The following is a 55,270-nucleotide window of genomic DNA, read 5'->3' as shown; positions in this document are numbered from 1 at the left end:
GGGCTGCTCGGCTGGCTGATGCTGGCGCTGGTCCTGCTCCACGTCGCTGCGGCGCTGCGCCACCGGCTGCTCCTGCGCGACGGAATCCTCGCGCGGATGGCCCCCGCGCTGGAGCGGTGAAGATTTTTCCGGAGCGCCCTTGAACCTTTGGCCGCGATAATTATTTCAGTCTCGTACGGCATCGTGTCCCCCCTTTCGCGACGCCGTACGACACGCTTTCAGCGTGTCTCCTCCCTGAACCTTGGCCACCTCGCGCGATCAGCGCGGGGTGGTTTTTTATTCGGCGGCCTGGCTCAGCGGCCAGCCGATCTCCCGCTCCAGCGCGGTGACGACCCGCCGCACCAGCGCCGCCGTCCGCGCCAGCCCGTCGCCCGGTTGGTCGAGCGCCGCGTCGAGATACAGGGCCCGGTCGAGTTCCAATTGGATCGCGTGAATGCCGCGCGCCGGGTCGCCGTGCCGCTCGGTGACGTGTCCCCCCGCATAAGGAGCGTTGCGCGCGACGCGGAACCCCGCCGCGGCCGCCTCCACCCGCGCGACCAGCGACGCGCCCGCGCTCGTTCCGTGCCGGTCGCCGATCACCACCTGCGGCCGCCCCGACCCGAGCGGCGGCATGGAGTGGAGGTCGAGCAGCACCGCCGCCCCGTGCCGCGCCCGCGCCGCGGCGAGCAGCGCGGCGAGCCGATCGTGATAGGGCCGGTGATCGGCGGCGATGCGCGCGTCGATCTCCACCCCGGCGAAGCGACCACGCCACAATTCGCCCGTTCGCCCGGCGCGCAACGGCACCAGCCCCAGGCCGCTGCGCAGCTTGGCGGAGGCGCGCGCCGTTGCGGAGGCGCCGGTGTCCACGCGCGGATCGCGCTCGTGCTCCGAGCGGTTGAGGTCGATCCACGCGCGCCCGCGCCGCTGCACCAGCAGCGTCTCCGCGCCGCGGGCGGCCAGTGCCACCGCGTCGACATGGCGATCCTCCAGCATCACCAGCGCCGCCACCGGCACGCGCAGCGCCGCGAGCAGCGTTGCCGGATAATCACGACCCGCGTGCGGCACCGACACGATCACCGGCGACGCCGGATCATCGCCGCCATGCTGGTCGAACCCGCGCTGCACTCCTCGCTCCATTCGTCGCAGCCTAGCGGCGCTCCACGCGATTGCGACGAGATTTCTTAACCCCGCGGCCCTACACAGCCGCTCATGACGAGAGACGCGCGATGATCCGGATCCTGCTGGCCGAGGACGACGACGTGATGCGCGACTATCTCGCCCGCGCGCTGGAGCGGTCGGGCTACTCGGTGGTCGCGGTCGACCGCGGCACCGCGGCGCTGCCGCTGATCGAGGCGGACGCGTTCGACCTGCTGCTGACCGACATCGTCATGCCGGAGATGGACGGCATCGAGCTCGCCCGCCGCGCCGGCGAGATCGCGCCGGACATGCGCGTCATGTTCATCACCGGCTTCGCCGCGGTGACTCTGACCGTCGGGCGCGAGATGCCGGGCGCGCGCGTCTTGTCCAAACCCTTCCACCTGCGCGAGCTGGTGGCGGAGGTGGACCGACTTTTTCAGGCCGACGGCGCCTCCACCATCATTTAGGGCCTTGGCAAGCCGGCCGGGCGCCCGTAAAGGCCCCTCCTCGCGTGGGCGTATAGCTCAGTGGTAGAGCACTGTGTTGACATCGCAGGGGTCGCAAGTTCAAACCTTGCTACGCCCACCATCCTCCTCCTTCCGCCTCGGCCCACCCCGCCGACCATCTCGCGGAAGGAGCCGGCCTCCGGGCCATTCTATTCAGTTTGGCGCAAGGCGACGGATGCTCTACAGCGCCGCCGGTCACCTGTTCTGAGTGGAATTCGATGCGTCTTCTCGCCGAACTGTTCGCGTTCGCCGCCTGTCTCGCCACCGTCGCTCCCGCCCCCGTCCTGGCGCAGGCTAAGCAGGCCAGGCCCGCGCCCTTGAAGGTGGAGCCCACCGCGCCGCAGGCGGCCCGCCTCGCGCCGCCGCCGGTCACCGACAAGGCCAATCTGCTGCTGCTCGACCTGTCGACCGGCGGTCGCGTCACCATCTGGCTGCGGCCGGACGTCGCGCCCAAGATGGTGGAACGCGTGAAGACGCTGACGCGCCAGCATTTCTACGACGGCCTCACCTTTCACCGGGTGATCGATGGCTTCATGGCGCAGGGCGGCGATCCCAAGGGCGACGGCACCGGCGGGTCGCAGCTGGCCAACGTGCCGGCCGAGTTCAACTACCTGCCGCACGTGCGCGGCGCGGTGTCGGCGGCGCGGGCCGAGGACAAGGATTCGGCCAACAGCCAATTCTTCATCGTCTTCCAGCCGCGGCTGTCGCTGGACAAGAAGTACACGGTGTTCGGCCGGGTGATCGACGGCATGGAATATGTCGACGCCGTGCAGCGGGGCGAGCCGCCGATCGATCCCAGCCGCATCGTCCACGCCTATATCGCCGCGGACAATCCCCCCGCCTACGTGCCCGCCCCCGCGCCGCCGCCTGCAGGGTTGGGCGCGCCGGTGACGCTGCCGGGCACGGCCGCGCCCGCCGGCGTCGCCGCGCCCAAGCCCGCCGCGAACGATCCGGCGCCGCCTCCGGCCTCCCGCACCGCTCCTCGCCCCGCCCCCCGCCAGGCTGCGCCGCGCCGTTGAACGTCGACCTTTTCGATTTCGACCTGCCGCCGGAGCGGATCGCGCTCCACCCCGCCGCCCCGCGCGATGCGGCGCGGATGCTGGTGCTGGACGGCCAGGCGACGCGCGATGCGGGGGTCGCCGACCTGCCCGCGGCGCTCCGCCCCGGCGACTGCCTGGTGTTCAACGACACCCGCGTCATCCCCGCGCAACTGGACGGCCATCGCGGTGAAGCGCGGATCGGCGCGACCCTGCACAAGCGCGAGGGGCCACGCCGCTGGCGCGCCTTCGTTAAGGGCGCCAAGCGGCTGCGCGACGGCGACCTGATCGACTTCGGCCACGGCGTCGGCGCCACCAGCACCGCGCGCGGAGAGGACGGCAGCTGGGCGCTCGACTTCGCCGGCGACGAGCCGGTCGAGCTGCTGCTGGAGCGCGCCGGCCGCATGCCGCTGCCGCCCTATATCGCCGCCAGGCGCGGCATCCGGCCGAGCGACGCGGACGATTACCAGACGATGTTCGCCGACGAACCCGGCGCCGTCGCCGCCCCCACCGCCGCGCTCCACTTCACCCCCATGCTGATGGCCGCGCTCGGCGAGGCGGGGATCGGACACGAGACGCTGACGCTGCACGTCGGTGCGGGCACCTTCCTGCCGGTCAAGGCGGCGGACACCGACGACCACCGGATGCACGCCGAATGGGGCCGGATCGACGCCGCCACGGCTGCGCGCCTCAACGCCGTGCGCGCGCGCGGCGGCCGGGTGATCGCGGTCGGCACCACCTCGCTCCGCCTGCTGGAGAGTGCCGCCGACGTGGACGGCACGATCCGGCCGTTCGAGGGCGATACGGCGATCTTCATCACCCCCGGCGTGGCGCTCCGCGCGGTTGACGGGCTGCTGACCAATTTCCACCTGCCGCGCTCGACGCTGTTCATGCTGGTCTCGGCGCTGATGGGGACCGATCGGATGCAGGCGGCCTACGCGCACGCGATCGCGCAGGGGTATCGTTTCTACTCCTACGGCGACGCGTCGCTGCTCCTGCCCGGAACACGCCCATGATCCTGCCCGCGTTGTTGATGGCGCTCGCGCTCCAGACCGCCCAGACGACGCCGCCCGTCGCCGACGGTCAGGAGGTGGTGGTGCGCTCGTCCAACCGGCCGTCGCCGCAGACGCCCGCGACGATGGTGGTGGAGCCCGTGGCAATGTTCATCGCCGCCTGCGACGCCGACGGCGACGGCGTCACCGCCAGCGCGGAACTCGATGCCTGCGTCGCCCGCTCTTTCGCCGCGATCGATATCGGCGGCACCGGCAGGCTCCGCTACCTCGCCTATGCCGACTGGGCCGCGCGGTACCTGGGCGACGCCAACGCGCTGCCGTCGCCGTTCGACGTCGACCGCGACACGGACGACCAGGTGACGCTGGACGAATTGCAGCGCCAGTTCGCCAAGCTCTACACCCGCTTCGACAAGGACGGGCGGCCGGGGATCAGCCGCGCCGAGCTGCTCACCTTCCGCACCGCGCCCGTCGACGCGAACGGCCCGGCGCGGTCCGGCGTGTCGAAGAAGGGCAAGCGATGACGCGCTTCGGTTTCCGCATCGACGCGACCGACGGCCGCGCGCGCACCGGGGTGATCGACACGCTTCGCGGCGCCATCCGCACGCCCGCCTTCATGCCCGTCGGCACCGCCGCGACGGTCAAGGCGATGAAGCCGGCGGACGTCCGCGCGTCGGGCGCGGACATCATCCTCGGCAACACCTACCACCTCATGCTCCGCCCCGGCGCGGAGCGGGTGGCGAAACTCGGCGGCCTTCACCGCCTGATGGGCTGGGACCGGCCGATCCTGACCGATTCGGGCGGCTACCAGGTGATGAGCCTCGCCGACCTGACCAAGCGGTCGGAAGAGGGCGTGTCGTTCAAGTCGCACCTCGACGGCAGCCGCCACCTCCTCTCGCCCGAGCGGTCGATCGAGATCCAGCGGCTGCTCGGCTCGACGATCGTGATGGCGTTCGACGAACTCGTCCCCACCACCTCCAGCCGGGAGGTGCAGGCCGCGGCGATGGAGCGATCGATGCGCTGGGCCCGGCGCAGCCGCGCGGCGTTCGACGCCGGTGGCGATCACGCCGCGAACAACGCGATTTTCGGCATCCAGCAGGGCGCCCTGGACGAAGGATTGCGGAAAAGCTCCGCCGACGCGCTGATCGACATCGGCTTCGACGGCTACGCGGTCGGCGGCCTCGCGGTCGGCGAGGGGCAGGAGGCGATGTTCGCCTGCCTCGACTTCGCGCCCGGCCAGCTGCCCGCCGACAAGCCCCGCTACCTGATGGGCGTCGGCAAGCCGACCGACATCGTCGGCGCGGTGGAGCGCGGCATCGACATGTTCGACTGCGTGCTGCCTACCCGCTCCGGCCGGACGGGCCAGGCGTTCACCCGCGCCGGCCCGCTCAACCTGCGCAACGCGCGCTTCGCGGAGGACGACGGCCCGCTCGACCCCGCCTGCCCCTGCCCGGTCTGCGCCACCTGGAGCCGCGCCTATCTCCACCATCTCGTCCGCTCGCAGGAAATCCTCGGCGCGATGCTGATGACCGAGCATAATATCTGGTTCTACCAGGTGATGATGGCCGATCTGCGCGCGGCGATCGCGGAGGGGCGGCTCGCCGCCTTCGCCGACGCCTTTCGCGCGAGCTACGCCGGCGAGCAAGGAGAGAGAAGATGACCGAGCAGGACCAGCCCAACGAGATCGTCGCCGCCGCCGCCGCGATGAAGGCGCAGGCGGAGGCCGCCGCCGGGGCGGTCGCCGACAAGACGAAGGGCTGGCCGATCGCCCGCATCGGGCTGGGCGTCGGCATCGGGTCCGCCGCGGTCGCCGCCGCCGTGCTGTTCGCCAACCGCAACAAGGACAAGTGACCATGACCTTCCGCTCGGCGCTGCTCGCGTCCGCCCTGCTGCTCGCGCCCGCGACGGCCTTCGCCCAGGCGCGCCCCGCCCCGGCGCCCGCTGCGGGAGCGACCGCGGTCAAGCCGCTCGCCTTTACCGAGCGGACGCTGGCGAACGGCCTGCGCGTCTACGCCCTGCGCGACACAGGCACGCCCAACGTCTCGGTCCAGGTCTGGTACGACGTCGGCTCAAAGGACGACCCCAAGGGCCGTTCCGGCTTCGCGCACATGTTCGAGCATTTAATGTTCAAGGCGACGCGCAACCTGGTGCCGGAGCAGATCGACCGCCTCACCGAAGACGTGGGCGGCTACAACAACGCCTCCACCAACGACGATTACACCAATTATTTCGAGGTGGTTCCCGCCAACCACCTGCAACGGCTGCTGTTCGCGGAGGCCGACCGGATGGCGAGCCTGGTGGTCGAGCCGGTATCCTTCGCCTCCGAACGCGACGTGGTGAAGGAGGAGCTGCGCCAGCGCACCCTGGCCCAACCCTATGGCAAGCTGCTGTCGATCTACTATCCCGAACTCGCCTACACCGTGCATCCCTATGCCCGTCCCGGCATCGGCAGCCTGGAGGATCTGGAAGCGGCGAAGATCGATGACGTGCGCGCCTTTCACGCCACTTATTACCGCCCCGACAATGCGGTGCTCGTCGTCTCCGGCAACTTCGACCCGGCGCAGCTGAACGCGTGGGTCGATCAGTATTTCGGCCCGATAAAGCGCCCCTCCACGCCGATCCCGCGGGTAACGGTGCGCGAGCCCGCGCGCACCACGCCGGTCGTTCGCACCGTGTACGAGGCGAACACGCCGCTTCCGGCCGTGCTGATGAGCTGGCACCTGCCACCCGATCGCGATCCGGACATCGCCGCGATCACCGTGCTCAACGCGGTGCTGGCGACGGGTGAGAGTTCGCGCCTGTACGAGAGCCTGGTCTATCGCGACCAGCTCGCCCAATCGGCGTCGACCTTCCTCGACACCAAGCAGGGCACCGGCAATTTCGTCGTCTACGCGATCATGGCGGGCGGCAAATCGGTGGCGGACGGAGAGGCGGCGCTCCGCCGGGAGATCGCGCGCGTCCGCGACCGGCCGATCAGCGCCGCCGAGCTGGCCGAGGCCAAGAACGAGATCCTGACCGCCGCCATCCGTGGTCGCGAGACGGCGGAAGACAAGGGCTCGACGCTCGCCGCCGCCGTCATCGTCGACGGCGATCCGCGTGCCGCCGACCGGCAGATCGCCGCTATCGGCCGCGTCACCGCCGCCGACGTGCAGCGCGTCGCTCGCAAATATCTCGCGGAGAACGCGTCGGCGACGATCCGCTACCTGCCCCTCGAGCAGCGGCCCGCCGGCGCGCCGGCGAACGCCATCGCGATCGCGCCCACCGTGCAGGTCGCCGACCTGCGGGCGCCCGCGGGGATCGAGATCGTCACCCCCGCCCCTGCCGGGCAGCGCGTGCTGCCGCCACCACCGGCCAGGCCGGTGGCGGTCAACCTGCCAAAGCCTGTGGAGGCGCGGCTCGCCAACGGGCTGCGCGTCATCACCGTCGAGCAGCACGACCTGCCGCTGGTCACCGCGACGCTGGTCGCGACCGGCGGCGCGGCCAGCGATCCCGCGGGCCGTGCCGGTGCCTCGCGCATGTCGGCCGAGCTGCTGACCAAGGGCACGCGCACCCGCTCGGCCGCCGAGATCGCGCGCGCCGTCGAGCAGCTCGGCGGCTCGATCGGCGCCGATGCCGGCAATGACGGCGCGACGATCAACCTGACGGTCAAGTCGGACCAGCTCGATGCCGCCGCCGCGATCATGGCCGACGTCGCGCGCCGGCCCGCCTTCGCGCCCGACGAGATCGAGCGCGCGCGCACCCAGGCCGTCGACAGCGTCACCGTCGCGCTGAAGAATCCGGGGCAGCTCGCCGGTCTGGTCGCCGACCGGGCGGTGTTCGGCAGCGGTCCCTACGGCGCACCCGCCGATGGCACCCCCGCCTCGCTCAAGGCGCTGACCCGCGACGACGTGGTCGGCGCCTATGCGCGCACTTGGTCGCCCGATCATGCTGCGCTGGTGCTGGTCGGCGACGTGACGCCTGCCGCGGCGCGCGCACTGGCCGAGAAGCAGTTCGGCAGCTGGCAGGCGACCGCCACGCCCGCGCCGCCGGTCGCGCCCGCCGCCAACCCCAGTCCGCGCGTGATCGTGGTCGACATGCCGTCCGCCGGCCAGGCGGGCGTCGTCGTCGCGCGGCCGGGCCTCACCCGCGCCGATCCGCGCTATTATCCGCTGTCGGTCGCCAACGCGGTGCTCGGCGTCGGCTTCTCGTCGCGGCTCAATCAGGAGATCCGGATCAAGCGGGGCCTCGCCTACGGCGCGAGCAGCGGCGTCTCGGCCGGGCGGCTGCCGGGCGACGTGGTCGCGCGGACGCAGACCAAGAACCCGACCGCGCCCGAGGTGGTGCAGTTGATCGCCGCCGAGATGGCACGACTGGGCAGCGAGCCCGTGCCCATGGCGGAACTCGACACCCGCAAGGCGGTGCTGGTCGGCAATTTCGGCCGCGCGATCGAGACCACGTCGGGAACTGCGGGCATTCTCGGCGGCTACGTCGTCCAGAATGTGGCGCTGGACGAGTTGCAGCGCTTCACCGGCAAGGTGGAGGGCGTCGATCCGCGCACCGCGCAGGCCGCTGCCGCCACGCTGCTCGACCCCAAGGCTGCGAGCATCGTGGTAGTCGGCGATGCCAAGCAGTTCATCGAGCCGCTACGCGCCCGCTACCCCAAAATGGAGGTGATCCCGGAGGCGGCGCTGGACCTGAACACGCCCGCGCTGCGCCGCCCGTGACCGGTCGCTCCTGATGCGGAACACCGCGGCCATCCGAACGGTTGGCCGCGGTGGAAGGAGCATCACATGGACGATCCCATCAAGCCCACCGAAGAAACCGACCGCCCCAATCTCTCAACCGAGCACCAGCAGCAGGGCGACGCCCGCCGCCCCAGCGACAAGCTCGACCGCGACCAGCCGCCTCCCGAAGAGACGATCCCGCGCAAGTCGTCGCTGACCTGACGCCGACACGGGAGACAAGGACCCGAGGCTGGGCGCCGCCCCGCCTCGGGTCCGCCGTTACATTTCGTCAGCGGCACCGCACATTGTTGCGGTCGATCGCCCGTCCGGCGAGCGCGCCGCCGGCCGCGCCGAGCAAGGTGCCCAGCGTCTCCGACCCGCCGCTCGCGATGACGTTGCCGAGCACGCCGCCCGCCGCGGCACCGACGAGCAACCCCGTCGTGCCGTCGTTGCGCCGGCAGTAATAACGCCCGTTCTCGCCGCGATAGATGCGATCGTTGCGGCTGAGCCGGCGCTCGCGATAACGTGGTCCGTCGACATAGTAGCGATCGGCGTAATAGCCGCCGTACGCCGGATCAGGCCGGTTGTAATCGTACGAGCCGTAGCGTGCGTAACGCGGATCGCCGCCATAGCCGCCGCCGGCACAACCGGCGGTCAGCGTGGCGGCGGTCATCGCCGCGCCGATCAGGGCAAGGGACGTGCAACGCATGGGCGATCTCCTGATGGATGATAACCGTCCAATGTCCGATCGCCCCGGAAAGTTGCCTCAGCGCAAGCTGTGCTCCAGCGTGATCTCCGCGGTGAGCAGCTTGGAGATCGGGCAGTTCTTCTTCGCCTCGTTCGCGATACGGTCGAAATCGTCGGCACCGATGCCCGGCACCTCGGCGGTCAGCGTCAGGTCCGACCGGGTCACCTTGAACCCGTCGCCGTCCTTGTCCAGCGTCACCACCGCCTTGGTGTCGAGCGTGCCGTCGTTATATCCCTCGCTCGCCAGCGCGAAGGCGAGCGCCATGGTGAAGCAGCTGGCGTGCGCGGCGGCGACCAGCTCCTCCGGGTTGGTGCCCGGCTGATCCTCGAACCGGGTGTTGAAGCCGTAGGGCTGGTCGGACAGCACGCCCGATTGCGTGCTGACGCTGCCTTTGCCTGGCTTGCCGAGGCCCTGATACTGGGCAGTGGCGGAACGCTTGGTCATGGGATGCTCCTGATGTTCGGGGACGCAAACGGCGCGCGCGCCGCGCCGTTCCGTCAGCCGCGCACGAAGGCGTCCAGCTGCGCCAGGTGGCCGGCCAGCGCCTCGTCCGACAGGAACGCGCCCAGGAAGCTGTTGCGCGCCAGCGTCACCACCTGTTCGCGCGACAGCCCGCGCGCAGCGGCGACGGCGCGGTAGTTCTCGGCGACGTAGCCGTCGAAATAGGCGGGGTCGTCCGAGTGGACGGTCGCGCGCAGCCCCGCGTTCAGCATCCGGTCGATCGGATGCACGTCGAGGCTGGCGACGTTGCGCAGCGCCACGTTGGACAGCGGACACACCGTCAGCGTCATTGCCTCGCGCGCCAGCCGCGCGACCAGCAGCGGATCGTCCAGGCAGCGGTTGCCATGATCGATCCGGTCGACGCGCAACACGTCCAGCGCCTCGCGCACGTAATCCGCCGGCCCCTCCTCGCCCGCATGCGCGCACAGCCTCAGCCCGCGCTCGCGACTGGCGGCGAAGACGCGCGCGAATTTGGCGGGCGGGTTGCCCAGTTCCGACGAATCGAGGCCGACACCGACCAGCCGGTCCAGCCACGGCTCCGCCTGGTCCAGCGTGGCGAAGGCATCCTCCTCGTCCAGGTGGCGCAGGTAGCTCATGATGAGGCCGACGGTCATGCCGTGCCGCGCCTTCGCCCCCTCGATCGCCGAGAGCAGCCCGCGCACCACCACCGCGAACGGAATGCCGCGGTGCGTGTGCGTCTGCGGGTCGAAAAAGATTTCGGCATGGACGACGCCGTCCGCCGCCGCGCGGTCGAAATAGGCGGCAGCGAGGTCGTGGAAATCCTCCTCCTCGCGCAGCACCGCCGCGCCCGCGTAATAGATGTCGAGGAAGCTCTGCAGGTCGGTGAAGCGGTAGGCGGCGCGCACCTCCTCGACGCTGGCGAACGGAATGGCGACGCGATTGCGCTGGCCCAGCGCCACCATCATCTCGGGCTCCAGCGTGCCCTCGATATGCAGGTGCAGCTCGGCCTTGGGAATGGCGCTGAAGAAGTCGGTCATGGTCACTCGTCCCGCTGGTCCGTCCCGCGCGTCATGCCCCGCCGCCGGTCGCGAGAACACCCCTCCCCCGAATGGGGAGGGGCTGTTTCCGTCAGAACCTGCCGCGGAACCCCGCATAGATGCTGCGCCCCAGCGTGCCGAAGCCCGCGGCCGTACGGTAATCCTCGTCGAACAGGTTCTCCGCGCGCACGAACAGGCGCACCGTGTCGGAGATCGGCACCTCGCCGCGCAGGTCGATCAGCGTGTAGGACGACAGCCGGGTGAAATCGAACGCGTTGTCGAACGTCGCGCCCGAATGGCGCGCCGCCGCGCTCAGCGTCAGCGCGTTGGGGACGGTGTAGCTCGCCGCGACGTTCCAGGCGTGGCGCGGACGGCGCGGCAGCTGCCGGCCGAACCCGGCCGAGTCCGCCGAGCGATCCTCCGACGAGGTCCAGCTGTAATTGCCGTCGATCGCCACCCGGTCCCACAGCGCGACGCGGCCCGCCGCCTCGACGCCCTTGGCGAAGGCGCGCGCGAAATTGGTGTAATAGCCGAAGCGCGCCGTGCCCGTGCCCGGCGTGCGGCACAGCGGGTCCGCCGCCGCCGCCGCGCCGAAGCAGCTGGCGAAGGTGATGAGGTCGCGCGTCCGCCGCTCGAAATAGGTCGCGCCGATCGAGACACGGCCGTCCAGGAACCGCTGCTCCGCGCCCGCTTCCCAGCCCTTGGCCCGCTCGGCGTCGAGCGCCTCGTTCCCGAACTCCGAAAAGAGCTGGTACAGCGTCGGCGCCTTGAAGCCCTCCGAATAGCTCGCCCGGATCACCGTGCCCGTGGGCAGCGCCCACACGCCGCCGCCCGCGAACAGCGTCTGCCCGCCGAAGCGGCTGTGATCGTCATGGCGCACGCCGCCGGTCAGCGTCAGCCCGCTCACCACCTCGGCGTTGAGCTGGCCGTAGACGCTGGTGATGTCGGCCTTGGCGCGCGACGCCGCCGGCACCGCGACCGCCAGGCTGGCCGGCGGCGAGACGGTGCGGAAGCGGCTTTCCTCATGCTCGGCGCCGAACACCGCGTCGATGCCGGATAGGATGCCGACGCTGCCCTGATACTCGTACCGCTCGTTGCGGCCGACGCCGTCGAACGTCTGCGGGCGCGCGCGCGCCGGGTTGTAGCTGTCGCGGTCGGTATCGGTGTAGCCGAAGCCGAAGCGATTGCGGAACCGCCCGTCGAATAGCGCGGCGTTGAGGCCGGCATAGCCGACGAACTCGCGGTTGCGCGCATATTCCAGGCTGTCGGTCAGGAACCCGTCGGTATCGACCCGCCCGTCCGAGTAATAGCCGCGCAGGTCGGCGCTGATCCCCTCGGCCAGGTCGAGCAGCGCGCGGCCCGCGACCGACCGGTTGGAATAACCGTCGCGCTCCGTACCTTCGTCAAAGGCGGAGATGCCGTCGGTGGTGAACGCCTGCGCGCCGATCCGCCAGCTGAGCGGGCCGGTGCGCCCGCCCGCCGCGGCCCGGCCGCTGACGGTGTCGCGGCTGCCCGCCTCGACGTCCAGGCTGCCTTCGAGCGGCGCGTCGGCCAGCGGCGTCACCACGTTGACGACGCCGCCGATCGCCTGGCTGCCCCACAGGATCGACTGGGGGCCGCGCAGCACCTCGATCCGCGTCGCGTCGCCGACCAGCAGCTTGCTGAAATCGTAACCGCCGCCGGGCGACGACGGATCGTTGATCTTGACGCCGTCGACCACCACCACCGTCTGGTCAGCCTCCGCGCCGCGGATGCGCAGGGAGGTCAGCGTGCCGTAGCCCCCGTTGCGCGACAGCGTGACGCCCGGCGTGCGCACCAGCAGGTCGGAGACGACGAAATCCCCGGCGCGGTCGATCGCCGCCTTGTCGAGCACGGTGATCGAGGCGGGGACGCGGTCGATCTCGGTCGGCGCGCGGTTGGCGGTGACGACGATCGTGCCCGGCTCGGCGGCGTTGCTGCCGCCCGCCTCCTGCGCCTCGGGCAGGGCGGCCGCGTCGGGTGCGGGCGCCTGCACGTCGGTGGCGACCTGGGCGTGGACGGATATCGGCGCGATCGACGCGATACCGGCGAGAAGAAGATACTTCACTGATAAACCCCAAATGACGATGCGCCCCGAAGCCCTGGGCTTCGAGACGGTGGTTGTTCGTCGTTTCGCGGGTTCACCCCCGTCCGTCCGGCACACCCTGGCCGGTCGAAGAACGACCGCGACGGGCAGGTCTCCTGGCTCGCGGGTCAATGCCGGCCGGCAGGGCGATCCTGCCGAACCCCGTCGTGCCGCCTTCTCGGGGAAACCCCAATGGCATGTGGCACGCTGGCTCGCCGCTCACAGTTGCAGGGGCAGCCGGGGTCTCGAACCCCGTTCCCTTTTCATCCCCGTTGCCGGGGAACCTGTCGCGGCGCGGCCCTTAGGCGGGGGGCGACCGCCCCGTCAACGGCACGCGGTCCAGCGGCACCAGCAGCGGTCGTTCGCCGCCCGTCACTGTGGCCGTGATGCCATAGACCTCCGCCAGCAACGCCGGCGTCAGCACCGCCGCGGGCGGCCCGTCGGCGACCAGCGCGCCGTCCGCCATCACCAGCACCCGGTCGCAGAAACGCGCGGCCAGCGTCAGGTCGTGCAGCACCGCGACGACCAGCCCGCCCGCGTCCGCCTCGGCGCGCAGCAGCTCCATGCCCTCGATCTGGTGGGCGGGGTCCAGGCTGGCGAGCGGCTCGTCGGCGACCAGCACCGGTGCCTCCACCGCCAGCGCGCGGGCGAGCAGCACCCGCGCCCGCTCGCCGCCCGACAGCTCGGTGGCGACGCGGTCGGCCAGCGCGCCGACCTCGGCGCGCGCCATCGCCCGGTCGATCGCCGCGCGGTCGGCGGCGCCGATCCGCGAGAAGGGGCCGAGATGCGGCAGCCGACCGAGCGCCACCAGCCGCTCCACCGACACCGGCCAGTGCAGCAGCTGCCCCTGCGGCAGATAGGCGACACGGCGCGCGATCTCGCCACGCGACAGCGACGCGCGCGGCACCCCGTCGATCGACACCGCGCCCCCGTGCGGCAGCAGGCCGAGCAGCGCGCGCACCAGGCTGGACTTGCCCGCCCCGTTGGGGCCGAGGATACCGACCAGCGCGCCCGCCTTCAGCGTCGCGGAAACGCCGCGCACCACGGTGCGCCGGCCCAGCGTCACCGACAGGTCGCTCGCCGACACGCTCACCACAGCCGCCGCTCCCGCATCAGGTGGACCAGGAACACCGGCACGCCCAGGAACGCGGTGACCACGCCCAGCTTCAACTCGTTGGTCGACGGGATCACCCGCACCGCCACGTCGGCGAGGGTCAGCAGCACCGCACCTGCCGCCGCGCTCGGCCACAATACCGCCGATGGGCTGCGATCGGTCAGCGGGCGGACGAGGTGCGGCACGATCAGCCCGACGAAGCCGATCGATCCCGACACCGCCACCGCCCCGCCAACGCCGATCGCGGTGCCCAGCAGCAGCCGCGCACGCGTGCGGCGCAGGTCGACGCCCAGCGCCGCCGCCCCGTCCTCGCCCAGCGTCAACGCGTCGAGCGCCCGTCCCTGTCCCGCCAGCAGCGCGACGCCGATCGCGATGCACGGCAGCGCCAGCAGCACGTGCCGGAACGACCGGTCCTCCAGGCTGCCGAGCAGCCACGTCATGATCTCGATCGCTGCGAACGGGTTGGGCGACAGGTTCAGCGCCAGGCTGATCCCCGCCCCCGCCAGCGTCGCCACCGCGATGCCGGCCAGGATCAGCGTCAGCGCGCTCTCCGACCGGCCGGCCAGGACGAACAACAGCGCCAGCGCCGCCAGCGCGCCGGCGATCGCCACCAGCGGCAGCGCCGCCGGGTACTGGGCGGCCAGCCCGAAATAGAGCGCCACCACCGCTCCCAGCGCCGCCCCGTTGGAGGCGCCCAGCACCGACGGCTCGGCGAGCGGATTGCGCAGATATCCCTGCAACGCGGCGCCGGCGAGGCCCAGCATTGCGCCGACGCCGAGTCCCAGGATCGCGCGCGGCAGCCGCAGCTCGACCAGGATCGCGCGCTCCACCGGGTCGCCATGCCCGATCAGCGCCGCCCAGGCCCGCGCCGGCGGAATGCTCGCGCTGCCGACGCCAACCCCGAGCAGCAGCGCGGCGACCAGCGCCAGGATCAGGACCGGCCACAGCCAGCGTCGGGTCATTCACGGGTTCTCGAAACGGGAGGAGGCACGCCGCCTAATGCGGATCGACATTCAACGCCACGCCTCATCATCCACCCCGGCGAAGGCGAGACTTCTGCGAAACTCCTCGAAGGGCAATTCTTCTTCCGTCACCCCGGACCTTTCGACAGGCTCAAGACAGGCTTGTTCCGGGGTCCATGGCGCCGCGAAATCAACAGCTTATTGGTTTGCGGCACGGTGGATGCCGGAACAGGGCTCTCCCCAGCTCTGTCGAGGGGTCCGGCATGACCAAATAGTTTCGCAAAGGTCTCGCGAAGGCCGGGGTCCAGCTGGCAGACGCGAACGGTCGGTCGTTGCGCCTGTTTGACGACCTTCCCGACTGGGCCCCGGCCTTCGGGGTAGGAAAATGCCGAATGTCGCTCCGTCCTGGAAGCCGTTCGGCGCGCGTTCAGTCATCCTCGGCCCCGGCCGGTCGGCGGGCTGGCGCACCCGCGCGGATCGCGGCAAGGCGGGCGGGCCATGCGACCCGCGCCGCTCCTGCCGCTCCTCCTGCTCCTCACCGGCGCCGCCGCCGCGCCGCCGCCGCCATCGCGTCCGACCCGCATCGTCTCGCTCAACCTCTGCGCCGATCAATATCTGCTCGCCCTCGCCGACCGGTCGCAAATCGCCGCGCTCACCCGGCTCGCGCGCGACCCCGAAATGTCGGCCGCGGCGGTGGCGGCACGCGCGGTGCCGGTCGGCAAGGGCGGTGCGGAGGACGTGCTGATGCTCCGGCCCGACCTGGTGATCGCCGCCCCCTATCGCCTGGCCACGCTGCCGGTGCGCGGCGTCGCGACGCTGGGGCTGGCGGAGGCGAACAGCTACGCCGACATCGTCGCGCAGATCCGCCTCGTCGCCGCCGCGGTCGGCCATCCCGCGCGCGGCGAGGCGCTGATCGCGCGCATGAACCGCGATCTCGCCGCGCTTCCCCGCCCCGGCCGCGGCGCCGTCGCCGCCTATTACCAGCGCCGCGGTTTTCTCACCGGCACCGGCACGCTGGTCGACGAGCTGCTACGCCGCCTCGGCCTGCGCAATCTCGCCGCCGTCCTCGGCAAGCCGCCGCTCGCCCGCGTCGGGCTGGAGGAGATGGCGCTCGCCCGCCCCGACTATCTCGTCGTCGAGACGGCGAGCGACCACGTCGCCGATCAGGGAACGGAGATGCTCCACCACCCGCTCCTCGCCGGCATCGCGCGGCTGCGCCTGCCGCAGGCCTGGACGGTGTGCGGCGGCCCCGCTTATGTCCGCGCCGCCCGCAGCCTCGCCGCACAGCTGCAAGCGAAAAGTTCTCGGTCGACGCGCGCAAAACTCCTGCGTCGGTGACGCCCGACGATTAAGATCAACCCCGCTGTTCCATTTCGGGAAACTCCAAGAATTGAAGGTTAACACACGTTTACAGTATCTGAACGTCCGATTAACTCCCTCGTCAACCGCTCCGATCGGCCGGGACATCAATACCGCATCGATCGCCGCAACAGGGAGAACCATCATGATCCGATCTCTTCACCGTGCCACCATGGTCGCCGCGACGATCGCCGCCGCACTGACCGCGACGACCGCGTCCGCCGCTTCCTACACGATCGATTTCGCCAACCAGTCGCCCGTCAGCAATCTCGGCTGGGCCGCCTGCCCGACCGGCGTGAGCAACTGCGCCGACAGCCAGAAGATCGGCGTCGGCGTGCTCGGCGGCCATCTCAATTCGACCGGCTCAGGCTCGGCCACCTTCTCGCCGGCCAGTGTCGGCGTGTTCAGGGGCGCGGGTCTCGGCGTCTCCTACGGCACCGACAAGGCGAGCGACGCCACCCACCAGATCGACAACAGCGGCACCGGCAGCGACTTCGTGGCGCTGTTCTTCAGCCAGAGCGTGACGCTCTCGTCCATCTTCCGGGCCAATTACGGCACCGGCTCGCTGAACAGGGACACCGACGCCTCGTACATGGCCTATACCGGCTCGCTCACCAACCTGCCGACCTCCCTGCCGCTCGGCGGGTTCAGCTACCTGGACCACTCCACGTCCAAGACCAACAGCACGGCGCTGTCGAACGTCTGGCTGATCGCCGCCAACGTCAACGGACAGACCAACGACGCCTTCAAGCTGTCCAGCATCGTGGTCAACACCGCGCCGCTCGCCGCCGTGCCGGAACCCGCCACCTGGGCGATGATGCTGCTCGGCTTCGGCATGATCGGGTTCGGCATGCGCTACGGCATGCGCCGCTCCAACACGCGCTTCGACCTCAAGGTCCAGCGGATCGCCGCCGGCGTCGACGCCTGATCCCATCACCGGATGGACCGAAGAGCCGCTGCCCCGACCGACGGGGTGGCGGCTTTCTCGCGTCGGCGGCGAAGCGCTTTCACATGAGGGTACAACCATCACGCGACATATGAGGGATTGGCGCACCCGACAAACACCATACTCGTTGTCGCTGCCGATCGTGGTGGCACGCGATAACGATGAAGCAGCTTGCATTTTTCGGCCGACCTAGTCGTGGTTGATCGTTGACGATCACCGCTAATCGGTGCCAGGTGAGGGAACATCTGGGGGTGCACTTTGCCACGATTGACAGCTGCTGGAGTTCGAAATGCCAAGCCTGGTCGGCATGCCGATGGGGATGGGCTTTACCTTCTGGTCAAGGCCAGTGGCAGTCGTACTTGGCTATTGCGAGTACAGGTTGACGGCAAGCGACGAGACATCGGCCTCGGTTCCGCTGAGTTAACAGCTCGTGCAAGCGATGGGCTTATCGAAATACCACTGCTCCACCGGCGGCGGCTCTCTTTGGCTGAAGCTCGAGACAAGTGTGCAATCCTTCGGAAGGCTGCTGAAGCTGGGCTAGATCCGATCGCAGAACGCGACAAAGATCGGCGCGGCGTCCCCTCCTTCCAAGAAGCGGCGCAGCACGCCCACGCGACGCTAAGGAGCCAGTGGGCGCCACGTCAGCAGGAGGCTTTCCTGTCGTCGTTGCAGCGGCATGCCTTCCCACTGCTTGGCCAACGCAGGGTCGACCAGATAACAGTATCAGACATCCAGGCGGTCTTACAGCCAATCTGGCATACTATTCCCGATATGGCTAGGAAGGTACGACAGCGCATCGGGACTGTGTTAAACTTTGCGCATAGCAAGGGATGGCGCCCTGCGGAGGCTCCGGGAAGGTCTATATCAGTCGGCCTAGCGAAGCCCAGCAAGGGCGGTAACTATGCCGCGATGCCTTACGCGAACGTACCGGCGTTTATAAGCCTGCTCAAGGATAGCACAGAGACGATTGGTCGCTTAGCCTTACTCTTTACCATTTATACGGCAGCACGTTCTGGCGAGACACGCCACGCTTGTTGGTCACACATCGATCTTGAGCAGCGCCTCTGGAAGCGACCCGCGCATCTGATGAAGATGCGAAGAGATCATACTGTGACCTTGAACGAAGGTGCAGTCGCCGTTCTTCGAAAGCTTGAACCACTGCGACGAGAACGCCATTGTCTTCTCTTCCCTGGTACCAAGGGACAACCCCTATCTGACATGACGCTATCAAAAATCGTCCGGCAATCCGATACGGAAGCCACTGTCCACGGCTTTCGAAGTTCATTTCGAGATTGGGCCGCGGAGCAGATGGCAGACATACCTGATGCGGTGGCAGAGGCAGCCCTTGCACATTCCGTATCTGATAAGGTGATGGCCGCTTACAAGCGAACGAACTTTATCGCGATGCGTCACACACTGCTGGAAGGCTGGTCTACCTTCATAACGTCGGCCAAACCAGATGCGTTCAATCAGAGTGCTACATGAAGAAAACTGATCCAACAGAATTAGATTCGAACTATATCTCCTTGAGCGCTGCTGTTGCCCACGCTCAAAAGGCATTCCGATCACATCTCATCGCTGAGAGCGTGCTCAAAGAAGGCATGGTGAAAGGAATACTGAAGATTAGAGCAAAAGCTCTACTTACTGAATATGCATGCGGTAATATCAGGCCGTTAGAAAAGCGCCGAGTGAACATGCAAATTCGTCTTGATTTGAATCAAGATGGAATAATGCTTGCTATCGATCCGGTCCATTTAGCACGGGAGCCTAAAGGTGCTCAAATCTTATGGAACTGGCGCAACAACCATGTGGCATGGTTAGCCCCTCAACCAAGTAGGTACACCATCGGTAAGGTGTCTGGAAAGCCGCGCGCCATTCTTCCAGTTCGTAAAGTCATATATAACGTTGAACTGGAAAATGCGGCGGTAAGCCGACTCATTGGAAAACTGCGCGCCAACGATAAAACGAGCACAACTCTGCTTATTAAGGAGAAAAAGTTGCACCGAAACGATGAAGCGTGGAAGGAGTTGTTTCCTGACCTGTTCGCTGCAGCGGCGCAGGGTCAACTACAATCTATTATTCAGACGATTCGAACTCGGGGGGGTCCGGCGGCCTTGGTGAAGCTAATGCTTGCGCGGAGGCCCGAGGTCGGATCGAACTCGACAGCCAAGCGGATCGTCAGAAAGCTCATGGATCTGGACGAACAAGCGGTTTCAGCGGAAATCCAGCGAAGCCAACAGTTGACCAAAAGTTGACCATTCTGACCTGACCTTTTCACGCTACGGATCACGACGAGATTAAACCCAACTTCCTGCCCTCAAGGGCTTAGGAGGAAAGGAACGATCGTGATGAACGAAGACCGACTAGAAAAGGGGGCGGCGTCCACCCTCAAGCCTTTGCTGATCAATATAGGACAGCTTCAGGAGCTACTTCAATGCGGTCGCACAAAGGCGTGCGATCTGGTGCGCACCAAACGTGTCCGAAGCATGCTCATTGGCCGCTCTCGTCGCATCCTACTTGCAGATGCAGAGCGCTTGGTCGCGGACGGCATCAGCGAAGCGGGGACCGAGTGACTCACGCTACATCCAAGCCGACGAACGTCGGCCGTCCGGGCATCTCTTCGCTGCCGCCGCCCTTACCGCGCTTCGATCTGACCAACACGCCTGGCTTTGAGACGGCGGAAGCCGTCGCTGATGAGGATCGTTATAGGGCTTCCGTGCTCCGGAACCGGGCATCGACGGCCAAGCCGCGGCGAGCACAGGCGCTCTGCGAGTTGGCAGACGCCATCGACCCCGCGGTCACGCACAATCCCCGCACCGCCGCGTCCAGCCGCTACATGCGGGACCAACGCATTCGGGTGATCGGGGCCATCTGGGAGCTGATCGATGGTCAGTAACTGCTACATCGAACCGTCACGCCGTGAAGTCTACGCATTATTCACGACAATACCGGAGAACTCGAGCGTGCTGTTGGGCATGCTCTATCTCTTCAACCCCGTCCGCTTCATGGCTGCCTTCCGGCAGCATCTCTACCGTTCGGCGGCCAAGATGGGCGTAGCCATGGAAGGTCAGCTGATCGCCTTCCTTCACGGCGCCTACGATCCAACTACCAAGAGCTATCCGCTGCACATTCACGGCATTGCAGTTGGCCCCATGGTGCAGATCGTCGACGGCTTGCGACACCTGCGCAAGTATCGTCCAGCGTGTCCTCACGACGGCCGCGACGCTGCCATCACCCCGGTGCTGGTGCAGCGTGGTCCGCTCACGAACATGCCCGATCCGATCACGTACCCAATGAAGCGGTTTTGGGGTCTGCGTGAGACGTACATGGATGTCGACGGGCTGCGGAAGGCCTACAACAGCAAGGCTGTCCGCATTCGGGGAGAAGCAGAGATCGAGTACCTCCGCTTCCTCGATCGCTGGCGCCTGGAAGAAGTCACGTTGTTGATGGGCATGCATGCCACCAGCGCAGGTCTGATGGTTACCTGAACAACTGCAAGTGTACACTAATGAGGGCTGGTTGAACCGGATAGGGCCAACTGCAACAGCTATACACGGCTAGACTGCCCTCAAACACCACTACCTAACGCTAGCACTACGTGCCGCCGGCCGTTGCTCACACTCGTGCGCTCGGTGCGACGCTGCACGCCATCCAGAATCGAAGGATTACTCATGGCTTCCAAGTTCAAGACCCGCCGTGAAGCCGGCGACAAGCCGACCCCCGCCTCAGAACGCCCTGCTGACCGCACTGACTTCGCGGCAGAACTCGACAAAACAATTGTGCGTTCACGCCTCAAGCACGGTGACGACTGCGGCAACGCCCGCCGCAAGATTGAGCGCTATTACAGTTCCGTGCCAGCTCCGGAGGTCTCTCGCGACCAGACGCTTCGGAAGCGTCTTCGCACCAAGGAGGGCGAGAAGGGCAAGCCGGGGTCGAATACCGCGAATGTTGCGAATGTTGCGCTGCCGCGGAGGGTGACCATCAAGCCGGAGCAGACGGTGGTGCTGGGCAACGGCAGCAAGATCGGCATCAATGGCCTGCGGGATGGTGACGGGACCCGTTACATCCACTTCCGCCAAGGTCGTCGCGAGGTCACCACTCGTTACGATGTGTTCCACGGTAGCAGCAGCGAGGGTTCGGCCGCGTTGAAGCAGGCTGGCATCATCGTCGTCGGAGGCATGGGTGATGTTCGCGAAGCCGTTGACCAGATCAAGCGCTTCCACAGTGCCAAGATCGTGAGCAAGCCGGGATGGACCAAGCATGGATTCGCCGCGGCAAGCGGGCGGGTCTACGTTGCTGGCGACGAACCCTACCCGCTGGTGACGTTCGCCCCAGTGAGTGGCATGTTGGACCAAGGTGGAACGCTGGCCGGTTGGCTCGACCAGGTCGCAGCTCCGCTCGCCGAGCATGACCTGGCGTCGTTCATGATGATGGCCATGTTTGCCGCGCCTCTGCTGCGCTGGACCAATCGGGCCGACAATATCGGCCTTGAGCTCGCCGGCCCGCCCGGCTGCGGCAAATCCACTCTCCAGCTGATCATGGCTTCGGCTGCGGGCCCCGCCATCGGCGATGACGACGCCACCTACTGGCGCAGCCTAAACGCCACAAACAATGCACTCGAAATGGTCATGGAGCACTACAACGACATGACCATGGTACTGGATGAAGCGGGACTCGTGGAGGGTGCAGGCAGGACGCAGACACGGGCGGCAACTACTCGGGACATAGCCTTTCGCCTTGCTGCGGGGCAGGTGAAGCATCGCTTTGGTACGCCTGCAGGCCCTCGTTCACGCCTTGTGTATGTTCTCTCGACCAACCAGCCTATCGCGACACTGCTCGGATCGGCACACGTGGCTGAGGCAGACGCGATCGCCGACCGGCTAATCACTCTGCCGATCCTTAACGAGCGGCCCCACGGCATCTTCGATAACTGCCCGCCTTCCTTCCCATCATCGGGAGCGCTTGCGGAGGCACTGAAGCGGGCTGCGGCGGAGAACTATGGGCATGCTATGCCCGTTTACTTGGCGTATCTCGCCAAGGAAGCTGCTCGTCGGCCCAAGGCACTGCGGCGCAAGGTCGAGGGCTATGTCGCGGAGTTCATCGAGCGTGCAGGCACCAACACGAACGACGGCTCACACCTGCGCGTCGCGCAGGCGATCGGGCTCGTTTACGCAGGTGGCCGCCTGGCGAAAACGGCCGGTGCTCTACCACCTCCCTACCAATGCGGCCGCGCCGCGTTGGCGGCCCTTTCGCTCCATCGGGCTCATGCGCGCGTCGCCATCAGCTTCGACGACCGACTCGTTGCCTTGATGCGGCACCCCGCGACGATCGACTTGGCGAAGGTGGAGATCACCGAAGTAGCCGAGGATGTCCGGAGCCGCTGTCCGGCTTTCCTCTACACCGGTAGGTCCGGTCCGCGTGAGCTCCTTGTGCCGATCGTCCATATGGACCGTGTCTTTCCCGGGTGGCAGGCCCTGAGCGACGATCCCGACTTCATGCAGCGGCTGAACCCTCCCAAGGGCCGGAAGGTGCGTGATCGTCCGATCGGGGAAGATGGCGCGTTGGTGCCGGCCTATCGCTTTATCGTGACCGACTTGGAGGCGTGAAAAAGACTAGGGCGGCGGGGCCAAAGCGCCGCCGCCCCTATACGGCCTATTCAGTCACCAGCCTACGCAAGCAACATCTTTGACAAAGCTGCAGCGGTGTGGTAGCTTGATAGTACAGCCGCGTTACGGCTGTACCCTTACATCGAAGGAAGCATCATGCCCCACCCCGCCCGGGTGCTGGAGCGTGGCGACTTGCGCCGGCTTGTCCGGTCCGTTGCTGCGCGCCGGCACGCGACGCGCGACCGCGTCATCATCCTGTTGAGCTTCAAAGCTGGCCTTCGCGCCTGCGAGATCGCTGGCCTCACTTGGCCCATGGTGCTGCGGTCCAATGGTCGCCTCAACGATCAGCTCTACCTGGCCGGTAGCATTACCAAGAACGGTTCGCCCCGCCGCATCCCGCTTCATCCCGAACTCGCCGTCGCATTGAAGCACCTTCACGCCGCAGCGGGGTCGCCCGGGGATGGACCGGTCATCCGGTCCGAGCGCAACCGCCACATGACGCCCGCCAGCATCGTCAATTGGTTTACCGCGACCTATGCGGCCTTGGGCCTACAGGGCTGCAGTTCGCACTCTGGTCGCCGCACCTTCATCACCCGAACCGCTCGGCTGCTGCCACGTAGCGGCGGGTCATTGCGCGACGTCCAGGAACTCGCCGGTCACCGGCACCTGCACACGACCGAGCGGTATATAGAAGGCGACCGCGTCGCCCAGCGCAAGCTCGTCCGCCTCGTCTGAGCCCGGCACGCCTCCTCTCCTTCTTTCCTAACCCCCAACACCGCTGAACCAAGGAGTATTCGCATGACCGCGAAGGATGACGCACGCCCTCAGCAGATCGACCCGAGTGCGATCGCCCGCCTCAACGACCGTTTTCGCACCACCGGCGTCGAAGGCATGCTGGTTGCTACCGCCGGCGTGATCCAGCTGGCGCAAGGGGCTTTGACCGCGATTGTCGCGGAGGTGCGGGCGTTCGACGCCTTCACCTCCGACAACGATCCATATGGCGAGCACGACTTTGGTGCTCTCGCGTGGCGCGGCACCAAGCTGTTCTGGAAGATCGACTGCTACGACCGCAACATGCGTGGCGCCTCGCCCGATGCTGCCGACCCCTCGGTAACGCTGCGGGTGCTGACGGTCATGTTGGCCAGCGAGTATTAGCGGTGCCGCGCAAACTCACACCGCTGCCTCGCCGCGGCCTGTCGTTGGGCACCCTCTCATTTCCCCGCTGCCAGGACACCATGCTGCTGCCGCCGGCCGAGCGCACCCGCCTCATCCTCGCAGCGTCAGACGCCTATGGTCCCGACCTGCTCGTCACTGCCGGCTACGCCGTTCACAACCGCAAGCAGCTGCACCGCTTGGCCGGTGAGATCGCCGACGATGAGCGCGACGGCCTGATCATCACCGAGGTACACTGGGATGGCCGCACGCAACGACGCTCCGGCCGCAGCCACGCCATGTGGGCGATCAGCGGCCGCGGCGATCTCCACCGCTTCGGCCGGCAAGCATTTTCGACCATGGAAGAGGCGACAGCGGCCGACGGCAAAGCTCGCGCCCGCTTTCGCCGTCACCTGCCCAACCGCAACATTGCGGTTGGGCCGTATAGCGCGTTTGCGCTTGTTTGCGGCGAGCTCAACTTGGTGCGCGGACGCGACACGCTCAGCTTCGTCGACGATGAGGCTGGTGCTGCGCTCATGGCGGCGGACATCATCGTCAATCCGACGCACGATCGGATGAGCAATGCCGGCACATTGGCAGCCAAGCGCCGCTTCCTGTCGCAGCCGCATGCCAACGGCCGGTCACGCGCCTACGTGTCGTGCAGCAACTGGGAAGCATGCGGGTTGAACGGACGGGTACAACACCCCTCCCCTACCCTGCACGCCGTCTACGTGGACGGTGAGCCGCTGGCCTATGAGGAGCTGGCAGACGGTGCTTTCGGCTTCGTCTACCGGCGCTGGTGGCTCGACTTGGCGGGGTCGGGATGAGCTGCCAAGCGATGCACTTCTCGCACTCGTGGTATTTGTACCGCAATCGCACAAGTGCACGCCACCGGCGGCAGCGACCGCGCACCTTGCGTGCGTGTCAGCCGCCGCCTAGCATCACCGTTGCGTCGCGTGAAAGCCGCGGCGTGGGGCGTGGAAACCTCAATCAGCATGACCGGGTCACCAGGAAACTGGGGGCCGGGTGGCATGCGCGTATGTCCAGCCGGTTTCACCGGTAAAGGTGCATGCGCCTGCTCGCTGATCAGGTTTCCAACATCCGGCTTCGGCCGCTGCCCCGAGACGGACATAGGGGCAGCAGCAGGCACGAGGTTCACCGCCGCTGACGCCCCAAACAGGGGACGCCACATGATCTCATTATTTCTGTCACTGGCTGCCGCAGCGAGTGCTGATCCGTCTGCCACCGACCTGGGCTGGCGCCGCTACACCAATATCCGGTACGGCTACAGCACGTGTTACCCCAGCAAGCTGATGACGCCGCGGCCGGCACCAGACGCTGGCGACGGTCGCATCTTCCAATCCGCCGCTGGTGCCGAGCTACGCGTGTGGGCCCGCTATGCCGTTGATGACGGGAGAACCCAATCGGCGGCTGCAGCCGCTGATGCCGCCGCGGTCATCACTCAAGCCGGTGGTAGCGTTACTTACCGCCGTTCGCGGCCCGACTGGACAGTGGTATCCGGCAAGTCGGCGGCGACGATCTTCTGGGTCAAGGTCGCCCTTCGTGACGGTCTGTTCGTCACCGTCAGCTTGACCAATCCTATTTCATCTGCGGCCATCTACTCTGCTGTCGCTCGCGAGGTGAACGCCTGCACGACCATTGGCCAGGCAGCGTTTTGATGAGCATCGAGACGCTTCTTCAACCCCGACCAACAAAGGTGACACCGCCGAGAAGTGGAAGGTCGGACACGCAAATCATGCGCAACGCTGTAGAAGCAGTGTTGCAACACCTACAGGCCGCGCTCGCCTCCTCCACCATCTCCCGCACCTCGCTGTTGCTGTGCCCAGCGCTACTGCTTGCAGCATGCCAGCAGGGCGACCGTACAACCATGGATTTGCTGCGGGCAGGAGATGCTGGTGTGTGCATCGCCCGCGACGTCGAGGCCACGTTGCGGCAGCTGGTCCTGCCCCCCGGCAAGGAGGCGGCCAACTACACCGTTGGCTTGTCAGATACTACGCTCGAAGCGTTCGACAAGGCTGTAGCGCGCGCCACCTGCAACACGGCATTGACCGTCCAAGACAGCAAAGGCACAACTATCATCGAACGAGTCATGATCGACTACGTTGTCGCGCCATCGGCGCAAAATCCTGACACCTTCCTCGTGTCGGGTGAGATTGCTCCCCTCCGCGCTCGCGTGACGCAGGCAATGATCACTGCCGAGGAAGACAGAGTAGAGAACGAAGCCTTCCGGCAGAAGACGGAAGCTCTGAACGCGCTGGTCAAGCCTGGCTGGTTGATCGGGCGCTGGGTGCCCGATCCAGCAAGTTCGGAAGCTTGTAGCGACGGCCCCTACGATCAGTTCAACAAAGGCGGCAGCTACGATGGATATGAGACTGTCGGCCGGTGGGCCCTAAAGGGCATCGAGCTCGCCATTGCGGCCGAAGGAGATCGGACAACACGGTATATCGAGGCTGCAACCATGGACACCATGTCGATCGCGACAGGCCATGGCGGCACGGCTGAATACCGACGCTGTAGCAAAGCCGAGATGCAGCCGACGATCGTTGATGATGTGAACGTCACAGAAGGCATTGACTCACCTGATCCGGGTTTGATTGATGATTAGGGGCGGACCGCGCCTCGGCCTGGGGGCGACTACAGGAACAGGCTGTCATCTGTGTCGCACACGTTATTGGCAGCCATCAGGAGAGAAGACACTCAACAAGCGAGCACGAGCCTTCTAAGCTTAGAGTCGCAGGTTCGAACCCTGCCGGGCGCGTCGACGGTTTTCTGTGAGGTGGCCCCTCAAATGACCTGACAGGGTCTCGCTCTTAGATAAGAGTGAGGCATATGACTGACGGTACGACCAGGCGTTACAATGACGGGGAGGTCCTCTCCGGTGTTCAGCGCCGGAGGCGTTGGACACCGGAGGAGAAGGTCCGGATCGTCGAGGAGACGTATCTGCCGGGGATGAGCGTGTCGCTCGTCGCCCGCCAGCACGGCATCAGCGGCAGTCAGGTCTTCACCTGGCGCCGCCTGATGAACCAGGGTGCGCTGACCGCTGCGGCAGCCGGCGAGGAGGTGGTGCCGGCGTCCGAGTACCGGGCGCTGGAGGCGCAGGTGCGCGAGCTGCAGCGGCTGCTCGGCAAGAAGGCCATGGAGAACGAGCTGCTCCGCGAGGCCGTGTCCCGGGCCGCAGGCCCAAAAAAACTGCTCTTGCGCTCGACCTCGTTGCCGGGGGACGTTCTGTGACCGCGGTCGCCGACGCGCTCGGCATCGCCCGCCCGCATCTGTCTGCGACGCGTAACCGACCACCGCCACGACCGCGCGGACGGCCACCGCTGCCGGATGCCGAGCTGGTCGCCGACATCCGGCTGCTCGTCGCCGATCTGCCCACCTACGGCTACCGCCGCGTCCATGCCCTGCTGCGCCGCCAGGCCGAGCAGACTGGGCGCGCGGCGCCCAATCCCAAGCGCATCTACCGCGTCATGAAGGTGCATGGGCTGCTGCTCCAGCGAGGCGGCGAACGGCACGAGGAGCGCCGTCACGACGGCCGCGTCGCCGTCGACCAGCGCAACACCCGCTGGTGTTCCGACGGGCTGGAGATCGCGTGCGACAATGGCGAGAAGGTGCGCGTCGCGTTCGCGCTCGACTGCTGTGACCGCGAGGCGATGGAGCGTCGGTGTACGAAGCGCGAGGCTGCCCAGTACGGCTACGGCGAAGGGCGCGACCCGATCACGGTACTGACCCGACTTGCCAAGCAGGCCGTTGATCCCGAGGATTGAAGAAGAGAATGCTGGTTCTGAGGCGAGGAAGATCGGCTACTTCGTCATCGTCGGCCGGGATTTAGCCAGAGGCAGTGACCCGCTTTCAGCCGCTAGCGAACCCCACCGGGGGGGGGGCGTAAACCCGACGTCTGTTCATGATCGCATGCGCCACGATTGAAGTCCCTCCGCTCGCTAGGCCAATCTCTATAGCGTTTCAGCAACGTCGAGATTGTGAACGTCGTAGGCCCGCAAGCGTTCACGACGTCCGATACGAGATCGAGCCAGGACCTGAGGAGCGCGAATTGACCAAGCCCTTTACCATCGCAGTGACCGATGAACGGCTTGCCGCCATCCAGGCGAAAGTAGCAGCGTTCGACTGGGAGGCGCTGCCGGACGCTGGTGGTTGGCGATCGGGCGTCGGCCTCGACGACCTGAGGCGCTTGGTCCACTATTGGCAGACGCGGTACGATTGGCGAGCGCAGGAGCGCCGGCTGAACGCGCTGCCGCAGTTCACGACCGAGGTGTCGGGACAGCGCCTCCACTTCGTCCGCGCCCGCGGCGACGGTTCGCGGCCGCCGCTGCTGCTTCTCCACGGCTGGCCGGGCTCCTTCATCGAGTTCGAGGCGCTGGTCGCGCCGCTCGTCGCCGACGGTCACGACGTCGTCGTGCCCTCGCTGCCCGGCTACGCCTTCTCGGGTAGACCGGCGTCGCCGATCGGGCCGCGCCGCACGGCCGAGCTGATGCACGGCCTGATGGGCGAGTTGTTCGGCGAGCTGCCGTACCTCATCCAGGGCGGCGACTGGGGTGCGGCGATCGGCGCTTGGATGGCGCACGACCGTCCCGAGGCGGTCGCGGCGCTCCACCTCAACATGGTCCTGATCCAGGCGGGGGACGCGCTGCCGAAGAAGCCCGCCGAGCTCGCCTGGGCGGCGAGACGGGCGAAGTTGGCGAAGGAGGAGACCGGCTACTCGCAGGAGCAGGGCACGCGCCCCCAGACGCTCGGCGTCGCCATGTCGGACAGCCCGGTCGGGGTCGCCGCCTGGATCCTGGAGAAGTTCGGCGCCTGGGCCGACGTCCCGCACGACGAGCAGGGCCGACCGGACCTGTGGCAGGCGTTCGACGAGGACACGCTGCTCACGAACATCATGCTCTACCTGGTCGAAGGCTCGTTCGTGACCTCGACCTGGATGTATCGCGGCCGCGTGCTGGAGGGGTCGGGGCAGTTCCCACCGGGCGGGCGCGTCACCGTGCCGACCGGTGTCGCGGCCTTTTCCGACCCCGTCTTCCCGCCGCCACCCCGCTCGCTGGTCGCTAAGACCTACGACGTGGTCCACTGGACCGACATGGCGGCCGGTGGCCACTTCGCGGCGCTGGAGCAACCCGAGCTGCTGCTCGCCGACATGCGGCGGTTCTTCGCCGACCAGGCGGAGCGGGAAAGCGGCGGGAAGAGTCGGTCCGTCCTCGCCACCTTGGGCGCCGCCGCTGCGGGCCTAGCCGCGTCGGCCCTCTACACGCGAGCCAGCGTCGAGCGCATCGAGCGACAGGTCCCCGCCGACGGGACGATCGTCGACGTGCCGGGCGCCCGCGTCCACTACGTCGACCGCGGCGCCGGGCGACCGATCGTCCTCCTCCATGGGCTCGGCGCGCAGCTGCGCAACTTCGCCTACGGCGTCGCGGACGCGCTGGCGGCGGACCATCGCGTCATCCTGATGGATCGGCCCGGTTCGGGATACTCGACGCCGACCGGCGACCAGCCGGGCATCCTCGAACAGGCAGCGATCGTCACCGCGTTCATCGGCGCGCTCGGGCTCGATCGTCCCCTTCTCGTCGGGCACTCGCTGGGCGGGGCGATCGCGCTGGGAGTCGCCACCCACCACCCGGATGCGATCGGCGGCTTGGCGCTCCTCGCGCCGCTGACGCAGCCCGCCGGCGCGATGCCCGCGCCGATCGCCGGCGCGATCAGGCACGGCGGCGCCGCGCGGGAGGCATTCGCCGAGCTGCTCGGCACCCCGCTCGCGCAGGCTACCTTTGGCTTGCGCTGGGGCAAGATCTTCGCCCCCGAGGCGGTGCCCGCCGACTTCGCGACCCGCGGTGGGGCGGCGCTCGGCAACCGCCCTATGTCGGTGAACGCCGCGATGCTGGATATGGCGAGCGTCGACCGGGACATGGCCGCCATCGCCTCCCGCTACGGGTCGATCGAGATGCCTGTCGCGATGCTGTACGGTCGCGAAGACCAAGTGGTCGATCCGACCGTGGACGGAGCGCATGCCCGCTCGGCGATCGCCGGCGCCTCGCTGGAGATGACGGAGGGCGGGCACATGCTGCCCGTCACGCACCCGCAGGTGTCCGCCGCGTTCATCCGGACCTGTGCATCTCGCGACCCGCGATCGGCATCGTAAGCCTGTTTGTTTTTCGGAGCGATCGACCATGTTCCAGTCCCTGTCGCTCCTGCCCCTGCTCGGCATCTTCGCGGTCGCCGCCGCGGCGATCTGGGTAGCGGGCGTGCAGTTGTCCAACACGACCGACGTGCTGTCGCGGCGATTAGGCCTGGGGCAGGCACTGGGCGGCGTAATCCTGCTGGCGATCGCCACCAACCTGCCCGAGATCGCGATCACCGCCAGCGCCGCGGCATCGAACAACCTCGGCGTCGCGGTCGGCAACATCCTGGGCGGGATCGGCATCCAGACGCTGGTGCTGGTCGCACTCGACGCCTTCGGCATGCGCGAGAAGGTGTCGCTGACCTACAAGGCGGCCAGCCTGACGCTGGTGATCGAGGGGCTGCTGGTCGTCGCGGTGCTCATCATCGCCATTATGGGAACGCAGTTGCCGGGCTCGCTCGTCGCGTTCCGCATCGGGCCGGATGCGCTCGCCATCGCACTGGTCTGGATGCTCGGCGTCTGGCTGATCGGGCGCGCGAACAAGAATCTGCCCTGGCACGACAGCAGCGGCGACGCGCCGGACACGCAGGCGGAGCCCAAGGGTCACTCGCAGGCCGAGACGGAGCAGCAGGCGACCGACAAGGGTCGTAGCACCGCCCGCACGACCTTCGTCTTCCTCATCGCGGCGATCGTGACGCTTGTCGCCGGCGTCGTGCTGGAGCGGGCGGGCGACGGCATCGCCGACCATATTGGCATGAGCGGCGTGCTGTTCGGCGCGACCGTGCTGGCGGCGGCGACGTCGCTGCCCGAGCTGTCGACGGGGCTCACCTCCGCGCGAGCGGGCGACTACCAGCTCGCGATCAGCGACATCTTCGGCGGCAACGCCTTCCTGCCCGTGCTCTTCCTCTTGGCGACGCTGATCTCCGGACAGGCGGTGCTACCGCAGGCGCAGGCCACCGACATCTATCTCGCCGGGCTCGCGGTCCTCCTGACCAGCGTCTACCTGGCCGGGCTGATCTTCCGGCCGAAGCGGCGGGTGCTCGGGATGGGAATCGACTCGCTCGCGGTGCTCATCCTCTACGCCATCGGCACTGCCGGCCTGTTCGCCATAGCCCTCGGTAAGGCTTGAGGAGACGGGATCGTGATGGACGAAGCGGCTTGGGTACACCTGGTCACGCGCGTGGTCGAGATCGTCGGCACCGCGATCATCGTCGTGGGGTCGTTCGGCGCCCTGGGGACCTTCCTCGTGCGGATGGCACGACGTTCGGCGTCGCGCGACCAGCTGGTGTCGCGCTTCCGCTCCAGTCTTGGCCAGTCGATCCTGCTCGGGCTCGAGTTCCTGGTCGCGGCGGACATCATCAACACCGTGGCGGTGGAGCCGACGATCCGCAGCCTGATCGTCCTCGCCGGCATCGTCCTGATCCGCACGTTCCTCAGCTTCTCGCTGGAGGTGGAGATCGAGGGACGGTGGCCGTGGCAGAAGGCATCCGGGAAGGAGGCCACCCGGCCCGGCGACCGCGGGCGATGACGACATTGGTCGTGACCTGTAAGCAGCGATCCGTTCGGGTTCCCCCGATCTCATGGAAACTGATTAATTCAGGTAAACCCCATGGCTATTTGCTGAACCGATCCTCGCCCCGCCGGTTCTCAATTGTTGATGCCGGAACGCGAGCGGAAAGCGTCGCGCCGAGGGGAGAGAAGCATGACCTACCTGCGCTACAGCGACGACGTCGAGACCCTGGAAGACGACGAGCAGGAGTCGATCGACGGCATCATCAAGGGGATGACGCAAGAGAGCGAGGTCGTCGAGAAGCGCGAGGGTCACGCGGTGCGCGCCAGCCACGCCAAGAGCACGGCCTGCGTTCTCGGCGAGATGACGGTTGCGGACGACCTGCCGCCCGAGCTGGCGCAGGGGCTGTTCGCCAACGGCGGCACCTTCCCCGTCGCGGTCCGCTTCGCGCAGGGCCCCGGCGAGCATCTCGGCGACCGTGTTTCGACCCACCGCGGCATGGCCATCAAGGTGTTCGGGGTCGAGGGCGAGAAGCTGCCCGGCCACGACGCGCCGACCCAGGACTTCGTCTTCGCTAGCGGACCGACCTTCCCGGCCGGAACGGCGGCGGGCTTCCTTAGCCAGGCGAAGAAGATCGGCGCGACGACCCCGATGCCGGAGGGCGTGAAGAGTGCCGCCTCGTCGATAGCGCGCAACATCAACAAGGTCCTGAACGCTGTCGCGGGCGGCCCCAGCCCGACGCTCGACTTCTATGGCCACCCGTACAGCCATCCGCTCGACGACTATTACTTCAGCCAGTGCCCAGTCCGCTACGGCGACTATGTCGCCAAGCTCGGCACCTTCCCCTCCTCGACCTACCAGGACGCGCTCGACGACTGGCAGCTCGACCCGCACCAGGACGAGGACGGCTTCCGCCACGCGGCGATCGAATACTTCAACGAGCACGACGCCGTCTTCGACCTGCGCGTGCAGCTCTGGGCCGATGCCGAGACCCAGCCCATTGAGGATGCCTCGGTCGAGTGGCCGGCGCAGGCGAGCCAGTATCGCACCGTCGCGACCATCCGGCTGCCGCGGCAGGCCGCCTACAGCCCGGAACGCGTCCGCTACTTCGACGAGGTGATGACCTTCCGCCCCGCGCAGAGCCTGGCGGCGCACCGGCCGCTCGGCGGCGTGATGCGCGCGCGGCTCCAGGTCTACCAGGCGCTCAGCGACTTCCGCCACCGCGAGAACGGCGTCGCCGCCGCGAATACGGCATCGATCGAGGAGATCCCAGCATGAACGACGCCGTGACCATCGACCGCGCGGCAGCGTTGCGCGTCGCCGCGAGTCCGATCGCGACGCTGCCGCTGTCGCTGACGATCAACGGCGAGGCGCGCACGCTGGAGGTCGAGCCCTGGACAACGCTGCTCGACCTGCTGCGCGACAAGCTCGACCTGACCGGCACCAAGAAGGGCTGCGACCACGGCCAGTGCGGTGCCTGCACCGTGCTGATCGACGGTCGACGGATCAACTCCTGCCTCAAACTGGCGGTGACGCTGGACGGGGCGGAGGTCACCACTATCGAGGGGCTGGGGCAGCCGGGCGAGCTCCACCCGCTCCAGGCCGCGTTCATCGAGCACGACGCCTTCCAGTGCGGCTATTGCACGCCAGGGCAGATCTGCTCGGCGCAGGGGCTCATCAACGAGGGGCACGCGAAGGACCGGCAGGACGTGCGCGAGCAGATGAGCGGCAATCTGTGCCGCTGCGGCGCCTACACCAACATCGCCGACGCGGTGCTCGACGCGATGGAGAAGCAGGCATGATCCGCTTCGACTATGCCCGTCCCGACGACGTGGCCGAGGCGGTGCGCGACGGCGCGGGCGACCACGTCGCCTATCTGGCGGGCGGCACCAACCTCATCGACCTGATGAAGGAGAACGTCGCCCGGCCGCTCGAGGTGGTCGACATCAACCGTCTGCCGCTGGCGCGGATCACCGACCGGGACGATGGCGGTCTCCGGCTCGGCGCACTCGCGACCAACGCCGACACCGCCTATGACGAGCGGGTCCAGTCACGCTATCCGCTCCTCGCCTCCGCGATCCTGGCGGGCGCGTCGCCGCAGCTGCGCAACGCGGCGACCAACGGCGGCAACCTCAACCAGCGCACCCGCTGCTATTATTTCTACGACGTCGACACGCCCTGCAACAAGCGCGTGCCGGGGCAGGGCTGCGGCGCGATCGGCGGGGTTAACCGCATCCACGCCATCCTGGGCGCGAGCGACCAATGCATCGCAACCCACCCGTCCGACATGTGCGTCGCGCTCGCCGCGCTTGAGGCGCAGGTGCAGGTGACGGGGCCGGAGGGAGATCGCACGATCGCCTTCGCCGACTATCACCGGCTGCCCGGCGACGAGCCGTGGCGCGACAACAATCTGAAGCAGGGCGAGCTGGTCACCGCCATCGACCTCCCGGCGGAGGACTTCTCGACTCACTACTCCTATCTCAAGCTACGTGACCGATTGTCGTACGCCTTCGCGCTCGTCTCGGTGGCGGTGGCGATGCGGCTGGAAGGCGACCGGATCGCCGACGTGCGGATCGCGCTCGGCGGCGTCGCCCACAAGCCCTGGCGGCGGATCGAAGCGGAGGAGGCGATCAAGAACGAGCGTCCCTCCGACACCGTGTTCGACACCGCCGCGCGCGCGCTCCTCGCCGGCGCGGTCGGCCAGGGCGACAACGGCTTCAAGATCGGGCTCGCCCACAAGGCGATCGTCCGCGCGCTCGCGCAGGCTGCCGCCGGCACACCGCAGTCGCAGACCGACAAGCGCATTCGCTGAGGATCACCACCATGAACGCTCCCCACAAGGTCGGCATCGGCACCCCCCTCGCCCGCGTCGACGGCGCCGACAAGGTGACCGGCCGCGCCAAATACGCCGCCGAGTACGCGGTGCCCGGCCTCCTCTACGGCGTCGCCGTTCCCGCCCGCATCGCCAAGGGCCGCATCGCGTCGATCGACGCTGCCGCCGCCCGCGCGGTGCCGGGCGTGGTCGAGGTGATGACGCACGAGAACCGTCCCAAGCAGGCGTGGCTCGACCATAGCTGGAAAGACGAGCTCAGCATTCCGGGCGACCCGTTCAAGGCGCTCCACGACGATCGCATCCTGTTCGCCGGCCAGCCGATCGCGCTGGTGATCGCCGAGACGTTCGAGGCGGCCCGCTTCGCCGCCAGCCTGGTCGAGATCGACTACGAGGCGGAGGCGCACAACGTCGACTTCGACACGTCGCTTGGCGAGAAGTTCCTGCCGGCCAAGGGCATGCGCCGCAACACCTACCATCCTCCCAAGGCACGCGGCGATGCGGGCACCGCGTTCGATGCGGCGGCGCTCAAGCTGTCGGGTGAGTACCGCCTCGCGACCGAACACCACAACCCGATGGAGATGCACGCCTCCACCGTCGAATGGCGCGGGGACGGCAAGATCACCGTCTACGACAAGGTCCAGGGCTCGCAGAACACGCAAGCGTATCTGGCCGGCGCGTTCAAGCTGTCCAAGAAGGACGTACGCGTCGTCAACGCCTATGTCGGCGGAGGTTTCGGGTCGGGGCTGCGCCCGCAGTGGCAGGTGCAGCTCGCGACGATGGGCGCGATTCTGCTCGAACGCTCCGTCCGCGTCGTCATGACCCGCCAACAGATGTTCTACCATGCGCACCGGCCCGAATGCACCTACGAGATCCGGCTCGGTGCCGAGCATACCGGCAAGCTCACCTCGATCTACGGCGACGCCACCACCTCGACCTCGCGGTTCGAGAACAACATGGAGGACATCGTCACCTGGGGAATGATGAACTACGACTGCCCTAACGCCGAGGGCCATTACACGATCGCGCCGCGCGACACTTACACCTCGGCTGACATGCGCGCGCCGGGCGCCGCGACCGGCATGGCGCTCTTCGAGATCGCGATCGACGAGATGGCTTACGAGGCCAAGGTCGACCCGCTCGAATTCCGCATGGTCAACTATTCCGAGACCGAGGCGATGAACCAGGTGCCGTTCACCTCCAAGGCGCTGCGCGAGGCGTATCGCGAGGGCGCGGAGCGGTTCGGCTGGTCCGAGCGCGCCCCGGAGCCGCGATCGATGAAGGAAGGGCGCGAGCTGATCGGCTGGGGCGTCGCCACCGGCATGTGGGACGCGCAATTCTCCAAGACCTCGGCGCGCGCGCGGCTGTCGGCCAACGGCGACCTCGAGGTGGCGAGCGCGTCGTCCGACATTGGCACCGGCACCTATACGGTGATGACGCAGGTCGCTGCCGATACGTTGGGCCTGTCGCCCGACCGCATCACCGCGCGGCTCGGCGACAGCGACCTGCCGGCGGCGCCGGTCGAGGGCGGATCGTGGGCAGCGGCGTCGACCGGAGCCGCGGTGCAGCTCGCCTGCCGCAGCGTCGCCGAGAAGCTGTTCAAGGCGGCGGACGAGGTCGAAGACCGGCCGCTGTGGGGAGCGAAGTCGATCGACGACCTCGACTTCGTCGACGGCGAGATGGTCCTGAAGAGTGATCCGACCAAGCGGGTCAGCCTGACCGACGCGATGCGCGCGGGCGGGCTGGACGTGATCGAGGTGGAGGAGACCGCCAAACCCGGCCTCTCCGACATGGTCTCTATGGCGAGAAAGGCGCGCAACACGCACAGCGCGGTATTCGTCGAGGTCCGCGTCGACGAGGAGCTCGACCAGGTCCGCGTCACCCGCGTCGTCAACGCGGTGGCGGCCGGCCGGATCATCAATCCCCGCACCGCGCGGAGCCAGATCCTCGGCGGCGTGGTGATGGGGATCGGCATGGCCCTGCACGAGGAGACGTTCATTGACCGGGCGCTCGGCCGCTGGATGAACCACAATTACGCCGAATATCACGTCCCCGCCCACGCCGACGTCGAGGACATCGACGTGATTTTCGTCGACGAACCCGATCCCGAGGTCACGCCGCTCGGCGTCAAGGGCTTGGGCGAGATCGGCATCGTCGGCACCGCCGCCGCCGTCGCCAACGCGATCTATCATGCGACGGGCAAGCGCATCCGCTCGCTGCCGATCACGATCGACAAGCTGCTGGAGGTCGCGCCATGACCATCACCGCCGTCCGCGTCCATCGCTTCACCAATCCCGAGACGCTGCAGATCGAGCGCATCGACGCTCCTTCGCCCGATGGCGGCGCCGCGGTCGTCCGGGTTGAGGTTGCCAGCGTCAACCCGGTCGACTGGAAGACCGCGGAGGGCAAGTACGCGCCCGTCAGCGAGGACAAGCTGCCGATCGTGCTGGGCCGCGACCTCGCGGGCACAATCGCCGAGGTCGGCAGCGACCTCGAGGGCTGGTCGGTCGGCGACCGGGTCTGCGCCTTCATCGATCAGGCGCGCGGGGCGCAAGCTGAGCAGGTACTCGTCACCGCGAACGAGCTGGTCCGCGTCCCCGACGGCGTCGAGACCGAGGTCGCGGGCGCGTTGCCGCTGGCGGCGATGACCGCGTGGCAGGGGCTGTTCGATCATGGCGGGCTTCGGGACGGCCAACGGGTGTTGGTCCACGGCGCCGCGGGCGGCGTCGGCCATTTGGCCGTCCAGCTTGCGCGCTGGAAGAACTGCACGATCTTCGCAACCGCCTCCGGCGGCGACCTCGACTTCGTGCGCGCACTCGGCGCCGACACTGCGATCGACTACAAGGCCGAACGGTTCGAGGAGATCGCGACCAATCTCGACCTCGTCTTCGACACGCAGGGCGGCGAGATACAGCAGCGGTCGTTCGCGACGCTGAAGCGCGGCGGCATCCTCGTCTCCACGCTGAACCCCGACGATGCGGCCGCAGCGGCGCACGGCGTGCGCACCGTGCCGCGCTGGCACGCGACGCCCGACGCGGTCGCGCTCGGCCACGTCCTCGACCTCGTCGCGGACGGAACGGTCCGGGTCGAGATCGCCCGTCGCGTACGTCTGGACGAGGTGGAGGCGGCGCACCGCTTCGCGCGCACCGATCACCCCCGCGGCAAGGTCATCCTCACCGTAAAGTGAGCCTGCGTCAGGCGCGCGCAGCGAGCCTCGCGCCTGCCGCGGTTGCCAGACCGAAGGCGACGTGGTTGGCGGCGTGCATCCCGATCGTGCCGGCGTCCGCCTGCCATTCCGGCTTCTTCACGCCGAGCAACGGCCCGGCGATCCAGTGCATCGCCGCGTAGAAGGCGAGCCCGAACGCCATGCCTGACGGGATCACGCCAGCGTCCTCCTCGACCGTGGTGGCGAACACGGCGCCGGCCGCCGCCGACAGCAGCAGGTGGCCACCCTGGATGACCGCCTGCTCGGCGGCGTCAGGCAGTCGGTCCGCCGGCGGCACCGGGTGGACGCCGAGCCGGTGAGCGCTGGTCCGTTCGAGGTCGGCGAGTTCCGAAGGCTTGCCGCTCTTCCGCTCTCCCGCGATCATCAGCGCGGTGATGCCGAGGCCGGCGACGAGCCCGCCCGCGATCGCACCGGCCATCCGTTTTCCGTTCATCCCGATCTCTCCTCTGTCCGTCAGGCGGCGCCGTGGGCGCTGTCGCCGCCGGTCACCGAATAGGTGCCGCCGCTCGCCATCCGCGCCGCGTCGGAGGCGAGGAAGACGACCATCGGCGCGACGTCGGCGGGGTCGATCCACGGCACGCCGAGCGGCGTCTTGGCGATCATCGCCTGTGCCGCGAGCTGCTCGTCCTTCGCCTCGTTGCCGGTCGGCTGCTTTCGGCCGTCCTCGATCGCCTGTACGTAGCGGTCCTCGTGCCGGGTCAGCGCGGTGTCGATCAAGCCGGGGATCAGCGCGTTGACGGTGATGCCATATTCGCCGAACTCCAGCGCGGCGGACTTCATCAGCCCAATGATCCCCCACTTCGACGCCGAATAGGCCGCGCCGTGCCTGGTGCCGTGTTGCCCCTGCGTCGAACTGGTGACGATGATGCGGCCGTGACCCGTCGCGGCGGCACGATCCCTGATCGCGGGGGCGAAGGCGCGAACCGCGTTCATCGTCCCGGTCAGGTTGACGTCGATCTGGTCGTGCCAGTCGATGTCCTCCATTTCGAGGATTGGCTTGAACGCCTGGATGCCGGCATTGGCGAACAGAATGTCGACGCCCCCGAACGTCTCGACGACCTCGGCGGCGGCATTGCGGAGCGCCAGCAGGTCGCGCTGGTCGAGCGTGATCGCCAGCCAGCGCCGCCCCGCCGCCTCGACCGCGCGGCCCGTGGCGGAAAGCTCCTCCGACGTGGCGGGCGCTAGGTCGAGGATGGGGCTGACCGGCCCGGCGATGTCGATCCCAACTATGTCGGCACCCGCCTTCGCGAGTGCCTCTGCGGCGGCGCGGCCGATGCCGCGCGCCGCCCCAGTCACCACCGCCACCTTGCCCGATAGATCAGCCATTCGCCGACTCCTTCCGTTTGGATGCGATCACGACGCGATCGCGGTTCTTCGGGACCGCCTTGAACGTGTCGGCCGGGACGCCGAAAAGCGCGCCGAGGACGTCGGGCGGGATCGCCGACAGCGATTCCACCAGCCCGATGTCGTCGTCCGGCTCGGCGACGCTCGTGTTGAAGACGATCAGGACAACGAGGTCCTCGGTGTCGCTGGTGTTCTCGAAATAGTGGAAGTGGCCCTGCGGCGCGAAGACCAGATCGCCGGCCTTGCCCTCGAACGCGTCGCCGGTGCCGCCCGGCCCGACGAGGCTCCAGCGGACCTGACCGGAGACGACGAAGTTCATCTCCCACGCCGACGGGTGCCAGTGCGGCTCGCGCACGCCGCCAGGGGCGAGCCGGGCGAGGTAGACGGAGCCCTGCTGCCCCTTCAGCACCGACCAGTTGTCCGCCACCGCACCGCGGAGGTCGCCGCCGTCGAACCGGCTGGGCGCGGCGCCCGCGAGATGGAAGAGGTGCTGGTGGGTGGGGTCGGCACCGCCGCCGTCGGTCATCGCGAAGCTCGGCTTGCCGCCGGGCTCGCTCGCGTCGTGACGAACCGCAGCATCACCGCTCGCCTGCGTGTCGAGATCGTCCATCGCCTCAGCGCCGCGCGACGCGGACGGCCATAAAGGCGATCGGCAGCGGCTGTCCGTCCGCGACCTTGCCCGACCACGATGCGGCGTTGGCGATCGTCGATGCGATCGCATGCTCCTCGTCGGGGCTGTCGACCGGCAGCACGAACTCCTCTCCGCTTGCCGACCCTTGCGTCGGGTCGAAGCGACGGATGGTGACATCGAACTTCTTCAGTTCGGCCGCAGTCTTGACGGGCGTGGGTGCAGAAAGGGTCATGCGGCCTCCACCATCTCGCGCGTCAGCGAGGCCTTGCCGCTCGCGCAGACGATGTTGGCCCCATGACTCAGTGCATTGGTCCCCATCGGTCTCTCCTGTTCCAGCGGCGCTCCGCCGTCCCCGGCACAACCCGTGGGGATCGTGGCGGGTTCACGGGTTCGGGAGAGTTTTGAGACACGAACCCCGCGCACCGCCGATCAGGGTGATCGCATCGCCGAAGGAACGCGCGCACGCTCGTCGAGGAGAACCCATAGGCTCGTCAGGCGTTTACCACGCGCCGCCCCCACAGGATTGCCCCATGACCCGCCTCACCAGCGATTTCTTCGTCGAGCGCCTCAAGACCTGGGGAGTGACGCGCATCTACGGCTATTCGGGCGACGGCATCAACGGCGTCCTCGGTGCCCTCCAGCGCGCGGAGGGCACCGAAGGCGAGATCGAGTTCGTCCAGGTACGGCACGAGGAGATGGCCGCCTTCATGGCGACCGCGCACGCCAAGTTCACCGGCGAGCTCGGGGTCTGCCTCTCGACGGGTGGCCCCGGCGCGACGCACCTCATCACCGGGCTCTACGACGCCAAGAGCGACCACATGCCGGTCCTCGCCATCGCCGGTCAGGCGGAAACGACGGTGCGTGGCGCGAGCTACCAGCAGGAGCTGAACCTCGACCGGATGTTCGCCGACGTCGCCGACTTCGTGCAGGAGGCGGCCGCGCCCGCGCAGCTGCGCCACCTGGTCGATCGCGGGCTGCGCGTCGCCAAGGCGCGGAACGGCGTCACCGTGCTGATCCTGCCCAAGGACGTGCAGGACGAGGCGTGGGAGGAGCCGAAGCGCGCGCACGGCTTCACCCGCTCCGGCCCCGGCTACTCCGCGCCGCGCGTGCTGCCGCATGACGCCGATCTCCGCCGCGCCGCCGAGGTGCTGAACGCCGGGCGGAAAGTCGCGATCCTGATCGGTGCGGGCGCGCGCGAGGCCGCCGACGAGGTCGTCGCGGTCGCCGAGCGGCTGGGCGCGGGGGTCGCCAAGGCGCTGCTCGGCAAGGACGTGCTGCCCGACGACCTGCCCTTCGTCACCGGCGCGATCGGGTTGCTCGGCACGAAGCCGTCGTCCGACATGATGGACGATTGCGACACGCTGTTGATGATTGGCACCGGCTTTCCGTGGGCGGAGTTCCTGCCCGCCGACGGCCAGGCCCGCGCCGTGCAGATCGACATCGCGCCCGAGATGCTCGGTCTGCGCTACCCCGCCGAGGTCAACCTCCACGGCGATGCCGGCGAGACCCTGCGCGCGCTGCTGCCGCTGCTTGACCATCAGCAGGACCGCGGCTGGCAGGACGGCATCGCCGCCGCGATGGACGACTGGCGCGAGACGCTGAAGGGCCGCGCCCTGGCTGACGCCTCTCCGGTCAACCCGCAGCGCGTGGTGCACGAAATGTCGCCGCGCCTCCCCGCCGACGCGATCGTCACCTCCGATTCGGGATCGTGCGCCAACTGGTACGCGCGCGACTGGCAGATGAAGCGCGGCCAGCGCGGGTCGCTGTCGGGTGGCCTCGCCTCGATGGGCGCGGCCGTGCCCTACGCGATCGCCGCCAAGTTCGCGCACCCCACGCGGCCCGTGGTCGCGCTGGTCGGCGACGGTGCGATGCAGATGAACAACATGGCCGAGCTCATCACGATCCAGAAATACTGGCGGCGCTGGGCCGACCCGCGGCTGGTCGTCTGCGTGTTCAACAACGAGGATTTGAACGAGGTGACTTGGGAGCAGCGGATCATGGAGGGGAACCCGCGCTTCGCGACGACGCAGTCGCTGCCCGACGTCCCCTACGCCCGGTTCGCCGAGATGGTCGGGCTGACGGGCATCTTCGTCGACGACCCGGCCGCGCTCGGCGACGCGTGGGACCGGGCGCTCTCCGCCGATCGGCCCGTGGTGCTGGAGGTGAAGACCGACCCCAACGTCGCGCCGCTGCCGCCGCACGTCACGATGGAACAGGCCAAGGCGTTCATGACGTCGATGGCCAAGGGCGATCGCGGCGCGATGCAGGTCGTCGCAGACACCGCGCGGCAGATCATCGGCGGCGTGCGCGAGCGGCTCTGACCGGCGTCGATCGAGGAGTGCCCATGTCGCCCGACGCCGATAGCGCCGCGCACGTCGTCCAGCTCGCGCTGACGCCGGCGTTCCTGCTTACCGGCATCGCGTCGCTGCTGAACGTCTTCACCCAGCGGCTCGCGCGGATCTCCGACCAGGTGGCCCGGCTCGCGGCGGAGCCGACGCAGCGACCCCGGCAGCTCGCCCGGTTGCGGCTGCGGTCGAGACTGCTCGACGCCGCGGTCCTGCTCGCGGCGATCGCGGGGGCGCTCACCTGCTGCGCGGCGCTCACCCTGTTCCTGCGCGCGCTCCGCAGCGGCGGCGGGGGCACCGTCCTGTTCGCGCTGTTCGGCGGCGCGCTGGTGTGCGCGGTCGCGGGGTTGGCAGCGTTCGCGGCGGAGATGGGGCTCGCCGGGCGCACCGTCCGCGAGATGGTGGACGCCGAGGACCCCGCCGCGCCGCCGCCGGCTCCCTGAGCGGGTGGTAAGGTGGAGCTGCCGGCTAGAGCATCTCGAGCGGGCGCTGGCCGCGCGGTCGGGGAAACGCCGCATCAAGCATCGCCAGATCGGCGTCGGAGAGGACGATATCCGCTGCCACGCGGTTCTCCCGCACATGGGCGACCGATCCCGCCTTCGGGATGGCGATGACGCCCTCGTGCCGCATGGTCCAGGCGAGCGCGACCTGCGCGGGCGTGGCGCCGATCTCGCCCGCGATCCTCCCCAAGGTTGGATCGCTCGCAAGTCGCCCCTGTTCGACGGGGCTATAGGCCATCACCGCCATTGCGTGATCGGCGAGCCACGGCAGCAGGTCCAGCTCGGGGCCTCGGCGAACGAGATTGTAGAGGATCTGGTCGGTAGCGCAGTCTTGTCCGCCGACCGCGACGAGTTCGTCCATGTCGTCGGTATCGAGGTTGCTGACGCCCCAGCGCCGAATTTTCCCCTCGGACCGGAGCGCCTCCATCGCCTCGACCGTCTCGCCGAGCGGCACCGACCCCCGCCAGTGCAGCAGGTAGAGATCGAGCCGATCGGTGCCGAGCCGCCTCAGGCTGGCCTCGCACGCACCGGCGAGGCGCGCGCGCGACGCGTTCTGCGGATAGGCCTTGCTGACGAGGAACAGCTCGTCGCGACGATCGCCCAACGCCTCGCCGATCAGCGTCTCGGCCGCACCGTCGCCGTACATCTCGGCGGTATCGACCAGCGTCATGCCCAGGTCGACGCCCGCGCGAAGCGCGGCGATCTCGTCGGATCGCCGCTCGACACGCTCGCCCATCCTCCAGGTGCCCTGGCCCAAGGCGGGGACGACCTCGCCAACAGGCAGCGTCACGCTTCTCATATGTCCTCGCTTGCCCCCTCGAACGTCCTCGTCATCGTGCCAGGGGCACCGAGCACCCGCCAGCGAGCCGACGCCCGCACCCGCCATTCTCTCGGGCCAGCTTGGGTCAGGTGCACCTCGCAACCCCAATCTTCCATGATAACGTAGTCGTCGATGCCACGAGCCCGCTTGAACCCTAGCCGCTTCCAAAAGACCGTTGCAGCCTCATGGTCGTTGCTTGGTACGATCGCGAAGGCGCCGATCGAAGGCACATCTGACATCAGGTAACTCTCCCCATAGTGCTCCGGTACGGGCGCCGCTGGGCGGCAAAGTCCGCAAATGGGCGAGAGCGGCCGATCTGCACGATCACTGAGAGGGACGTATTACCGTCCGCATGTTCGTGCTTTCGAGTACAGCACGCTCCGCTACACGCGCTGACCCAGAAGACGCCATCCAGGACGTCTTGAGCCTTGCCCGAAAGCGGACGCTCGTTAAGCACCTCCATGTTGATGGCCGACGGTACTGTTTCGGTGCAGCTGCTCGGCATTCGAAGGTAAACCTGATGCCGCTCCGCCATTTCTTACTTGCAGCAGCAGTTAGCGTCGGGGTCGCTGCCTCCGTCGTCGCGATGCGGCCGGGCGCCCCGCTCCATCCGGCCAGCTTCGCAGCCCATGCGGCGCAATGTGCGGGCAAGGACGGCTGGAGCGATCCGGCGCCTCCCGTGCGCATCTTCGGCAACGTTTACGATGTCGGCACGTGCGGCATCACGGTCGTGCTCGTGGTGGGGGACAGGGGCGCGATGTTGATCGACGGTGCCGCAGCCAATGCCGCCCCGATGATAGCGTTGAATATCGAACGGCTGGGATTGCGATTGTCTGATGTGAAGCTGCTGCTCTCCTCCCATGAGCATGCTGACCACGCCGGCGGCCTCAACGAATTGAAGCGCCGCACCGGCGGGCAGATGGTCGCGACCACCGCCGCCCGCCGCTCGTTGGAAAGCGGCGTAATGGCTGCGAATGATCCGCAGCGCGACGGGGACAGGCCGGCCTTTCCCGGCGTTCGCGTCGATCGCGTGGTGCGCGACGGCGAAGTTGTCCGGCTCGGCTCCCTGCGGCTTACCGCACATGCGACGCCCGGGCATGCGCCGGGCGGCACATCTTGGTCGTGGCGATCATGCGAGGGGCGGGTCTGCCATGACCTCGTCTTCGCTGACAGCCTTAGCGCCGTATCAACTGACGGCTACCGCTTCTCCGACCATGGTGAACGCGTGGCGGCACTTAAGGCCAGCTTCGCGACCGTGGCGAGGCTCCGCTGTGACTTGGTAGTCACGCCGCATCCGTCCGCAAGCGACCTGTACGCCCGGCTTGCCGGTGAGGAGCCCCTCGTTGACCCGCGCGGGTGCATCAATCTGGCAGCCGCGAGCGCGGCCAAGCTCGACGATCGACTGCAGAAAGAACGAACTGACCGCCAGAAGCTGTAGGCCTTGCTTTGACCCAGAAGACGACGTTAAGCGCGGCTTACCGTTATCCCGATAGCAGGCACTCGTTTATTCGGAGGTATCAGGGTCCTCGTCGAGCGTGGCGACCCCCATCATCGGATGCATGACGAAGGTCCAGCCATCGCCGCCGACGATCATCAGCCGAAGCGTCTGGCGGTCCGCGGCGCTAAGCAGCGACGCCGCCCCCGATGACGCCGGCAACGTGACAGTCGTGCCATCCTGACGGATGCCGGTAGCCCAGCCACGCCGTCCATCGCGGATCTCGGCCGCGAGGCGATCAAGCGCGGTTTCTAATGCAGTTCGCGCGCGAGGACCGGTAGCCCACGCGTGACCTCCAGACGTCGCTGTCGGCGGCACTACAATCTTGTGATCGAGTGTTGTCGACTGCTTCTCAGCGGTGGGACGGACTGCTGCCTTCGTCTGGTCGAGAGGGCGGACGCCCTCCATACTCATCATCCGGGCAAACTCATCCATGATCGATCCTCTTACCGCGAGCCCCGTGCTTCCGGTTCGTTGAAGAATGCGAGCATCGCGCATCCTGCCGCTACCTGGCTGCGGTGACCGACCGTGGCTCCCCAGCAGGAAGCGCTGGAGAGCCACCGCCTTATCGCCCCTAGGCGTTAGGCCTTGAGGCCCTTGACCATGTTGAGGTGCGCGGCAACGATCGGGATCAGGTTGGTCGCGAACGTCTTCAGTGCTGGCGTGTCGCCGGTTGCGGCGTAAGCCTTGAGCGTGTCGAGCGTCTGCTGGTGGCCCGCCGCCTGCTCCGCGATGTAAGCCTGATCGAACGCCGTCCCGCTCAGCGCCTTCAGCTGATCGAGCTTCTGCTGCTGCTCGGGATTGAGCGTCGGGTCGGGCGTGAGTGTCGGGGTGGCTTCGGCAGCTGCCGTCTTCAGCTTCGCCGTGGACGCCGTATGCGCGTCGATCATCTTCTGGGCGTAGGTCTTCACCGAAGCCGAACTGCTCTTCGATAGTGCTGCCTGCGAGGTTGCGATCTCAAAGGCATCGCTCGCCGCAGCGGCGTTAGCGAAGCTCTGAGCCGCACTTGCCGCCATCGGGGTCGGAGCTGCGGTGGCCATGCCGGTGTCACCCGCCTGGGCGGTGGTCGCCGTGTTGGTCTGGGTAGTCTCAGCGTTCCTCCCGCATGCGGTGAGCGCAAGGAGCGCAGTGGAAGCGATGATCGTCGTCCGGATGGTCATAGTGGCAAACCCCTTCAAGCGCTTATGCGCGCATCGAGGTAAGCGCTCGCACCCCCTCGACGTTCCCCGAGCGCGGACCCAAGCGCTCGACCGCGTCGTTGTGGCCGGTGCCGCGGTCATGCGGTCGTTATCCAGGAACAGGCACGATGAGCATCTTCGGCAACATCATGGGCAAGATCTTCCATCACGGGCAGAACAAGCCTGCGGCACCCACCGGCTCGGCAGCGCCGCAGGCGCAACCCTCGCCCACCCAGCCGACACCCGCCGCCGCGGCGCCACCCGCTCAGCCGGCCCCTACACAGCCACAGAGCGTCGACGTCGGCGCGGTGCTGTCGGAGATGGCGTCGATGAAGAACGGTGGCGGCAACTATCAGAGCTCCATCGTCGACCTGCTGAAGCTGCTGGACCTCGACTCCAGCCTTGCCGCTCGCAAGGAGCTCGCCGGCGAGCTGAACGTCCATGCCGGAGCGGACGGCACTGCCGAGCAGAACATAGCGCTCCACAAGGCCGTCATGGCGAAGCTGGCTGAGAACGGTGGCATCGTGCCGGACAGCCTGCGCGACTGACATGATGGGGAAGGTGCAGGTCGCTGCAGGGCATATAGACCTGCACCTCAATCACGAATGGCTGTGACGGACGGAGTGAGACCCAGAAGCAGACTTCGGCGCGGCTTTCTTGGAATCTCGAAAGCGGACATTAGTTCATCACGCAGAATTTCGGCGAAATGGGCAACTCCATGGCGGCCAAGCCGCCGAGCTAGGTCAGTGGCCCCCTTTCGACCCAGTCGACCCCGATGTCCTTGAACGCGTCCGCCAACGCGGCCTCGATCTCCAGCGACTCCCAGCGCTGGAGGGGGTTCAGGTGCTCGAAAAGGTCCGGAAGCAGCTGCACGCCGAATTGCCTCACGGCCCCGTTCGCCTTGTTGCCGGACTTGTGCTGGTCGAACCGCCAATCCGGATCGCGGGACGTCTGCCCGACGTAGAGGCCACGGCATTCCGAAAAAGCCGCGGTCGTGCAGCAGGACGACGTGGACGGAATGGCCGGCACCGCGCGTGGATCGCGTGGATCGCGTGGATCGCGTGGACGCTCGGAGCGTCAGCGCTGCGCGCCTGGCGGCTGCCATCCAGGGTGGATCGATCGCCATCGCGCCTCGGCCGTTCAGCCGCCGGTCTGAGCGAGGAGTTCGCGCGCGGTCTGCCGGAGGCGAAGCCACGTCTCGTACTCTCCCTGTGCGTCGGGAAGAGCGCGGTGGGCGGGCCGCGCCTGCTTGCCCGCGTTCGCCGACGCGACGAGCGCGTGCACCTCGATGTCCAGTCTGGCGGCCGGCAGGGCGCCCTGCAGGATCTCGGTGGCGGTCGCCCGCAGCGCCTCGTCCGTGTTCCGGAGGCGCAAGGCATGCCGGGGAAGACCGGCGCCGCGCAGCAGGACGCTCAACCACTTGCCGTCCCAGGAGGGAGCACTGGCGAAGAGCTCGTGATCGATGAGCGCCTCGACCATGCGAGCCCCGACGACGTCGTGCGGATCGCCCTCGCCGGCGAGCTGCTCCCGGCTGATACCGTGGATCGCCTCGGCCTCCTCGTCCCAGTCGGTCCATTCCGTCGCAGGCCTGATCAGATGGCTCTCGGACCGGCCGTCCTGGAACACCCAGGCGACCTCGACCGGATAGCTGCGATCGGACAGCGACGACGCCTCGAAATCCAGGAAGACCTTCATGCGTCCATCTGACGCACCTCTGCCCACCCGCCAAGATGCGAAGGGCTGGTCGATGTGGACGGAAGGTGGCCTCGGCGGGATTGACGATCCGCATGGCGAACTCCGCGCCCGGTCGCGCGTCTAGGTACATCGGCGAAGTGGAAGGACGAACGGGCATGACTGGCAGGATCATCAAGGCGCTGGTCGCGACGACGCTGGTAGCGGCTCACACGATCGCGGTTCAGGCGTCGCCTGCGGCCGGCGGTACGGTCGCCATCACGGCGACGGCCACGCACGAAGGTGACCCGCCGGCGGCGATCGCAGTCGACGCCGCCGCCAAGGCTTTCGGACTGCGGGGCTTCACGATCCTGAACGATCCCGCTCACGCCGCCTATGTCGCCGAGGTGGTCGCCACGCGCGCTGCGGTCGGCACCGCGGTCGTTCAAGGCCGGTCGGGACAGGCACTGCCGACCGGCGGGGGCGTGAGCATCCCGATCTCCAAGGGCAAGTCCGTGCTCGTGCCGCTGCAGCGTACCAGGGTCGAGATCCGCATCCGCCGCCGAGGAGAACAGGCGGTGCTGTGGCATGGCGCGGCGGTGACGGTGCGCTCCACGGGTGCGTTAAATGGCGGCGTCGATCAGGTGGCGTTCGCGCTCAGCCAGGCGGCGCTCAGTTCCTATCCGACCCAGACGGCGGGCGAGATCAGCGTTCCCTGATCGATCTCGATGCGGGTTGCACATTACCGGACTTGCCGGTCACACCGACGCCGGCCTGGTCCTTCTGGCCGAGCGACAGTCCATGTATGGCCCTCCCGCCGCGCCCACGAGCACGGCGTCCTCGCTGTCGCGGATGAATGCCGTGCTCGCCGACCCGTATCGCTCGAACGAAACGCCTCGACGTCGTAGGAGGTAGCGCGCCGACGTGGTGACGATCACGACCTGCTTTCCTTGAAACGTGGCCGTGAAGCTCACGCCATCGCCGCAAGCGTACTGGATGGTCTCGGCCCTGACTCCGGCGGGAACGCAGCCCACAAGGATCGCGGCCGCAAGACCAACCCTCGAGGCGCTTCGCACGAACCGGTTCTGATCAGTCGTGACGACGTTCGGTCTCGCCGCCGTTCTCGTTCGACGGCTGGACGCCGCCGAGGATGTTGCCCGGCCCGCCAGCGTCCGCGCCGCCTTCGGCATCGCCGACGCCCTTCTCGACACAGGTCTTCTCGTCATTCAAGGTTTTGTCCTGGTCGGTCATGAACAAGCTCCTGCGCTGCGGCATCCGGAGTGGAGATACCGATCCGACGTGGCCGCCGGATCGGCAGCATCATCAAGCCTCGACTACCGCCTCGGCCTTCGGGTTCACGGACGACTTCGCCATCGCAGTCAACTTGTCGTCGGTGGCGTATTCCTCGTCGAGCGTCTCCTGGAGGATGGATACGATCTCCGGCCGCTCGAGCTGGTCGGCCCAGGCGATCAGCGTGCCGTAGCGCGTGATCTCGTAATGCTCGACCGCCTGCGCCGACGCGATCAGCGCCGCGTCGAGCACCGCCTTGTTCTCGATCTCACCGGCGACCTCGTTGGCCTCCTTGATGATCCCGTCGATCGCCGGGCAGGTGACCGCCTTCGCCTTTTCGCCGAGCAGGTCGAAGATGCGCTCCAGCCGGGCGATCTGACCTTCGGTCTCGCGCAGGTGCGTCTCGAACCCGGCGCGGAGCGCGGGCGCCGTCGCCTTGTCGATCATCTTGGGCAGCGCCTTCGTGATCTGGTTCTCGGCGTAGTAGACGTCCTGAAGCTGGTGGAGGAACAGGTCGTCGAAGGTGGCGATGTCCTTGCTGAACAAGCCCATGTCGTTGATCCCAATCTGGAGGTGTTCGGCCCGTTCGCGGACCGATGATCCCCCAAACGCGGATCGATGCCGCGTGGTTGCCCCAGGCACCGGTAAGTTGCTGATGACGCGAACGCGCTCGGAACAGAGTGTGTCGCCTGAGATCTCTGCGGCATCCGGGCGCGGGCGATCAGGTCCACTCGACGGTCCGCAGATGCCGCGCGGGAACGCCGCCCCACAATTCGCCTGCCGCCACGTCCTTGGTGACCACCGAACCGGCGGCGATCACGGCACCGTTACCGATCGTCACTCCCTTCAGCACCGTCACCCGCGACCCCAGCCAGACGTGATCGCCGACGACGATCGGACCGGAGGTGCCGCGAGTGCCGGACAGCTGGTGGCGGTCGTCATCGATGAGCATGAACTCCGGCCCGATCGCCACACCGTGGCCGATGCGGACGTCCAGGAAGCAGGAGATCGAAGCGTCCCCGTTCACGTATCCGCTGCCCAGGCTCAGCGTCGCACCTTCGCCGATCGTCACCGTCGCGCCGGAGTAGATGCTGAACTCGCCGTCGACCCGCAGCGTGCCGCCCCTGCGAAGGACCAAGTGGGACTCGCGATAAAAGCGACCTGGCCATTGCACTCCGAATTCGAGCCGACCGGTGCCGACAACCTCGCCCTCGAGATGAAGTCGGGAGCGACGGTGCGCCTCTATGCGCCGGCTGCGACCTGTCCAGCCGGTAAAAAATTTCATCTGGTTCCGCCGCAGATTCGCCGAGCCGCTTTCTCGCCATTTCGACTGATAATCGCGCCTAGTACGCCGGCGGACGGCGCGAGTGCATCCAGGCGCCGGCTCATCGCACGTGGAAGCCGGCTCTTCCCTGCTCGCCATCGTCGGTCCGCTCTCGTCCGGTCAGCACGTTCTCCAGTTCGCCGAGCGTGTGCGGAACGTCGAGGTGCTGCGCGCCCAGGAACAACCTACTTCCCTGCTCCTGCGGAATGGCGTGGGTGAGCTTGTCGATGTCGACGAGCGCTTTGCCGGTCGGAAGCATGTCCATCTGAACGAAGCGCATGAGTGAGTCCTGCTTGGATGAAGGCTGCGCCGGGCCGCCTAGGCCTTCTTGGCGGTGAGGTGTGCGCTCAGGTGCTTGTTCATCTCGAACATGCTCGCCGACTTCTTGCCGAACACCTTCTCCAGCTTGTCGTCGGCGTTGATCTGGCGGCGGTCCTTGGCATCCTGCAGATCGTGCTTCTTGATGTACTCCCAGACCTTGCTGACCACCTCGCTGCGCGGCAGGTCCTTGTCGCCGACGATCTCGGCCAGTTCGGCGGACGGGGTGACCGGCGCCGTGATGCCGCCGCGCGCGCCGCCTGCGGGCTTGCCGGTCTTTTCGACTTTCTTCTCCGCGGCCTTGGTCTCGTCCTTGCCGCGCTTCGTCGCCGTGCGTGCCATCGTTCTTCCCCTTGCTGGATGTTTTCAGAAGCGAAACGATCCTCGGACGCTCCGGCTCCCGTTCGGGAGAACGTCACTGACGATCGGAGCTGGTTGAGCTACATGGATCGGCGACGGTGGGGTGGGTCATGAGCAAAGGCTTCGACAAACGGCGGCATGGGAACCCCGCACGATGGGCACTCCCCGTAGGGATCGGTGTAGTGCTGTGCCTCTCCTCAGGCGCATGCAGCCGGGGCGGCGGCAACGCGGCGCCGCCGCGCGAGGACCATCCGGTCAGCTTCCCGCGGCAGACCTCAACCATCGTCGTACCGGTGACCGCATCCCTGTCGTCGGTCGCGGCGGTGCTCGACGCCGAGCTGCCGCGCAGACTGTGGACGATCGACGAGCGAAAGCCGGACTGCGTCGCCGCCAAGCGGGTCGACCTCGGCATCGCCAAACTGAAGGTGCTCCCGAAGCTCGGCTGCAGGATCGTCGGGCAGGTCACCCGCGGGCGCGTGCGCCTGTCGGGCCGCGGCAACGAGCTCGTCATTACGCTGCCGGTGAACGCGACGATCTCGGCTCGGAAGGTGGGTGGCATCGCCAGCGAGACCGCCACCGGCGCGGCGACGGTCCGCGCGGTCGCTCATCTTTCCGTTGCGTCGGACTGGTCGCCTCGGGCCAAGGTCGACATCGACTACGACTGGACTACGCCGCCGGGCATCGACATCCTCGGCCAGCGCATCGAGTTCGTCGGCATGGCCGACAAGCGACTCCAACCAGTCATCGTCGATCTGGAGCGCACACTGCCGCGCGAACTCGCCAAGCTGAAGCTCCGGGATCAGCTCGCCGTCGCCTGGAGGCAGGGCTTCACCTCCGTTGCGCTCAACCGCGACAATCCGCCTGCCTGGATGCGGCTGGAGCCGCGTCGTCTCGGCTTCGGTGGCTACCGCGTCACCAGCGACCGGATCGAGATGGTACTGGCGGCCGACGCGATCACCGAGACGTTCATCGGCCCCCGCCCCGCCGATCCCGCACCCGCGCCCCTGCCGCCGCCCAGCCGGCACGTCGGCACGCGCGGTCTGCACTTCTTCATCCCCGTCCTCGCCGACTACGCGCAGCTGGAACCGGTGATCGGACGCGCTCTCCGCAAGCTGGCGGCCAAGGGTATCACGCTTCCCGGCGTCGGCCCGGTTGACGCCGAGTTCGGACGAGTCACCGTCTTCGCCACGACCGGCGACCATCTCGCGGTCGGCGTGCAGGCGAAGGTCCGCAAGCGCGGCAGCACCACCTTCGCGACCAAGGGGACGGTGTGGCTGACGGCCATTCCCTACAATGACCGCGATTCGCAGGTCGTACGCGTCCGCGACGTCCGCATCGCCGGGGACACGGATAGCGGCGTCGCCAACCTGCTGCTGACGCTGTTCGGCGACTCCGGCGTGCAGGACAGCGTGCGGCAGGCGCTGACCCACGACTTCGGCAAGGATTTTGCCCGGTTGCTAGGCGACGTGCGGCAGGAGATCGGTCAGCGGCGCGAAGGAGACTTCGTCTTCTTCACCACCATCGACCGGGTGCGGAACGGTGGCATCGTCGTCACGGGCGACGGCCTCTTCCTACCCGTCGACGCCAGCGGCACCGCGACGATCGCCTATAGACCGAGAGGCAAATCTTAGGTCCGGCCAAACGTGAGGCAAGCGCACCGGGTCTGATCGAAGCTGGTGCGGCCGGCTAATCGATGCGTCCGTCGCGAAGCGATGGATGAAAGAGCGATGCCATCCGCCGCGTACCCGCTAGGGAAGCGACGAGGCGGCGAGACCGCCGCTTCGTCGACGAGGGGACCGGACGATGTCCGAGTTGGAGAACACCGCGGGTTACAAGGACGTGCTGACCGGCAGTCGCGATGGTCCAGCACCCGAAGGCGGCGCGGCGCAGATTCGTCCCGCATCCGCTCCCGAACTGAAGACGCTGGCGGCCGTCGCCGTCGGCACGATGGTGATCGCGGCGCTCTACTTCGGCCAGGACGTGCTGATCCCCATCACGCTCGCGGTTATGCTGTCCTTCGTGCTGTCGCCAGTGGTCAACCTGCTCCAGCGATGGCGGCTGTGGCGCGCGCCCGCCGTGATCGTGACGGTGCTCGCGGCACTCGGCGTGCTCGGGCTCATCGGCACGCTGATCGGCAGCCAGGCGGCATCGCTCACCGCCGATGCGCCGCAGTACGCGCGAACCATTCAGGCCAAGGTCGAGGGCGTGCAGGGTTTCGCGCTCACCCGCATGGCGTCGCTCACCAAGGAGTTCGGGGGCGGATCGCACGCGCGTCCCGCGTCGGCTTCGGCGGCTGCGCCGGCCGGCTCGGGCGAGCGCAGACCCGTGCCCGTGGAGGTGGTCCAGTCCGGCACGTCGCCCTTCGCCATCGCCAAGACGGTAGTCGAGCCGATCCTAGGGCCACTCGAGACGACGATCCTGGTGCTGATCGTCGCCATCTTCGTGCTGATGCAAAAGGAGGACCTGCGCGACCGCTTCATCCGCCTGTTCGGGTCGAGCGACCTTCATCGGACCACCCGCGCGCTCGACGATGCCGGCCAGCGGCTGAGCAAGTACTTCCTATCGCAGCTGGCGGTGAACACCTGCTTCGGACTGGTGATCGGCATTGGCCTCTGGCTGATCGGCGTGCCCTCGCCCGCGATGTGGGGCGTCATGGCCGGCCTCTTGCGTTTCGTGCCCTACATCGGCTCGTTCCTCGCGGCGGTAGCTCCCGCCGCGCTCGCCGCTGCGGTCGATCCGGGCTGGGGCATGGCGATCGAGGTGGTGGCGCTGTTCGTCGTGATCGAGCCGATCACCGGCTACGTCGTCGAGCCGCTGCTCTACGGCCATTCGACCGGCCTATCGCCGGTGTCGGTGATCGTGTCGGCGATCTTCTGGACGTGGCTGTGGGGGCCGATCGGCCTCATCATGTCGACGCCGCTGACGCTCTGCCTGGTTGTCATGGGCCGCCACGTGAAGAGCCTGGAGTTCTTCGACGTGCTGCTCGGCGACAGGCCGGCGCTGACGCCGGTGGAGACCTTCTACCAGCGCATCCTCGCCGACAATCCGGACGAGGCGTTGGCCCAAGCGGAGGCGCTGCTCACCGACAGATCGCTCGCCGACTACTACGACGGCGTCGTGCTGGAGGGGCTGAAGCTCGCCGTCGAGGATCAGGCGCGCGGCACTATCGACCAGGCGCGCGCGGCGGGCATGACGCGGTCGATGCGCTCGATTGTCGCCGACCTGCAGCCGCGCGCCGCCCCTGTCGACGAGCCGGGTGACCGGCAGCGCATTGCGCTCATCGCCGGGCACGGCGTGTTCGATGAAACGGTGACCGCGATGCTGGCGCAGCTGCTTGGCGAGCGCAGCGTCGCCGCACGTCGGATCGCTGCGAACCAGGTTACGCGCGACGGCATCGAGGCACTCGACCTGAGCGGCGTCGAGGTGATAGCCATCTCCTATCTCGAGGTCACCGGCTCGCCCGCACAGCTGCGCTACCTGGTCCGCCGCCTGCGCGCCAAAGCGCCCGGTGCCCGCGTTGTCGTAGGCATGTGGCCGCTGGGCGAGAAGGCGCTGGACGACGCCGGCGTCCAGCAAGCGCTCGGCGCCGACCGCTACGTGTCGTCGCTGGCCGAAGCGGCGGAGGCGGTGGCGACCCTGGCCCAAGGTGAACCCGCGATCGCCGCATGACGCCGTCGTAAACGGCTGATTTCGCGGCAACCCGCGGCGACCCCGATCCGTTGGCGACATCGATATCGCACGAGGACCATCATGACCGACTACACAGCCCTGAACGCCGGCAACGGCGGCGAGACGCACCAGACGACCGACGACGATCACCCCGTGCTCACCACCAACCACGGCACGCCGATCAGCGACAACCAGAACCAGCTCAAGGTCGGCGCACGCGGGCCCGTGCTGCTGGAGGACGAGGTCTATCGCGAGAAGATCAACCATTTCGATCACGAGCGTATCCCGGAGCGGATCGTCCACGCCCGCGGCTCGGCCGCGCACGGCTATTTCGAATGCACCGACAGCCTGTCCGACATCACGGTCGCCGACCTGTTCCAGAAGAAGGGCCAGCGCACCGACGTGTTCGTCCGCTTCTCCACGGTGGCCGGCGGTGCGGGATCGATCGATACGCCGCGCGACGTGCGCGGCTTCGCGGTGAAATTCTACACGCGCGAAGGCAATTGGGACCTGGTCGGCAACAACATCCCCGTGTTCTTCATCCAGGACGCGATCAAGTTCCCCGACCTGATCCATGCCGCCAAGATGGAGGCTGACCGCGGCTACCCGCAGGCGGCGACCGCGCACGACACCTTCTGGGACTTTATCTCGCTGATGCCCGAATCCACCCACATGATCATGTGGGCGATGTCGGACCGCACGCTGCCGCGTACCTTCGCCAACATGGAGGGGTTCGGCGTCCACACCTTCCG

59 protein-coding genes, 1 tRNA gene, 2 pseudogenes and 1 riboswitch (1 of these 63 cut by a window edge) are annotated in these 55,270 nt (G+C 67.7%); of the genes and pseudogenes, 41 read left to right on the top strand and 21 right to left on the bottom strand.

Annotated features, from left to right (window positions below; all coding sequences use genetic code 11):
• A protein-coding gene (locus BM145_RS02705; RefSeq protein WP_093331011.1) for a cytochrome b crosses the window boundary here: on the top strand, positions 1–120 show its end. Its footprint begins 417 nt before the window's first position; only the last 120 of its 537 coding nucleotides appear in the window; the start codon falls outside the window, past its left edge; its stop codon occupies positions 118–120.
• 156 nt (positions 121–276) lie between these two features.
• On the opposite strand, the gene BM145_RS02700 is transcribed toward BM145_RS02705, so the two are convergent.
• Positions 277–1,116, bottom strand: a complete 840-nt coding sequence (locus BM145_RS02700) for an N-formylglutamate amidohydrolase (protein ID WP_093331008.1) — start codon at positions 1,114–1,116, stop codon at positions 277–279.
• A gap of 89 nt (positions 1,117–1,205) precedes the next feature.
• Between BM145_RS02700 and cpdR the strand changes: the two genes are divergently transcribed.
• From cpdR to BM145_RS15935, 9 genes are all read left to right on the top strand, one after another.
• Positions 1,206–1,583 (top strand): cell cycle two-component system response regulator CpdR, encoded by a 378-nt coding sequence (gene cpdR, locus BM145_RS02695; protein ID WP_093331005.1) that lies wholly within the window; start codon positions 1,206–1,208, stop codon positions 1,581–1,583.
• 46 nt (positions 1,584–1,629) lie between these two features.
• Positions 1,630–1,704, top strand: a tRNA-Val gene (locus tag BM145_RS02690).
• A gap of 136 nt (positions 1,705–1,840) precedes the next feature.
• The gene (locus BM145_RS02685) at positions 1,841–2,641 is read left to right on the top strand and encodes a peptidylprolyl isomerase (RefSeq protein ID WP_093331003.1); all 801 of its coding nucleotides are present in this window, start codon (positions 1,841–1,843) and stop codon (positions 2,639–2,641) included.
• Positions 2,638–3,675 carry a tRNA preQ1(34) S-adenosylmethionine ribosyltransferase-isomerase QueA gene (queA, locus tag BM145_RS02680; RefSeq protein WP_093331000.1) on the top strand — a complete coding sequence of 346 codons (1,038 nt, stop codon included), beginning with the start codon at positions 2,638–2,640 and terminating at the stop codon, positions 3,673–3,675. The genes BM145_RS02685 and queA overlap by 4 nt, the downstream gene beginning before the upstream one ends.
• Positions 3,672–4,193 (top strand): EF-hand domain-containing protein, encoded by a 522-nt coding sequence (locus tag BM145_RS02675; protein WP_245739016.1) that lies wholly within the window; start codon positions 3,672–3,674, stop codon positions 4,191–4,193. Before queA ends, BM145_RS02675 begins: the two co-directional genes overlap by 4 nt.
• The gene (gene tgt / locus BM145_RS02670; RefSeq protein ID WP_093330996.1) at positions 4,190–5,329 is read left to right on the top strand and encodes a tRNA guanosine(34) transglycosylase Tgt; all 1,140 of its coding nucleotides are present in this window, start codon (positions 4,190–4,192) and stop codon (positions 5,327–5,329) included. Before BM145_RS02675 ends, tgt begins: the two co-directional genes overlap by 4 nt.
• Positions 5,326–5,520, top strand: coding sequence for a hypothetical protein (locus tag BM145_RS02665; RefSeq protein WP_093330993.1), 195 nt, complete (start codon positions 5,326–5,328; stop codon positions 5,518–5,520). Before tgt ends, BM145_RS02665 begins: the two co-directional genes overlap by 4 nt.
• A 2-nt stretch (positions 5,521–5,522) precedes the next feature.
• On the top strand, positions 5,523–8,372 hold the full coding sequence (locus BM145_RS02660; RefSeq protein WP_093330990.1) for a M16 family metallopeptidase: 2,850 nt from the start codon (positions 5,523–5,525) through the stop codon (positions 8,370–8,372).
• A gap of 66 nt (positions 8,373–8,438) precedes the next feature.
• Positions 8,439–8,594 (top strand): hypothetical protein, encoded by a 156-nt coding sequence (locus BM145_RS15935; protein ID WP_177200066.1) that lies wholly within the window; start codon positions 8,439–8,441, stop codon positions 8,592–8,594.
• Between the two features lie 67 nt (positions 8,595–8,661).
• Here the strand turns inward: BM145_RS15935 and BM145_RS02655 are convergent, their stop codons facing one another.
• The 6 genes from BM145_RS02655 to BM145_RS02630 all read right to left on the bottom strand — a co-directional run bounded on the left by BM145_RS02655 (position 8,662) and on the right by BM145_RS02630 (position 14,799).
• Positions 8,662–9,081 carry a glycine zipper 2TM domain-containing protein gene (locus BM145_RS02655; protein WP_177200065.1) on the bottom strand — a complete coding sequence of 140 codons (420 nt, stop codon included), beginning with the start codon at positions 9,079–9,081 and terminating at the stop codon, positions 8,662–8,664.
• Between the two features lie 57 nt (positions 9,082–9,138).
• Positions 9,139–9,564, bottom strand: coding sequence for an OsmC family protein (locus tag BM145_RS02650; protein ID WP_093330986.1), 426 nt, complete (start codon positions 9,562–9,564; stop codon positions 9,139–9,141).
• Between the two features lie 53 nt (positions 9,565–9,617).
• A complete protein-coding gene (locus BM145_RS02645; RefSeq protein ID WP_093330984.1) occupies positions 9,618–10,619 on the bottom strand; it encodes an adenosine deaminase in 1,002 nt (333 codons plus the stop codon).
• A gap of 91 nt (positions 10,620–10,710) precedes the next feature.
• The gene (locus BM145_RS02640; RefSeq protein ID WP_425441079.1) at positions 10,711–12,672 is read right to left on the bottom strand and encodes a TonB-dependent receptor plug domain-containing protein; all 1,962 of its coding nucleotides are present in this window, start codon (positions 12,670–12,672) and stop codon (positions 10,711–10,713) included.
• 140 nt (positions 12,673–12,812) lie between these two features.
• Positions 12,813–13,026: riboswitch (cobalamin riboswitch) on the bottom strand.
• Positions 13,025–13,819, bottom strand: a complete 795-nt coding sequence (locus BM145_RS02635) for an ABC transporter ATP-binding protein (protein WP_093330982.1) — start codon at positions 13,817–13,819, stop codon at positions 13,025–13,027. Its footprint overlaps the riboswitch before it by 2 nt.
• Positions 13,813–14,799 carry a FecCD family ABC transporter permease gene (locus BM145_RS02630; protein WP_093330979.1) on the bottom strand — a complete coding sequence of 329 codons (987 nt, stop codon included), beginning with the start codon at positions 14,797–14,799 and terminating at the stop codon, positions 13,813–13,815. Before BM145_RS02630 ends, BM145_RS02635 begins: the two co-directional genes overlap by 7 nt.
• Before the next feature lie 498 nt (positions 14,800–15,297).
• Here BM145_RS02630 and BM145_RS02625 point away from each other — a divergent pair, with 498 nt between their 5' ends.
• The 23 genes and pseudogenes from BM145_RS02625 to BM145_RS02535 all read left to right on the top strand — a co-directional run bounded on the left by BM145_RS02625 (position 15,298) and on the right by BM145_RS02535 (position 37,534).
• A complete protein-coding gene (locus BM145_RS02625) occupies positions 15,298–16,137 on the top strand; it encodes an ABC transporter substrate-binding protein (protein ID WP_093330977.1) in 840 nt (279 codons plus the stop codon).
• Positions 16,138–16,303: 166 nt separating this feature from the next.
• Complete coding sequence (locus BM145_RS16300) at positions 16,304–17,086, top strand: PEPxxWA-CTERM sorting domain-containing protein (protein ID WP_245739015.1); 783 nt, start codon at positions 16,304–16,306, stop codon at positions 17,084–17,086.
• A gap of 276 nt (positions 17,087–17,362) precedes the next feature.
• Positions 17,363–17,944: pseudogene (locus BM145_RS16590) on the top strand (tyrosine-type recombinase/integrase); the annotation flags it as partial.
• 69 nt (positions 17,945–18,013) lie between these two features.
• On the top strand, positions 18,014–18,589 hold the full coding sequence (locus BM145_RS16295; RefSeq protein WP_245739014.1) for a tyrosine-type recombinase/integrase: 576 nt from the start codon (positions 18,014–18,016) through the stop codon (positions 18,587–18,589).
• The gene (locus BM145_RS15555) at positions 18,586–19,359 is read left to right on the top strand and encodes a hypothetical protein (RefSeq protein ID WP_143090086.1); all 774 of its coding nucleotides are present in this window, start codon (positions 18,586–18,588) and stop codon (positions 19,357–19,359) included. The genes BM145_RS16295 and BM145_RS15555 overlap by 4 nt, the downstream gene beginning before the upstream one ends.
• Before the next feature lie 90 nt (positions 19,360–19,449).
• On the top strand, positions 19,450–19,677 hold the full coding sequence (locus BM145_RS15550; protein WP_143090085.1) for an excisionase: 228 nt from the start codon (positions 19,450–19,452) through the stop codon (positions 19,675–19,677).
• Complete coding sequence (locus BM145_RS16180) at positions 19,674–20,000, top strand: hypothetical protein (RefSeq protein ID WP_143090084.1); 327 nt, start codon at positions 19,674–19,676, stop codon at positions 19,998–20,000. The genes BM145_RS15550 and BM145_RS16180 overlap by 4 nt, the downstream gene beginning before the upstream one ends.
• Positions 19,990–20,592 (top strand): hypothetical protein, encoded by a 603-nt coding sequence (locus tag BM145_RS02605; protein ID WP_143090083.1) that lies wholly within the window; start codon positions 19,990–19,992, stop codon positions 20,590–20,592. Before BM145_RS16180 ends, BM145_RS02605 begins: the two co-directional genes overlap by 11 nt.
• A gap of 183 nt (positions 20,593–20,775) precedes the next feature.
• A complete protein-coding gene (locus BM145_RS02600; protein ID WP_093330968.1) occupies positions 20,776–22,710 on the top strand; it encodes a DUF927 domain-containing protein in 1,935 nt (644 codons plus the stop codon).
• A gap of 156 nt (positions 22,711–22,866) precedes the next feature.
• Positions 22,867–23,445: a tyrosine-type recombinase/integrase gene (locus BM145_RS02595; RefSeq protein WP_093330965.1), complete on the top strand. Its 579-nt coding sequence runs from the start codon at positions 22,867–22,869 to the stop codon at positions 23,443–23,445.
• A gap of 63 nt (positions 23,446–23,508) precedes the next feature.
• Positions 23,509–23,865, top strand: a complete 357-nt coding sequence (locus BM145_RS02590; protein ID WP_093330964.1) for a DUF3768 domain-containing protein — start codon at positions 23,509–23,511, stop codon at positions 23,863–23,865.
• A gap of 80 nt (positions 23,866–23,945) precedes the next feature.
• Positions 23,946–24,689: a hypothetical protein gene (locus BM145_RS02585; protein WP_093330961.1), complete on the top strand. Its 744-nt coding sequence runs from the start codon at positions 23,946–23,948 to the stop codon at positions 24,687–24,689.
• Between the two features lie 363 nt (positions 24,690–25,052).
• Positions 25,053–25,541: a hypothetical protein gene (locus tag BM145_RS15540; protein ID WP_143090082.1), complete on the top strand. Its 489-nt coding sequence runs from the start codon at positions 25,053–25,055 to the stop codon at positions 25,539–25,541.
• Between the two features lie 77 nt (positions 25,542–25,618).
• Positions 25,619–26,488: a hypothetical protein gene (locus BM145_RS02580; RefSeq protein ID WP_143090081.1), complete on the top strand. Its 870-nt coding sequence runs from the start codon at positions 25,619–25,621 to the stop codon at positions 26,486–26,488.
• Positions 26,489–26,712: 224 nt separating this feature from the next.
• Positions 26,713–27,551, top strand: a pseudogene (locus BM145_RS16290) (transposase); the annotation flags it as partial.
• A 380-nt stretch (positions 27,552–27,931) separates the two neighbouring features.
• Positions 27,932–30,028, top strand: coding sequence for an alpha/beta fold hydrolase (locus BM145_RS02570; RefSeq protein WP_093330954.1), 2,097 nt, complete (start codon positions 27,932–27,934; stop codon positions 30,026–30,028).
• A gap of 28 nt (positions 30,029–30,056) precedes the next feature.
• Positions 30,057–31,136, top strand: a complete 1,080-nt coding sequence (locus tag BM145_RS02565) for a sodium:calcium antiporter (protein ID WP_093330952.1) — start codon at positions 30,057–30,059, stop codon at positions 31,134–31,136.
• Between the two features lie 15 nt (positions 31,137–31,151).
• The gene (locus tag BM145_RS02560) at positions 31,152–31,535 is read left to right on the top strand and encodes a DUF1622 domain-containing protein (protein ID WP_093330950.1); all 384 of its coding nucleotides are present in this window, start codon (positions 31,152–31,154) and stop codon (positions 31,533–31,535) included.
• Positions 31,536–31,709: 174 nt separating this feature from the next.
• Positions 31,710–32,795 (top strand): catalase family protein, encoded by a 1,086-nt coding sequence (locus BM145_RS02555; RefSeq protein WP_093330948.1) that lies wholly within the window; start codon positions 31,710–31,712, stop codon positions 32,793–32,795.
• On the top strand, positions 32,792–33,319 hold the full coding sequence (locus BM145_RS02550; protein WP_093330946.1) for a (2Fe-2S)-binding protein: 528 nt from the start codon (positions 32,792–32,794) through the stop codon (positions 33,317–33,319). The genes BM145_RS02555 and BM145_RS02550 overlap by 4 nt, the downstream gene beginning before the upstream one ends.
• Positions 33,316–34,329, top strand: a complete 1,014-nt coding sequence (locus tag BM145_RS02545) for an FAD binding domain-containing protein (RefSeq protein WP_093330944.1) — start codon at positions 33,316–33,318, stop codon at positions 34,327–34,329. The genes BM145_RS02550 and BM145_RS02545 overlap by 4 nt, the downstream gene beginning before the upstream one ends.
• 11 nt (positions 34,330–34,340) lie before the next feature.
• Positions 34,341–36,605 carry a xanthine dehydrogenase family protein molybdopterin-binding subunit gene (locus BM145_RS02540; protein WP_093330942.1) on the top strand — a complete coding sequence of 755 codons (2,265 nt, stop codon included), beginning with the start codon at positions 34,341–34,343 and terminating at the stop codon, positions 36,603–36,605.
• Positions 36,602–37,534: an NADP-dependent oxidoreductase gene (locus tag BM145_RS02535; protein WP_093330940.1), complete on the top strand. Its 933-nt coding sequence runs from the start codon at positions 36,602–36,604 to the stop codon at positions 37,532–37,534. Before BM145_RS02540 ends, BM145_RS02535 begins: the two co-directional genes overlap by 4 nt.
• A gap of 7 nt (positions 37,535–37,541) precedes the next feature.
• Here the strand turns inward: BM145_RS02535 and BM145_RS02530 are convergent, their stop codons facing one another.
• From BM145_RS02530 to BM145_RS02515, 4 genes are read right to left on the bottom strand one after another with little or no spacing between them, the layout of a single operon-like run.
• Positions 37,542–38,006, bottom strand: coding sequence for a hypothetical protein (locus BM145_RS02530; RefSeq protein WP_143090080.1), 465 nt, complete (start codon positions 38,004–38,006; stop codon positions 37,542–37,544).
• Between the two features lie 20 nt (positions 38,007–38,026).
• Positions 38,027–38,899, bottom strand: a complete 873-nt coding sequence (locus BM145_RS02525; protein ID WP_093330934.1) for an SDR family NAD(P)-dependent oxidoreductase — start codon at positions 38,897–38,899, stop codon at positions 38,027–38,029.
• Complete coding sequence (locus BM145_RS02520) at positions 38,892–39,527, bottom strand: cupin domain-containing protein (RefSeq protein WP_093330931.1); 636 nt, start codon at positions 39,525–39,527, stop codon at positions 38,892–38,894. The genes BM145_RS02525 and BM145_RS02520 overlap by 8 nt, the downstream gene beginning before the upstream one ends.
• A 4-nt stretch (positions 39,528–39,531) precedes the next feature.
• Positions 39,532–39,780 carry a hypothetical protein gene (locus BM145_RS02515; protein ID WP_093330929.1) on the bottom strand — a complete coding sequence of 83 codons (249 nt, stop codon included), beginning with the start codon at positions 39,778–39,780 and terminating at the stop codon, positions 39,532–39,534.
• 298 nt (positions 39,781–40,078) lie between these two features.
• Between BM145_RS02515 and BM145_RS02510 the strand changes: the two genes are divergently transcribed.
• Together BM145_RS02510 and BM145_RS02505 are read left to right on the top strand one after the other, a co-directional pair.
• Positions 40,079–41,869: a thiamine pyrophosphate-requiring protein gene (locus BM145_RS02510; RefSeq protein WP_093330927.1), complete on the top strand. Its 1,791-nt coding sequence runs from the start codon at positions 40,079–40,081 to the stop codon at positions 41,867–41,869.
• A gap of 23 nt (positions 41,870–41,892) precedes the next feature.
• Complete coding sequence (locus BM145_RS02505) at positions 41,893–42,336, top strand: DUF2721 domain-containing protein (RefSeq protein WP_093330924.1); 444 nt, start codon at positions 41,893–41,895, stop codon at positions 42,334–42,336.
• Between the two features lie 25 nt (positions 42,337–42,361).
• Here the strand turns inward: BM145_RS02505 and BM145_RS02500 are convergent, their stop codons facing one another.
• Positions 42,362–43,192: an aldo/keto reductase gene (locus tag BM145_RS02500; protein WP_093330922.1), complete on the bottom strand. Its 831-nt coding sequence runs from the start codon at positions 43,190–43,192 to the stop codon at positions 42,362–42,364.
• Positions 43,193–43,733: 541 nt separating this feature from the next.
• On the opposite strand from BM145_RS02500, the gene bla reads away from it, so the two are divergent.
• On the top strand, positions 43,734–44,651 hold the full coding sequence (gene bla, locus BM145_RS02490) for a subclass B3 metallo-beta-lactamase (RefSeq protein WP_245739013.1): 918 nt from the start codon (positions 43,734–43,736) through the stop codon (positions 44,649–44,651).
• A gap of 66 nt (positions 44,652–44,717) precedes the next feature.
• Here the strand turns inward: bla and BM145_RS15535 are convergent, their stop codons facing one another.
• Entirely contained in the window at positions 44,718–45,143 is a 426-nt protein-coding gene (locus BM145_RS15535) for a hypothetical protein (RefSeq protein ID WP_143090079.1), read from the bottom strand.
• 146 nt (positions 45,144–45,289) lie between these two features.
• On the bottom strand, positions 45,290–45,868 hold the full coding sequence (locus BM145_RS02485; protein ID WP_093330917.1) for a DUF4142 domain-containing protein: 579 nt from the start codon (positions 45,866–45,868) through the stop codon (positions 45,290–45,292).
• Positions 45,869–46,014: 146 nt separating this feature from the next.
• Between BM145_RS02485 and BM145_RS02480 the strand changes: the two genes are divergently transcribed.
• On the top strand, positions 46,015–46,434 hold the full coding sequence (locus tag BM145_RS02480) for a DUF3597 domain-containing protein (protein WP_093330915.1): 420 nt from the start codon (positions 46,015–46,017) through the stop codon (positions 46,432–46,434).
• Positions 46,435–46,624: 190 nt separating this feature from the next.
• On the opposite strand, the gene BM145_RS02475 is transcribed toward BM145_RS02480, so the two are convergent.
• Together BM145_RS02475 and BM145_RS02470 are read right to left on the bottom strand one after the other, a co-directional pair.
• Complete coding sequence (locus tag BM145_RS02475; protein WP_093330912.1) at positions 46,625–46,915, bottom strand: GIY-YIG nuclease family protein; 291 nt, start codon at positions 46,913–46,915, stop codon at positions 46,625–46,627.
• A gap of 111 nt (positions 46,916–47,026) precedes the next feature.
• Positions 47,027–47,581, bottom strand: coding sequence for a 3'-5' exonuclease (locus tag BM145_RS02470; protein ID WP_093330911.1), 555 nt, complete (start codon positions 47,579–47,581; stop codon positions 47,027–47,029).
• A 155-nt stretch (positions 47,582–47,736) separates the two neighbouring features.
• Between BM145_RS02470 and BM145_RS02465 the strand changes: the two genes are divergently transcribed.
• Entirely contained in the window at positions 47,737–48,276 is a 540-nt protein-coding gene (locus BM145_RS02465; RefSeq protein WP_093330908.1) for a hypothetical protein, read from the top strand.
• Positions 48,277–48,646: 370 nt separating this feature from the next.
• On the opposite strand, the gene BM145_RS15920 is transcribed toward BM145_RS02465, so the two are convergent.
• The 5 genes from BM145_RS15920 to BM145_RS02435 all read right to left on the bottom strand — a co-directional run bounded on the left by BM145_RS15920 (position 48,647) and on the right by BM145_RS02435 (position 50,831).
• Positions 48,647–48,808 carry a hypothetical protein gene (locus BM145_RS15920; protein ID WP_177200062.1) on the bottom strand — a complete coding sequence of 54 codons (162 nt, stop codon included), beginning with the start codon at positions 48,806–48,808 and terminating at the stop codon, positions 48,647–48,649.
• A 72-nt stretch (positions 48,809–48,880) separates the two neighbouring features.
• Complete coding sequence (locus tag BM145_RS02450) at positions 48,881–49,399, bottom strand: YciE/YciF ferroxidase family protein (RefSeq protein ID WP_093330900.1); 519 nt, start codon at positions 49,397–49,399, stop codon at positions 48,881–48,883.
• Positions 49,400–49,568: 169 nt separating this feature from the next.
• Positions 49,569–49,985 (bottom strand): acyltransferase, encoded by a 417-nt coding sequence (locus BM145_RS15915; protein ID WP_177200061.1) that lies wholly within the window; start codon positions 49,983–49,985, stop codon positions 49,569–49,571.
• Positions 49,986–50,232: 247 nt separating this feature from the next.
• Positions 50,233–50,451 carry a hypothetical protein gene (locus BM145_RS02440; RefSeq protein WP_093330895.1) on the bottom strand — a complete coding sequence of 73 codons (219 nt, stop codon included), beginning with the start codon at positions 50,449–50,451 and terminating at the stop codon, positions 50,233–50,235.
• A gap of 38 nt (positions 50,452–50,489) precedes the next feature.
• A complete protein-coding gene (locus BM145_RS02435; RefSeq protein WP_093330891.1) occupies positions 50,490–50,831 on the bottom strand; it encodes an SWIB/MDM2 domain-containing protein in 342 nt (113 codons plus the stop codon).
• Positions 50,832–51,031: 200 nt separating this feature from the next.
• Between BM145_RS02435 and BM145_RS02430 the strand changes: the two genes are divergently transcribed.
• From BM145_RS02430 to BM145_RS02420, 3 genes are all read left to right on the top strand, one after another.
• Complete coding sequence (locus BM145_RS02430; RefSeq protein WP_425441075.1) at positions 51,032–52,480, top strand: DUF4403 family protein; 1,449 nt, start codon at positions 51,032–51,034, stop codon at positions 52,478–52,480.
• Positions 52,481–52,652: 172 nt separating this feature from the next.
• The gene (locus BM145_RS02425) at positions 52,653–54,518 is read left to right on the top strand and encodes an AI-2E family transporter (RefSeq protein WP_093330884.1); all 1,866 of its coding nucleotides are present in this window, start codon (positions 52,653–52,655) and stop codon (positions 54,516–54,518) included.
• Positions 54,519–54,599: 81 nt separating this feature from the next.
• The coding region (locus BM145_RS02420; RefSeq protein WP_143090077.1) for a catalase at positions 54,600–55,270 on the top strand (671 nt) is incomplete at its 3' end.

The sequence above is a fragment of the Sphingomonas rubra genome (assembly GCF_900115745.1).
GTDB classification, from domain to species: domain Bacteria; phylum Pseudomonadota; class Alphaproteobacteria; order Sphingomonadales; family Sphingomonadaceae; genus Sphingomonas; species Sphingomonas rubra.
The sequence above is the reverse complement of the archived record's forward strand: the minus strand, read 5'-3'. Positions and strand labels throughout refer to the sequence as shown.

Excerpts from the sequence above, each read along its gene's own strand:
- BM145_RS02700 (WP_093331008.1), bottom strand. The coding sequence starts at position 1,116 with ATGGAGCGAGGAGTGCAGCGCGGGTTCGACCAGCATGGCGGCGATGAT.
- cpdR (WP_093331005.1), top strand. The coding sequence starts at position 1,206 with ATGATCCGGATCCTGCTGGCCGAGGACGACGACGTGATGCGCGACTAT.
- BM145_RS02685 (WP_093331003.1), top strand. The coding sequence starts at position 1,841 with ATGCGTCTTCTCGCCGAACTGTTCGCGTTCGCCGCCTGTCTCGCCACC.
- BM145_RS02675 (WP_245739016.1), top strand. The coding sequence starts at position 3,672 with ATGATCCTGCCCGCGTTGTTGATGGCGCTCGCGCTCCAGACCGCCCAG.
- tgt (WP_093330996.1), top strand. The coding sequence starts at position 4,190 with ATGACGCGCTTCGGTTTCCGCATCGACGCGACCGACGGCCGCGCGCGC.
- BM145_RS02665 (WP_093330993.1), top strand. The coding sequence starts at position 5,326 with ATGACCGAGCAGGACCAGCCCAACGAGATCGTCGCCGCCGCCGCCGCG.
- BM145_RS02660 (WP_093330990.1), top strand. The coding sequence starts at position 5,523 with ATGACCTTCCGCTCGGCGCTGCTCGCGTCCGCCCTGCTGCTCGCGCCC.
- BM145_RS15935 (WP_177200066.1), top strand. The coding sequence starts at position 8,439 with ATGGACGATCCCATCAAGCCCACCGAAGAAACCGACCGCCCCAATCTC.
- BM145_RS02655 (WP_177200065.1), bottom strand. The coding sequence starts at position 9,081 with ATGCGTTGCACGTCCCTTGCCCTGATCGGCGCGGCGATGACCGCCGCC.
- BM145_RS02650 (WP_093330986.1), bottom strand. The coding sequence starts at position 9,564 with ATGACCAAGCGTTCCGCCACTGCCCAGTATCAGGGCCTCGGCAAGCCA.
- BM145_RS02645 (WP_093330984.1), bottom strand. The coding sequence starts at position 10,619 with ATGACCGACTTCTTCAGCGCCATTCCCAAGGCCGAGCTGCACCTGCAT.
- BM145_RS02630 (WP_093330979.1), bottom strand. The coding sequence starts at position 14,799 with ATGACCCGACGCTGGCTGTGGCCGGTCCTGATCCTGGCGCTGGTCGCC.
- BM145_RS02625 (WP_093330977.1), top strand. The coding sequence starts at position 15,298 with ATGCGACCCGCGCCGCTCCTGCCGCTCCTCCTGCTCCTCACCGGCGCC.
- BM145_RS16300 (WP_245739015.1), top strand. The coding sequence starts at position 16,304 with ATGATCCGATCTCTTCACCGTGCCACCATGGTCGCCGCGACGATCGCC.
- BM145_RS16295 (WP_245739014.1), top strand. The coding sequence starts at position 18,014 with ATGCCTTACGCGAACGTACCGGCGTTTATAAGCCTGCTCAAGGATAGC.
- BM145_RS15555 (WP_143090086.1), top strand. The coding sequence starts at position 18,586 with ATGAAGAAAACTGATCCAACAGAATTAGATTCGAACTATATCTCCTTG.
- BM145_RS02605 (WP_143090083.1), top strand. The coding sequence starts at position 19,990 with ATGGTCAGTAACTGCTACATCGAACCGTCACGCCGTGAAGTCTACGCA.
- BM145_RS02600 (WP_093330968.1), top strand. The coding sequence starts at position 20,776 with ATGGCTTCCAAGTTCAAGACCCGCCGTGAAGCCGGCGACAAGCCGACC.
- BM145_RS02595 (WP_093330965.1), top strand. The coding sequence starts at position 22,867 with ATGCCCCACCCCGCCCGGGTGCTGGAGCGTGGCGACTTGCGCCGGCTT.
- BM145_RS02590 (WP_093330964.1), top strand. The coding sequence starts at position 23,509 with ATGACCGCGAAGGATGACGCACGCCCTCAGCAGATCGACCCGAGTGCG.
- BM145_RS02585 (WP_093330961.1), top strand. The coding sequence starts at position 23,946 with ATGCTGCTGCCGCCGGCCGAGCGCACCCGCCTCATCCTCGCAGCGTCA.
- BM145_RS15540 (WP_143090082.1), top strand. The coding sequence starts at position 25,053 with ATGATCTCATTATTTCTGTCACTGGCTGCCGCAGCGAGTGCTGATCCG.
- BM145_RS02580 (WP_143090081.1), top strand. The coding sequence starts at position 25,619 with ATGCGCAACGCTGTAGAAGCAGTGTTGCAACACCTACAGGCCGCGCTC.
- BM145_RS02565 (WP_093330952.1), top strand. The coding sequence starts at position 30,057 with ATGTTCCAGTCCCTGTCGCTCCTGCCCCTGCTCGGCATCTTCGCGGTC.
- BM145_RS02560 (WP_093330950.1), top strand. The coding sequence starts at position 31,152 with ATGGACGAAGCGGCTTGGGTACACCTGGTCACGCGCGTGGTCGAGATC.
- BM145_RS02555 (WP_093330948.1), top strand. The coding sequence starts at position 31,710 with ATGACCTACCTGCGCTACAGCGACGACGTCGAGACCCTGGAAGACGAC.
- BM145_RS02550 (WP_093330946.1), top strand. The coding sequence starts at position 32,792 with ATGAACGACGCCGTGACCATCGACCGCGCGGCAGCGTTGCGCGTCGCC.
- BM145_RS02545 (WP_093330944.1), top strand. The coding sequence starts at position 33,316 with ATGATCCGCTTCGACTATGCCCGTCCCGACGACGTGGCCGAGGCGGTG.
- BM145_RS02540 (WP_093330942.1), top strand. The coding sequence starts at position 34,341 with ATGAACGCTCCCCACAAGGTCGGCATCGGCACCCCCCTCGCCCGCGTC.
- BM145_RS02535 (WP_093330940.1), top strand. The coding sequence starts at position 36,602 with ATGACCATCACCGCCGTCCGCGTCCATCGCTTCACCAATCCCGAGACG.
- BM145_RS02530 (WP_143090080.1), bottom strand. The coding sequence starts at position 38,006 with ATGAACGGAAAACGGATGGCCGGTGCGATCGCGGGCGGGCTCGTCGCC.
- BM145_RS02525 (WP_093330934.1), bottom strand. The coding sequence starts at position 38,899 with ATGGCTGATCTATCGGGCAAGGTGGCGGTGGTGACTGGGGCGGCGCGC.
- BM145_RS02520 (WP_093330931.1), bottom strand. The coding sequence starts at position 39,527 with ATGGACGATCTCGACACGCAGGCGAGCGGTGATGCTGCGGTTCGTCAC.
- BM145_RS02515 (WP_093330929.1), bottom strand. The coding sequence starts at position 39,780 with ATGACCCTTTCTGCACCCACGCCCGTCAAGACTGCGGCCGAACTGAAG.
- BM145_RS02510 (WP_093330927.1), top strand. The coding sequence starts at position 40,079 with ATGACCCGCCTCACCAGCGATTTCTTCGTCGAGCGCCTCAAGACCTGG.
- BM145_RS02505 (WP_093330924.1), top strand. The coding sequence starts at position 41,893 with ATGTCGCCCGACGCCGATAGCGCCGCGCACGTCGTCCAGCTCGCGCTG.
- BM145_RS02500 (WP_093330922.1), bottom strand. The coding sequence starts at position 43,192 with ATGAGAAGCGTGACGCTGCCTGTTGGCGAGGTCGTCCCCGCCTTGGGC.
- bla (WP_245739013.1), top strand. The coding sequence starts at position 43,734 with ATGCCGCTCCGCCATTTCTTACTTGCAGCAGCAGTTAGCGTCGGGGTC.
- BM145_RS15535 (WP_143090079.1), bottom strand. The coding sequence starts at position 45,143 with ATGGATGAGTTTGCCCGGATGATGAGTATGGAGGGCGTCCGCCCTCTC.
- BM145_RS02485 (WP_093330917.1), bottom strand. The coding sequence starts at position 45,868 with ATGACCATCCGGACGACGATCATCGCTTCCACTGCGCTCCTTGCGCTC.
- BM145_RS02480 (WP_093330915.1), top strand. The coding sequence starts at position 46,015 with ATGAGCATCTTCGGCAACATCATGGGCAAGATCTTCCATCACGGGCAG.
- BM145_RS02470 (WP_093330911.1), bottom strand. The coding sequence starts at position 47,581 with ATGAAGGTCTTCCTGGATTTCGAGGCGTCGTCGCTGTCCGATCGCAGC.
- BM145_RS02465 (WP_093330908.1), top strand. The coding sequence starts at position 47,737 with ATGACTGGCAGGATCATCAAGGCGCTGGTCGCGACGACGCTGGTAGCG.
- BM145_RS15920 (WP_177200062.1), bottom strand. The coding sequence starts at position 48,808 with ATGACCGACCAGGACAAAACCTTGAATGACGAGAAGACCTGTGTCGAG.
- BM145_RS02450 (WP_093330900.1), bottom strand. The coding sequence starts at position 49,399 with ATGGGCTTGTTCAGCAAGGACATCGCCACCTTCGACGACCTGTTCCTC.
- BM145_RS02440 (WP_093330895.1), bottom strand. The coding sequence starts at position 50,451 with ATGCGCTTCGTTCAGATGGACATGCTTCCGACCGGCAAAGCGCTCGTC.
- BM145_RS02435 (WP_093330891.1), bottom strand. The coding sequence starts at position 50,831 with ATGGCACGCACGGCGACGAAGCGCGGCAAGGACGAGACCAAGGCCGCG.
- BM145_RS02425 (WP_093330884.1), top strand. The coding sequence starts at position 52,653 with ATGTCCGAGTTGGAGAACACCGCGGGTTACAAGGACGTGCTGACCGGC.